Below are 57,671 nucleotides of genomic sequence, written 5' to 3'. Positions count from 1 at the left end.
TTCGAAGATTCGCCGGAAGTGATGCAGTCGGGCCTGTACAAGCACATCTACACCGCTGAATACGGCCAGTTCGGTGGTCAGCCGGTTGGTGCGATCATCGCCAACTACTACATGTCCCCAAGCTCGCCGGACGTGAAACTGATGCAGTACGTGTCCAGCGTAGCCTGCATGTCCCACGCACCGTTCATTGCTGCTGCCGGCCCGAAATTCTTCGGCCTGGAAAGCTTCACCGGTCTGCCGGACCTGAAGGATCTGAAAGATCACTTCGAGGGCCCGCAATTCGCCAAATGGCAGAGCTTCCGCCAGTCGGAAGACTCCCGTTACGTTGGCCTGACCGTGCCGCGCTTCCTGCTGCGTAACCCGTACGACCCGGAAGAAAACCCGGTCAAGTCGTTCGTGTACAAGGAAACCGTCGCCAACAGCCACGAGCACTACCTGTGGGGTAACACGGCTTATGCGTTCGGCACCAAGCTGACCGACAGCTTCGCCAAATTCCGCTGGTGCCCGAACATCATCGGCCCACAGAGCGGTGGTGCTGTTGAAGACCTGCCGTTGCACCATTTCGAAAGCATGGGCGAAATCGAGACCAAGATTCCTACCGAGGTTCTGGTCAGCGACCGTCGTGAATACGAACTGGCCGAGGAAGGCTTCATCTCCCTGACCATGCGCAAAGGCTCCGACAACGCGGCGTTCTTCTCCGCAAGCTCGGTACAGAAGCCGAAGTTCTTCGGCATCAGCGCTGAAGGCAAGGCTGCAGAGCTGAACTACAAGCTCGGCACCCAACTGCCGTACATGATGATCGTCAACCGCCTGGCTCACTACCTGAAAGTGCTGCAGCGCGAGCAACTCGGTTCGTGGAAAGAGCGCACCGACCTTGAGCTGGAACTCAACAAGTGGATCCGCCAGTACGTGGCCGACCAGGAAAACCCGAGCGCCGAAGTGCGTGGCCGTCGTCCTCTGCGCGCTGCCCAGATCATCGTCAGCGATGTAGAAGGCGAGCCAGGCTGGTATCGCGTAAGCCTGAACGTGCGCCCGCACTTCAAGTACATGGGTGCAGATTTCACCCTGTCGCTGGTTGGCAAGCTGGACAAAGAGTAAGGAGCGACTCATGACTGGATACGGCAGCCTTTTTGAACGCCTTGGTGGCGACGCAGATCAGCGCGTCGGATGGAGCCGAGAGGTTTCTGCCATGTCGTCCGTGGCTGCCCATCTGGCCAAGATGCTCAGCACCCGTGCGGGCAGCGTGCAAACGCTGTCCGATTACGGGCTACCCGATCTCAATGACATGCGCCTGAGCCTGCACGACTCATTGAGTCAGGCACGCCTGGCCATCGAAAGCTTCATCGAAGCCTACGAGCCGCGCCTGAGCAACGTGCGTGTCATTTCCCTGCCGCGTGACAACGATCAGCTTCGCCTGTCCTTCAGCATCGAAGGCCTGCTGGAAGTTGATGGTTTCAAGCGTCAGGTCAGTTTCGCCGCTCGCCTGGATGGCAGTGGTCAAGTGAAGGTCAACTAAGGAGACTCCGATGTCCGGTAAACCCGCAGCACGTGTATCCGACCCGACTGCTTGCCCTGTATCCGGCCACGGCACAAACCCGATTGCCGCCGGTTCCGGCGACGTATTCTTCGACGGCCTCCCGGCCGCCCGCCAGGGCGATGCCTCGGCCTGTGGCGGTGCGTTGGTGGGTGATCTTGCAACGACCGTTCTGATCAACGGCAAACCGGCTGCGACCGTAGGCTCCGTCGGTAGTCATGGCAACAAGGTGACGGCCGGGTCCGGGACGGTGATTATCGGGAATTCGCATACGCCGGTGCCGTTTGTGCCGCCGTTGCCTTTGCCTGGTTTTGATGAGCAGTTTGTGTTGACTGACGAAAGCGGAGCGGTCTTGGCGAACCGTCGGTATATGTTGGTCCGGGAAAACGGTATGCAAGAAGAGGGAGTTACCAGTGAGAAAGGTCTGACTCATCGATTGGCGCGTCACCAGAGCGCGGAAAAAATCGATATCTACATTGCATCAGAGGATTGATGCAAATGACTGAGGTACTGGAAACTCCGACAGGAATTTATAAGAAAATCGCTTCGACCAGCAGCACCGCTACGGCCGATAAAACACCGAAAAATATTATGGTGAAGGAAGGCTTGACGGTTTATTTGGGTGGAGCGGGTATGGCCGGGGGATATATCGAGGATCAGGTAAAGTCGCTAAGAAAGGTTGGGATCAGTGGTGCAGTAGTAGGGCGGAATACAGCTGGGCAGTATGTTGATGCTGTAGCGGGTGTAAACAAGCACCGCTATCGCCTTAAAAAAATCAACGGCATATCAGACTCCGGTCCTTACAGTATCGAAGCTGATTGGAGTCTGGAATCGCTAGGTGTGAATAAACCTATTCCTGCCGGAGGCCAGTTCAATCTTATTGGCTATTCTTTTGGATCGCTCGTTGCTGCTCAGTCGGCTCTTTATTATGCAGATAAAGGGCAGCCTGTTGATTACTTGGTCTTGATCGGCTCACCCATTTCTGAGGAAATGCTGGCGGAGACAAGGCAGAACGCACTCATCAAGAATGTTGTCGTACTGGACCTGAAGGCTCATGGCGATCCCATACATGCAGGTATGTCTTTTGTAGACTTGGCGGTGAATGCTCCTTTACTTGGCTGGCAAATGACAGAGTCTGCCAGTAATGGCGAAGGCATGGGACACTTTTACTACGGCATCGATGGTGCTTCGGGGGAGCAGCGTCGGCTTGAACTGGCAAAATCTCTGTACGCCGAGGGCTTGCGTTGATGAGCAGTGCTCGTAAAGTCAAAGCGATGATTGTTATTGCACTCGCAATGGTTTTCCCTTTTGCATTGTTTGAAGCTTATTTGGTTTTCAGATTTGGCGTTGCTGAACCATACAGTTATTTTGTTTCTGCTCCCTTGTCCGTTGTTTCTTTTGTTATTTTGCAGCTCGCCATAGGGTATGGTTTCTTTAAAGGCTGGACTGCATGCGAGATGCGAAGTAATTATGCTTATCTTGCATTATGGCTTTTGAGTTTGCTGACTTTGATTCTGCTGCCGCAGTTCTTTTCAAACGTGCCATTTGATCAATCGGGCCTGAATCTTGGAGCATCTGACAGATTATTTTTTGCCGATGTAACAAAAGTCGACATGAGCCATTTTCAAGTAAAAAATGCCAGTGTGGTTTGTAGCATTGATAGCCTAGGAGGTGCAGCGTGGAGGTGCTGAGACTGGAGACGATGCCTGCGACCAAGTTTACGGTTCTGGAAAAAATGATGACTCGAGTAATCACAGGGTTGGTCATCCATTTTTTTGCGTGCGTGGCCTACGTGGTTGTTAATTATTATGGTGTATCACTCTATAAGTATGTTTTTGACGGGCTGACTGCCCGGGGTGCATCCATTGGGATGGCCATGTATTTGATTTTTTATGTTTTCGTTGCGGTGAATTTTATTGTGGCTCTGATACCGAGGCTTACAATAAAATTGGCTATTTTGTTTTTTATGGTGGGAGCCATATTGACTTATCTGCTTCCTCTCTACCCTGTGCGCGCCTTGGCTTACAGTGTTTTGACAGGAGGGTTGACTGTTGTTGCAATATTTGTCTCGGGCAAAGTAACCGGAGTGGTATCAGCGAGGCGTGCAGGGCGTGGTGTTGATATATGAAGATTTCCTATTATCTGATTCTGGCAGTTTTTATGACTTTTTCATTCACTACCCCAAAAACCGAGTGGCTAGTAAACTTTGAGTCTTTAGGGGTTTCAGAGAGTATCGATATCTATAAGGGTCTGTTTCTTCTTTGTTTGATCCTTTATGTTCCGATGATGCTGCTTGTGTTTTGTTGCTTTGCAAGGGCGCTTGTTATTTTTATAAGGTCCAAGAGCTTTCAGGATAGCTTTTCTCTTTTGATTGCTCCAGTTACAGGTCTTGTAGCACTTCATCGATTCAATAAATGGGTGTTCAGTGAAATTTTCTAATTGCTCGGCGCAGATCATCCAGCAGAACAGTTTTTCCATGAGCACAACTACCAGGCAGGTAATCCGTGTCCTTTAACCACTACTACCAAAGCGAACTCACCGCACTGCGTCAGTTGGGCCGCCGTTTCGCCGAGCGTAGCCCGGCATTGGCGCCTTTTCTGGGGCAGGCCGGGCGTGATCCGGATGTGGAGCGGTTGCTGGAAGGTTTTGCATTCCTGACCGGGCGCCTGCGCCAGAAACTCGATGACGAATTGCCGGAGCTCAGCCATTCGCTGATGCAGTTGCTGTGGCCCAACTATATGCGGCCGCTGCCGGCGTTCAGCATTCTGCAGTTCGATCCGCTCAAGCGTTCCGGGCCTGCGCTGATGGTCGAGCGTGATACGCCAATCGAGAGTGTGCCGATCAATGATGTGCGCTGCCGCTTCCGTACTTGTTACCCGACCGAGGTATTGCCGCTGGATCTGGCGGCGCTGAATTACTCGGTGAAGGGCGACGGTTCGCTGTTGAGCCTGCGTCTGGAAATGAGTGCTGACGGTCACCTTGGTGAGTTGGAGCTGAGCCGTCTGCGTCTGCACTTCGCTGGTGAACGCTATATCAGCCAGATGCTTTATCTCAGCCTGTTGCGTAACCTGGAAGGTATCGAGCTGATTCCGCTGGATGGTGCCGGCAAACCTATCAAAGGCGTCAACGATATTCCGATGGCATTCAAGATGCCGGGCGATCGCGTGCAGCCGGTGGGTTTTGCCGAAGAGGAGGCGTTGATTCCTTATCCGCTGAACACTTTCCGCGGTTATCGCTACCTGCAGGAATACTTCGCTTTCCAGGACAAGTTCCTGTTCGTCGACATCAACGGCCTGGATATTCTCAAAGCGCTGCCGCAAGACACCCTCAAACAGATGCGTGGCCTGGAGCTGCGTTTCGATATCCGTAAAAGCGGTATCCAGCGCCTGCGTCCGACCCTGGATAACGTGAAACTGTTCTGCACGCCCATCGTCAATCTGTTCCCGCACGATGCGCTGCCGATTCGCCTTGATGGCAAACAGGACGAGTACCTGCTGTTGCCAGCGGAATACGATCTGGAAAACTGCGGTGTGTTCTCGGTAGAAACCGTGACCGGCTGGAAGCCCGGCGGCCTCGGTTATCAGGAATACGTGCCGTTCGAGTCCTTCGAGCACGACCCGAGTTTCGACGTACCCAACAGCCGCCCGCATTACAGCATCCGCCAGCGTTCATCCTTGCTGCATGACGGCCTCGACACCTACCTGAGCTTCGGCATCCGCCATACCGAAGCCCACGAAACCCTGTCCATCGAGCTGATGTGTACCAACCAGAACCTGCCGCGCAAGCTCAAGCTCGGTGATATCTGCATGGCGTGCGAAGAGACGCCGGAGTTCCTGAGTTTCCGCAATATCACGCCGGCCACATCGAGTTTTGCGCCGCCGCTGAACCGTGACTTCCTGTGGAAGCTGATCAGCAACATGTCGCTTAACTATTTGTCCCTGGCCGACGTCAATGCACTGAAGGTGATTCTCGAAACCTACGACCTGCCGCGCTACTACGACCAGCATGCGGAAAAGGTCAGCAAGCGCCTTCTGGGCGGGCTCAAGTCGATCAGGCATCAACACGTGGATCGGTTGCACCGTGGTCTTCCGGTACGCGGTTTGCGCACCGAACTGACCATCGACCCGGAAGGGTATATCGGCGAAGGCGACCTGTTCGTGTTCGCTTCGGTTCTCAACGAGTTTTTCGCGCTTTACGCCAGTCTCAATTCGTACCATGAGCTGCGGGTAAAAAGCACACAGGGAGAGGTGTACCAATGGACACCACGTATGGGCCTGCAGCCCCTGCTTTAAGCGGGCTGACCCGAGGTATACGCGAGTACTCGCTGTTTCAGGCCGTGTTGCTGGTAATCGACCGGCTGCGCGATGCGCACCCGTACCTGAGCGAAGACGACCTTTACGACCAGCTTGAATTCCAGGCCAACCCGAGCCTGGGTTTCCCTGGCAGTGACGTTGATCGCGTGGAGTTTTTTGAAGAACACGGGCAGATGCGTGCGCGCATGCGTTTCAACCTGATCGGCCTGGTAGGTTCCGGTTCGCCGCTGCCTGCGTTTTACGGCGAACAGGCTCTGGGCGACAGCGAGGACGGCAACCCGACCCGTAACTTCCTTGACCTGTTTCACCATCGCCTGCAACGGCTGATGCTGCCGATCTGGAAGAAGTACCGCTATCGCGCCAGCTTTGAGAGCGGTGCAATCGATCCGTTTTCTTCGCATCTTTTTGCCTTGATCGGCCTTGGCAGTGAAGAGATCCGACGCGCCAAGGAACTGAACTGGAAGCGCTTGTTACCGTACCTGGGCTTGCTCAGCCTGCGCGCTCACTCGGCCGCGCTGATCGAAGCGGTGCTGCGTTACTACTTCAAGCACGCTGAACTGACCATCGAGCAGTGCATTGAGCGGCGTGTGGAAATTCTCGAAGAGCAGCGCAATCGTCTGGGCCGTGCCAACAGCATGCTTGGGGAAGACCTTGTGCTGGGCGAACACGTACGTGATCGCAGCGGCAAGTTTCGCATTCACATCCGCGAGCTCGACTGGCAACGCTTTCACGAATTCCTGCCGATCGGTTTCGGTTATCAGCCGCTCTGCGCGCTGGTGCGGTTCACCTTGCGTGACCCGCTTGATTACGACATTCGCCTGGTATTGCGCCAGGAAGAAATCCGCGAACTGCGCATCGGTGAACAAAACGCCTGTCGCCTGGGATGGACCAGTTGGCTCGGCCGCGAAAAAGCGGACGGTGTGGTAACCCTGGGCAGCAAAATTCATTAAGGACAGATGACCCATGATCAACGTAGACCTGCAACAACTTATTCAGGCACTGGACGCCGAAACCCGCCGTGATCTGGAGCGTTCAGCCGAGCGCTGCGTTGCCCGTGGCGGTAGCAAAATCCTTGTCGAAGACTTGTTGCTGGGCCTGCTGGAGCGCCCGCAAGGCCTGCTCACTCGCGCATTGCAGGATGCCGAAGTGGATGCAGGTGAGCTAAGCGCCGCGTTGCAATCGCGTGTCGAGCACAGCGCCTCACGCAACCCGGTGTTCGCGCCAGAGTTAGTCCAATGGCTGCAAGACGCGCTGTTGGTGGCCAACCTTGAACTTGGCCAGAGTCAGGTCGAGCAAGCCGCGCTGATCCTTGCACTGCTGCGCAATCCGATGCGCTACGCTGGCAGCCGTTACCAGCCATTGCTGGCAAAACTGAATGTCGAACGCCTGAAAGAGTTCGCTCTGTCCCAGAAAGAGCAACCGGCCAGCGGCAAACCGGCAGTGCAGGGTGAATCGCTGCTGGAGCGCTTTACTCATAACCTGACCCAACAGGCCCGCGACGGCAAACTCGATCCTGTGCTGTGCCGCGACGGCGCAATCCGTCAGATGGTCGATATCCTTGCACGTCGCCGCAAGAACAACCCGATTGTGGTCGGTGAAGCCGGCGTGGGTAAAACCGCTATCGTTGAAGGCCTGGCCTCGCGTATTGCCGCCGGTGAAGTACCACAAGTCCTCAAGGGCGTAGAGCTTCTGTCCCTGGACATGGGGCTGCTTCAGGCCGGTGCCAGCGTCAAGGGTGAGTTCGAGCGACGTCTCAAAGGCGTGATCGACGAAGTCAAGGCCTCGCCAAAACCTATCATCCTGTTCATCGACGAAGCCCACACCCTGATCGGTGCGGGCGGCAATGCCGGTGGTTCTGATGCCGCCAACCTGCTCAAGCCGGCCCTGGCCCGTGGCGAGTTGCGCACCATCGCCGCCACCACCTGGGCGGAGTACAAGAAGTACTTTGAAAAAGACCCGGCCCTGGCCCGTCGTTTCCAGCCAGTACAACTGCACGAACCGACCGTCAGCGAGGCAGTGACCATTCTTCGTGGCCTGGCTCAAGTCTATGAAAAGAGCCACGGTATCTATCTGCGTGATGACGCGGTGGTTTCCGCCGCCGAGTTGTCTGCCCGTTATCTGGCAGGCCGTCAGTTGCCGGACAAGGCTGTCGACGTTCTCGATACCGCGTGTGCCCGTGTGCGCATCAGCCTTGCTGCTGCACCGGAAAGCCTTGAACGCCTGCGCGGTGAACTGGCTGAAGGTGGCCGTCAGCGTCAGGCACTGCGTCGTGATGCCGAGGCCGGTCTGCTGATTGACCACGAAGCACTGGATGCGCTGGAAGCTCGGCTGGAAGAAGCCCAAAACGAAATGACTGCCCTGGAAACCCAGTGGACCGAGCAGAAACAACTGGCCGAACGCCTGCTGGAACTGCGTCAGCAATTGGCCAAGGCCCGCGAAGCTGCGGCGGTCGAACCGATCATCAGCGTCGAAGAAGACGCCGAAGGCACGGTGATTGAAACCCTGACCAACGAAACCGACGAGGTCTTGAGCGTCGAGGCTCTGGAAGCCGAGCTGAACCAGACCCACAGCGCTCTGACCGCCGCCCAGACCAAAGAGCGTCTGGTGAGTTTTGAAGTCTGCCCGCGTCTGGTGGCTGAAGTGATCAGTGCCTGGACCGGCGTACCTCTGGCGCAACTGGCCCGTGAACACAATGCCAAGGTTGCCAGTTTCGCCGTTGACCTGCGCACACGCATTCGTGGTCAGGAACAGGCCGTACACGCACTGGATCGCTCGATGCGTGCCACGGCTGCCGGCCTGAACAAGCCGGATGCACCGGTGGGCGTGTTCCTGCTGGTCGGTCCTAGCGGTGTCGGCAAGACCGAAACCGCGCTGGCGCTTGCGGATTTGCTGTACGGCGGTGATCGTTTCATCACCACGATCAACATGTCCGAATTCCAGGAGAAGCACACTGTTTCCCGCCTGATCGGTGCTCCACCGGGCTATGTCGGTTACGGCGAAGGCGGCATGCTCACCGAAGCCGTGCGCCAGAAGCCTTACTCCGTGGTGCTGCTGGATGAGGTCGAGAAGGCCGACCCGGACGTGCTCAACCTGTTTTACCAGATATTCGACAAAGGCGTGGCCAACGACGGGGAAGGGCGCGAGATCGACTTCCGCAATACCCTGATCCTGATGACCTCGAACCTGGGCAGCGACCGTATCGCCGAACTGTGCGAAAACGGCGAGCGTCCATCCGCTGAAGTGCTTGAAGAAACCATTCGCCCGGTTCTCAGCAAGCACTTCAAACCGGCGCTGCTGGCACGCATGCGCGTTGTGCCGTACTACCCGGTAGGTGGCCCGGTGCTGCGCGAACTGATCGAAATCAAACTCGGTCGTCTGGGCGAGCGTCTGAATCGTCGTCAGCTGGAGTTCACCTGGTGCCAGAACCTTGTGGATCACCTGTCCGAGCGCTGCACTCAAAGCGAAAGCGGTGCACGCCTGATCGATCATCTGCTGGATCAGCACGTTCTGCCGCTGGTGGCCGACCGCCTGCTCGACGCAATGGCCACCGGTGAAAGCCTCAAGCGGGTTCACGCCACGCTCGACGGCAACGCCAGCGTGACCTGCGAGTTCGCCTGAGGTGGGTGTGATGTTCACTCAGGTGCCACAGCCGCTGGCCTATGCCGAAGCCTTGCTCGCGCAGTTCTCTGAACTGTCGCGGGCGGCCAACGGTGCCGATCTGCTGAGTGGTTTTGTGCGTGGGCTGGCCGAGCTAAGCGGGTGCGAGCTGACTCAGGTCTACCTGATGGATGCCACCCACACCTGCCTGGGCATGAATGCCGAATGCCTTGACGGCATCCTGCAACCCCGGGAGGCAGCGAGCTTGCCGGTGGATTACAACGGCGAACAGCTGTTGCAGTTCGCCCTGTGCCAGAACCGCGTGATATTTCTCAGTGAACTGAGCGGTAGCCTGCACGAAACCAGTTTCCTGCCGGCACAGGCCACCCCATGGCAGTCGCTGCTCTGTGTGCCGATGGTCAATCATCAAAAAGCCGTTGAAGGCGTGTTGTTATGCGCGAGCCGCCAGCATGTCGACCTGCAAGGCTTTGCTGATTCCCTCGGACAGCTTGGCTCGTTCGTGCTTGGCCAACTGCATCTGCTGCAACGTCTGCGTCAACCCGCCGATGAGCTACCCACTGCATTGGCCCGTGTGCCCAATGCCAGCGATTACGGTTTGATCGGGAAGAGCGCCAGCATGCGCCGTACCTATTCGATGATCAGTAAAGTCCTGCACAGCCCGTACACAGTGCTGTTGCGCGGCGAGACCGGCACCGGCAAGGAAGTGGTCGCACGGGCAATTCACGACTTCGGGCCACGTCGCTCAAAGGCATTCATCGTGCAGAACTGTGCAGCGTTCCCGGAAAACCTGCTTGAAAGCGAGCTGTTCGGTTATCGCAAGGGTGCATTCACCGGTGCTGACGTTGACCGTGAGGGTCTTTTCGACGCAGCCAATGGTGGCACTCTGTTGCTCGACGAAATCGGCGACATGCCACTGGCTCTGCAAGCCAAGCTGCTGCGCGTGTTGCAGGAAGGCGAGATCCGCCCGCTGGGTTCCAACGATACTCACAAGATCGACGTGCGCATCATCGCCGCCACGCACCGAGACTTGTCGGTGATGGTCAATGAAGGCACGTTCCGCGAGGACTTGTACTACCGTCTCGCGCAATTCCCCATTGAGTTGCCGGCCCTGCGTCATCGCGAAGGCGACATTCTCGACCTGGCCCGGCACTTTGCCGACAAGACCTGTGCGTTCCTGCAACGTGACCCGTTGCGCTGGTCGGATTCGGCCCTGACTCACCTGTCCAGTTATGCGTTTCCGGGCAACGTGCGGGAACTCAAAGGTCTGGTCGAGCGTGCCGTTTTGCTGTGTGAAGGCGGCGAGTTGCTGGCCGAGCATTTTTCCCTTCGTGCAGAAACCGTTCCCATGGACAGCAGTCTGAATCTGCGTGAACGGCTGGAGCAGGTGGAACGCTGTCTGCTCCTCGATTGCCTGCGCAAGAACGACGGCAACCAGACCCTTTCCGCTCGTGAGCTCGGCCTGCCGAGACGCACGCTGCTTTACCGCCTTGAACGCCTGAATATCAATCTGGGTGAATTCAATGGGTAGGCAAAAAGATTCGCTTTTCCCTTGTCCGCTTCTAACAGCGCCACCCGAAAGGTTCGGCGCTTTGTGCTTACTTCTGGAGACCCTCTGATGTCTGTTCGTCACTGGCAAGCCTTCCTGCTGACACTTGTCGTTCTATGTGGCCTTGGCGGCTGCAGCGGCAATTACAAATTCAATGACAACACCTATCGCCCATTGGGTGATCCGCAGGCGGTCAACCGCGGCAAGTGACCGCAAGGAGCATCATCATGGAACTGGTTTTCGAAATGCTTAACACCAAGCAGTTCGTACCCACGGAGTTGTGCCAGAAGACCTTCAAGCAGGCTGGTGGCGTGATTGGTCGGGGAGAGGACTGCGACTGGATCATCCCGGACCGCAAGCGGCACCTGTCCAACCACCACGCGCTGATCAGCTACCGTGAAGGCACGTTTTTCCTGACCGATACCAGCAGCAACGGTATCCAGGACAGCGCCAACGGTGCGCGCCTGCGCAAAGGTGAGGCCGTACGTATCGAACACGGCAGCGTGTATGTCCTGGGTGACTTCGAGATTCGTGCACGTCTGGTTCGCGACCCGGCGACTTTCGACGTGGAAGTCGGTCGGCCACAGGCAGCCGGCAGCATCATTCCTGACGATGCGTTCCTCGACCTGGACCCGCTCAACGCCCTTGATCAGCAGGAGCGTGTCTATTCGGAAATCGAGGAACTGATTTCTCCGAACACAAGCATCGATGACGGCCGCCAGCGCGCCGACTATGCCCGCATCGACATGGAAAGCCTGTTGGTACCGGAGCTGATCGAGGTCGCGAAAAAGCCTGAACCTGCGCCAGCACCAATACCGGTCGAGCGTCAGCCCGACAGTTTCTGGGACAAGTTTTCTGCTGCTCTGGGCGTGGACCTGAACGGTCTCGACCATGATGCCAAAGAAGCACTGGCGTTGAACGCCGCCCGCTTGCTCAAGCAAAGCGTCGGCGGTCTGCAACAGAGCCTGCGCACGCGCAGCGAGCTGAAAAACGAATTGCGCCTTGCACAGACCACGGTGCAAGGCACCCAGAAGAACCCGTTGAAGTTTGCCGTCGACACCAGCGAAGCACTGGGCATTCTGTTGCAACCGAACAAGCCCGGGCAGCTACCGGCCGAGCAGGCGATATCCCGTGCGTTCCGCGACCTGCAGGCACATCAGGTTGCGTTGCTGACGGCCAGCCGTGCCGCCGTTCGCGGCACTCTGGAACACTTCTCGCCGCAACAGCTCACCCTGCGTTTCGAGCGCGATAACAAACCGCTGCTCGCTACCTCCGGCAGTCGCTGGAGAGCTTACGGGCGTTATCACCAGGCCTTGCGTCAGGATGATGACTGGAGCGAGCGTTTGTTGGCCCGTGACTTCGCCCAGGCTTACGAAGAACAGATTCGCCTGATTTCCACCCTCCACACCGACCACCAAGGATGATGCGCATGTTTCGCAGTACGACTGCTTTCTCTAAAACGCTGGCTGCGCTGACCGCCTTGGTGCTGCTGGCCGGCTGCTCAACGCTCTCGCCGTATTCGCATATCACCAAGCTCAACCTGAAGCTGACGGCCAGCGATCAGTTGAACCCGGACCTCAACGGTCGCCCGTCACCGATCGTGGTGCGCCTGTTTGAGCTCAAGCACCCGGTCGCATTCGAGAACGCAGACTTCTTCAGCCTGTACGAGCGGGCCAAGGAATCCTTGGCTCCGGACATGGTAGCAAGCGAGGAACTGGAGCTGCGCCCGGGCGAGACCGTCGAGCTCAAGCTCAGCGTGGGAGAGGGTAGCCGCTACGTCGGTGTTCTCGCCGCCTATCGTGACCTGCCGGAAACCAGATGGCGCTACACGCTGCAAGTGACCCCGCTGGCCCTCACCAACGCCGAACTGACTCTCGATCAGAACGGCATTCGCAGCCCCAATGAATCCCTCGCCAAGGCAGTTGACTGACCATGAACTCTCATAAAGTCATTTGGCAGGAAGGCATGCTGCTGCGTCCGCAGCACTTCCAGCACAACGATCGTTACTACGATCATCAGATGAAGACCCGGACCCAGTTGCTGGGTAGTTACACCTGGGGCTTTCTCAACCTGGATATCGACTTGCAGTTCCTGAACATGGGTAAGCTGGTAGTTAGCCAGGCCTCTGGTGTTCTGCCGGACGGCAGCCTGTTCGAGCTGGGCGGCAACACTGAACCGCTGGCTCTCGACGTGCCGCCCAATACCGGTAACACGCCGATCTATCTGGCGCTGCCGCTGGTTACCGGCAACCACATCGAGGCGCGCCGTCCGGAGCAGTCCGACGTTCTGGCGCGCTATACCGCGTACGATGCGGAAGTGGCCGACTCCAATGCCGGAGACGACTCCTCAAGCCAGGTCAGTTGTGGTCGTCCCGACTTCAAACTGTTGCTCGGCGAGCAGCAGAGCGATCAGGCGTACGTGAAGCTGAAGATCTGCGAAGTGCTCGACACCACGCCGGACGGCGTCATCAGCCTCGACCCGGACTTTGTACCGACCTACATCCAGGCGCACGCTTCCAGCTACTTGCTGTCGTGCCTCAAGGAAGTCATCAGCATGCTCAGCCACCGGGGCGACACCATCGCCGACCGGATCCGTTCAAACGGCAAGGTGGGCGGTGCTGAAGTCGGCGATTTCATGATGCTGCAACTGATCAACCGCACCGAACTGCTGCTGCGTCATTACCTCGGCCTGGAGCAGGTACACCCGGAAGAACTGTACCGCACGCTGCTGACCATGCTCGGCGATCTGGCGACTTTTTCCAGCGACAGCAAACGCCCGCGTCTGGACAGCCGTTATCAGCACAGCGATCAGGGCGCGAGCTTCCGCAAACTGATGGAAGCGATCCGTCAGGTGTTGTCGATGGTGCTGGAACAGCACGCCATCGAGTTGATCCTGCAAGCGCGTCAGTACGGCATCATCGTATCCCCGCTGCACGACCACACATTGCTGGGATCGGCCTCGTTCGTACTGGCAGCCAGTGCCAACTGCGACTCCGAAGAGCTGCGTCACCGCTTGCCGGCACACCTCAAGGTCGGCCCGGTGGAGCGTATCCGCCAACTGGTCAACCTGCACCTGCCAGGCATCAAGGTCAAACCCTTGCCGGTGGCCCCGCGGCAGATCGCGTTCCACTCCAACAAAACCTATTTCATCCTTGAACTCAGTTCTGAAGACCTGGCGCAACTTGAACGCTCCGGCGGCTTTGCGTTCCACGTATCCGGCGAATTCGCCGAGCTTGAACTGAAATTCTGGGCCATAAGGAACTGATCGACATGATCAAGGACACGGAATACAACCAGGACGACAAGACCGTCCTGCTCGACCGTCAGGGCCAGGGCCCTGCATCGAGCCCGCTGACTGACTTCGCTGCGCCGCCACGTTTTGAACAACTGGAAGAGCGCATGATCTATGCCGCACGCCTGCGCCCGGCCGAAGCATTCAATATCAGCCTCAACTCACTGGTGGCGGCGGGTTCCGAGCTGCTGTCCGAAGTGGTGCGGCTCAAGCACAGCGATACACGTGAAGACCTGTATGCGCTCAACGAGCGACTGACTGCCGGTCTGAAATTGTTTGAAGTGCGCGCTCTGCACAACGGCGCCGAAAGCAGCCAGGTGATGGCGGCCCGTTACGTGCTGTGTACCGTGGTAGACGAAGCGGTTGTGACCACGCCCTGGGGCAACGAAAGCGAATGGTCGCAGATGAGCCTGCTCAGCAGCTTCCACAACGAGACCTTCGGTGGCGAGAAGTTTTTCCAGTTGCTGGATCGACTCTCGAAAAACCCGGTCAAGCACCTGCCGATGCTGGAGTTGATGTACCTGTGCCTGTCCCTGGGTTTTGAGGGCAAGTACCGGGTGCAAGCACGCGGCATGCTCGAACTCGAAGGCATCCGCGACGCTTTGTATCGCCAGATCCGTCAATTGCGCGGTGACGTGCCACGTGAACTGTCGCCCCACTGGGAAGGCCTGAACGATCAGCGCCGCAGCCTGGTGCGTATCGTGCCGGTGTGGATGGTGGTGCTGTTTACTTTCGTCTGTCTGGTCGTGATGTATTCCGGCTTCGCCTGGGTATTGAGCGAACAACGCGACACCGTTCTGCAACCTTATCAGCCGTTTGAACAGACCGCGGTCCAACCGCAGTCGCAGCCGTAATCAGGGACGTGTGATGAAGAATTTTTTCAAGAAGGTCGGCGCATTCCTGCGCAAGACATGGGTCTGGACGCTGCTGCTGGTGCTGTTTGTTGCATTATTGGTGTGGTTCGTCGGGCCATTGCTGGCCGTGAATGACTACAAGTTCTGGGAAGGCTCGACTTCTCGCTTGCTGACCATCAGTGTGCTGTTCCTGATCTGGGGCCTGACCATGGTCTTCGTCAGCTGGCGCGCCGGTATTCGCAAGAAAGCCGTGGAGGAAAGCGAAGACGGCCAGGACCGTCTCCGCCGTGAAGAACAGATCGACGAAGAACAGAAAGAACTGAAGGCGCGCTTCAAGGACGCATTGAAAACACTGAAGACTTCGAGCCTGTATCGCGGCCGCAGCGAACGCTGGCGCAGTGATCTGCCGTGGTACCTGCTGATTGGTCCACAGAGCAGTGGCAAAACCAGCCTGTTGGACTTTTCAGGCCTTGAGTTTCCGATCAACAAGATCGAACGCAAACTGACCCGCGACACCCTTGGCACCCGTCACTGCGACTGGTACTTCGCCGATCATGGCGTGCTGATCGACACCGCTGGCCGTTACCTGACCCAGCCAGACGTCGAGGTCGATGGCAGTGCCTGGAGCACATTGCTGGACCTGCTGCGCAAACGTCGCCGTAATCGTCCGCTCAATGGTGTGCTGGTGACCATTCCGGTGGAAACCCTGCTTCAGGGCAGCGAACAGCAGCTCGAAACCCTGGCCCGCCAGGTGCGTGCGCGCCTGCAGGACGTGCATCAGAAACTGCATGTCGACGTGCCGGTTTATCTGGTCTTGAGCAAGGCGGACAGCCTGCTGGGCTTTGACGAGTTCTTTGACCAGCTGACCCGCGAAGAAAGCGATCAGGTACTCGGCACCAGCTTCCGCAAAGACCAGATCGGCACCGATGTGGCTGTGCTGCGTAACGAGTTTGAAGAGCTGCTGCGTCGCCTCAACAGTCAGGTGATCATGCGCATGCACCAGGAGCGTGATACCCAGCGCCGTGGCCGCATCCTCGACTTCCCGCATCAACTGGGGCAGATCGGCGAGCGCCTGTGCCTGTTCGTTGACATGGCATTCACTGGCAACCGCTACCAGCGTGCCAGCCAGTTGCGCGGTTTTTACCTGACCAGCGCGCCGCACCTGACTACGGAAATGGACGCTACCACAGCGGGTATCGGAGCCAACCTTGGCCTGAACGCCGGCATACTGCCGACCCTGCGCAGTGGTCGTTCGCGCTTCATTCACCACTTGCTCAGCCGGGTGATTTTCCCTGAAGCCGATCTTGCGGGGCTGGACAAGCGTGAACGCAGTCGCATTCATTGGGGCCAGCGTGCGCTTTACGTGGGCGCTCTGGCAGCACTGGCACTCTTCGGTGTGCTTTGGGCTGGCGGTTTCTCTGCCAACTACGAGCGTCTGGAAAACCTGCGCAATCTGGCGCAGACCTGGACTCAACAGCGTTCGGCTCTGACGACCCGCGATGACTCCATGGCGGCGCTCAAGAGCCTCGATACCAGCTACGCGGCGACGCAGGTATTCCCGCAAAAAGGCGACGTGGGTTACCACGAGCGTGTTGGCCTGTATCAGGGTGAAGAGGTCAATCCGGTCGTCAAGGCGGCTTACGAGCGTCAGCTTGAGGAACAACTGCTGCCACGGGTTGCAACCCTGCTGGAAGGGCAGGTTCGTGCCAATACCAAGGACCGTGATCGCCTGCTCAACAGCCTGCGTGCGTACCTGATGCTGAACATGAAGGATCGCCGCGACGAACAGTGGCTCAAGGATTGGGTCGCAGCCGAATGGTCCCAGCGTTACAGCGGTAACACCGCAGTGCAGAACGGTCTGAACAGCCACTTCGAGCGCTTGCTCAAGCAGCCGTTCATCTATCCGCTTAACGACCAACTGGTTGCTCAGGCGCGTCAGATCCTGCGCAGCGAGTCTCTGGCCAACGTGGTCTACCGGATGCTGCGCGAGCAGGCCCGCAACTTGCCGGAATACCGTCTGGACCAGCACCTCGGCCCACAGGGCTCGCTGTTTGTTGGCACCGACTATGTGATCCCCGGGTTCTACACCCAGCAGGGCTACCAACAGTACTTCTCGGTGCAAGGCTCGATGCTGGTCACCGATATCCTGCGCGACAACTGGGTACTGGGTGAAGGCACAGGCCTGAGCAGCATGGACTTGCGCCGCCTGATGGTTGAACTGGAGCAATTGTATTTCCGCGACTACGCCAACTATTGGGGCGAAGCGGTCGGTCAGGTTCAGTTGCCGGCGATCAACGATTTTGGCGAGGGTGCCGAACAACTGGCAGGCCTGACTTCGGCCAACTCACCAATCCTCCAGATGCTGGTGGAAGTACGCGAAAACACCCGGTTCCCGGTGGTCGCGGAAACGGCGGAAGAAGCCACCGATGCAGCAGCACAACTGGCAGAAAAGGGTGGAAAACTCGGCCAGGTAGCGGCCGCAGCGGCCGGCAAGGCATCTGATGCCCTGGCGAAAAAGCTGCCGGACACTGCACGCAAATCCCTGCAAAGCCGCTTCGAGCCGCTGCACCGTTTGCTGGATGACAACAACGGCCCGACTGCTGACCTGACGCCAGCCCTGTCGGCGCTCAACGAACTGCAAATGCAGATGGCCAGTCTGGCGCGCTCCAGCTCGCCAGATCAGGCCGCATTTGAACTGGCCAAGACCCGCATGGGTGGTCAGCGCGATGCGCTGAGCAACCTGCGCACGGCATCCAACCGCCTGCCACGTCCGGTAGGCGTGTGGTTTAACGTGTTGGCTGAAGACACCTGGCGTCTGGTACTGCGTGATTCCTATCAGTACCTGAACCAGCGCTATCAGAATGAGCTGTACAGCTTCTACGGCAAAGCAATCAACCAGCGTTATCCGTTCAATGCCCATAGCGCCAGCGACGTGGCGATCAGTGACTTCCGTGAGTTCTTCAAGGCTCAGGGCATTGCCGATCGTTTCTTCGACAGCTACATGCGTCCGTTCGTCAGTGGTGATCCGGGTAACTACCGCATGCGCACTGTCGATGGCTACAGCCTGCCGGTCTCCAAGGTCTACCTCGACCAGATGGCCTCTGCACTGGTCATCCGTCAGAGCTTCTTCGCTGACAACCCGGCCGAGCCGCAAGTGCAGTTCAAGCTGGAGCCTTACACCCTGGACCCGGCAGTCAGCCGTTCCGAGTTCAAACTGGGTAACAAGACCATCGAATATCGCCACGGCCCGATCGTACCGGTAGCGTTCAAGTGGCCAACCGATGCTGAAGACGGTCGTACCAGTCTGGTACTCGACAGAATGGTCGGCCGCCCGCTGGGTATCGAGAAGAACACTGGCCCATGGTCGCTGTTCCGTCTGTTCGACCTGATGCAGACCGAATACCTGACCGGGCGCGATGTGTTGGTGCTCAAGGCTGACGTGGGTGGCCTGCGCGCCAACTACTTGCTGACCAGCCAGCGTACGCCGAACCCGTTCGACATGGGTGTACTGCGCACCTTCCGTATGCCGGTGCAGCTCTGATGCTGGTAGCCAGCCCATGGCGCAGTGCTGCGCGCACCGATGCCGGCAAGGTTCGGGCGCGCAACGAAGATGCTTTCCTGGACTCCCCACAGCATGGGCTGTGGGTGGTCGCGGACGGCATGGGCGGTCATCAGGGTGGCGATATAGCCAGCCAGTTGATCGTCGCCAGCCTGGCAGAATTGCCGGTGCAGAATGATTTCAACGAACGACTCAAGGGCATTCGCCAGTGCCTGCACTGGCTCAACCGCCGTTTGGGGCAAGAGTTGACTGTCACCGCCGGACACCACGACAGCATCATGGGCAGCACCGTGGTGGCGTTGCTGGTGGAAGGTAATCGTGCAGCCTGCATCTGGGCGGGCGATAGCCGCTGCTATCTGTGGCGCGGTCAACGTTTGTATCAGCTGTCCAGGGACCATTCACTGCAACAACAACTGATCGACGAGCAGAAAATGAGCGTTGAACAGGCCAGGGCCTATCCCGGCGCACATGCTTTGACCCGTGCGGTCGGGGCTGCCGAGCAGTTGACTCTGGATGTGCTGGAGCTTGAGGTATATCCCGGCGATACCTTTCTGCTTTGCAGCGATGGCTTGTATCAAGGGCTCAGCAGTGATGCACTCGGCAATGCCTTGAGCCTGACTGCGCCACAGATTGCGCTGGAGCGCCTGTTCGATGGTGCCCTGCGTGGTTCGGCACGGGACAACCTGACGGCCGTGGTAATCCGCCAATGACTGAACTCATGCGCCCGATCGATGACTTGCTGGTGAGCGAGGAGCAGGACAGCAATCTGACCTACTTTGCCTTCGCCCAGTCGCACAAGGCAGAAGCTGCGCCGGCGCCGACCCGTGCCAGCATCTCGGAGATGCCCGATCTGCTGGCAGGTCGTTACCGTATCGAGCGTTTGCTCGGTGCCGGTGGCATGGGCCTGGTCTACCGCGCACGGGATTTGCTGAGCGAGCAGTTCGGCGATCCCGATCCTTATATAGCGCTGAAAGTCCTCAGCGAAGAATTCGCCGAGTCGCCGGATGCCAGCGCCTTGCTTTACAGCGAGTACGCCCTGACCCGACGCTTGCGCCACGACAACGTACTGCGCCTGCATAACTTTGAAGTGGACACTGACTGTCAGCGGGCCTTCATCACCATGGAACTCATGCGTGGGCTGACCCTGGACAAATTACTCTGCGAGCGGCCTCTGGGCCTGCCGTGGAAAGAATTACGCGACATCACGCTGCCGCTGCTCGACGCATTGGCCTATTCCCATGCTCACGGCGTGCTGCATGGTGATATGAAACCGAGCAATGTCATGGTCAGCGAAGAGGGCGTACGCCTGTTCGACTTTGGCCTTGGCCAAGCAGAGGAGGGTATCCTTCCCGGCCTGCCGCACCTGAGTCGCGAGCGCTTTCATGCCTGGACCCCAGGCTACGCTGCCCCGGAATTACTCGAAGGCCAGCCACTGTCAGCCCGTGCCGATGTTTATGGTGTGGCCTGTGTGATCTTCGAGCTGGCGGGAGGCAAACACCCGTTTCGCCGTTTGCCCTCGACCCAGGCCCGTGACGAGCGTCTTGACCGGGGGCTGCAAGCACCAAAGAACCTGCCGAAACACTGCTGGCCAGCCTTGCGCTCAGCGCTGGCTTTCGATGTCGGAGATCGAACGATCACCGCCAGACAATTGCGTGACGCTTTCGCTGCCACCTCGTCCTGGAAGCAGCGCCTGATGCATTGGCGTAACGGATGACTACCGAACAGGGAGCAAACAATGTTCAACCCTTCTAACGAAACGCACTTCAGCCTGACCATCGAAGATTACGAAGGCGATCTGCAAGTGCTGTCGTTTACTGGTACCGAAGGCATCAGCCAGGCCTTTCGTTTCGACCTGGAACTTGTCAGCGAAAACCCTGATCTGGACCTGGAGAAACTCCTGCACAAGCAGGCATTCCTGGCGCTCGATCCGCAAGGCAGTGGCATCCATGGCCAGATCTACCGCGCAGCCCAGGGCGATGCAGGCAAGCGCTTGACTCGTTACACCGTTTCTCTGGTACCGCAACTGCAATACCTGCATCACCGCACCAATCAGCGTATCTACCAGCAAATGTCAGCGCCGAAAATCATCGCGCTGATCCTGGAAGAGCACGGCATCAAGGGCAACGCCTACAGTTTCCAGCTCAGCCAGCCATGCCCGGACCGCGAGTATTGCGTGCAGTACGACGAAACCGACCTGCACTTTATCCAGCGTCTGTGCGAAGAGGAGGGTATTCATTACCACTTCCAGCACAGCAAACAGGCTCATCTGCTGGTATTCGGTGACGACCAGACCGTATTCCCCAAGCTTGGCCAGCCTACCGCCTATGTTCAAGGCAGCGGCATGGTTGCTGACGAGCCGGTGATCAAGGGCTTCAAACTGCGTCTGGAAACCCGCACCAGTCGTGTTACCAGACGTGATTACGATTTCGAGAAACCCGGCTTTCAACTCGAAGCCGCCTACAAGCCCTCCGAAGAAAGCACCGAGCCGGATCTGGAAGACTACGACTACCCAGGTCGTTTCCTGGACCGCGCACGGGGTAAATTCCTCAGTCAGCGCGCACTGGAGCGTCATCGCACCGACTATCAGCAAGCCGAAGGCTGGGGCGACCAGACAACCCTCACCAGCGGTCACTTCCTGGAAATCTCCGATCACCCTCGTACCGAGTGGAATGACCTGTGGCTGCTGACTGAGATCTTCCACGAAGGCAAACAGCCGCAAGTGTTGGAAGAGTCGGTAACCAGCGACACCACCGACAACAAGGATGATTTCCACCAGGGCTACCGCAACCGCTTTCTCGCGACCCCGTGGGCCGTGTTCTATCGCCCGGCGCTGGAACACCCCAAACCCCGCGTCTTTGGCACCCAGACCGCCATTGTCACCGGCCCCAAAGGTGAGGAAATCCACTGCGACCAGTACGGTCGGGTGAAAGTGCAATTCCACTGGGATCGAGAAGGCCAGGCTGACGACAAAACCAGCTGCTGGCTGCGTGTTTCAAGTGCCTGGGCCGGTGACCGCTATGGTGCCATCTCCATACCGCGCATCGGTATGGAAGTCCTCGTCACCTTTTTGGAAGGTGACCCCGACCAACCGTTGGTGAGCGGCTGCCTGTATCACAAGGAAAATCAGGTTCCCTACGCGCTGCCTGCCAATAAAACCCGCACCGTCTTCAAGACTCTCAGCTCTCCGGGTGGGGGCGGATACAACGAGCTGCGCATCGAAGACAAGAAAGGCGCCGAACAGATCTACATCCATGCCCAGCGCAACTGGGATGAAAACATCGAGCATGACCAGAAAATTCGCGTCGGCAACGAACGCCACGACACTGTAGAGAAGAATACCTACACCGAACTCAAGGCCGAAGAACACCGCACCACCCTGAGCGACCGCAAGGTGGAAGCACGGATGGACGATCATCTGACCATCGGCCAGAACCAGCATGTGAAGCTCGGCACGGCGCAGTTGACCAGTGCAGGCAGAGAGATCCACCTCAAGGCTGGTGACAAGATAGTCATCGAGGCCGGCACGGAGCTGACCGCGCTGGGAGGAGGGAGCTTTATCAAGCTCGATGGCGGCGGCATCACGGTGGTTGGGCCAGTGGTGAAGATCAATGCCGGCGGCTCGGCAGGCTCGGGCACCGGGATCGGAATCAAGCCGCCTGTGCTGCCGGGGGCGGCGGATAAGGACAAGGCGGGGAGTCTGATGGATCAGGCATTGGTGAATGCGCCGCCTGAGAAGGTTAAGCCGAAAGCTTTTTTTGTGTTTTCTGAGTGACTGATATGAATCGTGCTTCAAAAAAGAAATGCTCATGGGCTTTAATGTTTTTTGCAACCTCAGGATTAAACCTGTTTCATGGCATCGCAAGTGCAAATGAATGTCCATCTGATGACTTCAGTACATTCCTCAATGCGTTTTCCAACGCTCCTGAAGTGCAGCAGAAGCTTACAGCCGGGTCGATAAAGGTCACGGCATTGAAGTCTGCCAAGGAATCGGACTCATTTGAGCCTCAAACCACTGAGGTTCCGAATTCACGTGTGGCGTTTCCGTTAATGAATCCGATTCCCTTGAGTCAAGTGGACGGTGTAGAGATTGAAAAGATTGACGACATGCATGTCAATGTTATCGATAAGCGTGCAGGCAATAGCAACATCAAAGTATTCAACTTCACTCACAAGGCATGCTGGGTGCTTGACGGTATGGAAGATTGGTCTATTCGTGAAAAAGATCTTTCTGCATCAGAAAAAGTGGGCATGAACCGTGCCGAGACCCACTGTTATCAACGTGCCAGATCTTACGCCAACCTCGCTGGCGGAGAGCAGTATCGATTAACAGCAGAACTCTTTGAAGCCGCACTGGAAAACTACACATGTGCGGCTGCTTCCGGGGACCCTCAGGCCAGCCTGGAGGCTGCCAGTTTGAGTCTCTCTGGGATGGCACCCCAGCTGGAGACTACAAAGGTTGAAGCACTGCTAAAAGCTGCGGCGACCACGATGGCTGATGGCGCCGCAGCTTTATCGACCTTTTATTGTTACGGTAACAGTACATCTGCCGATGGCGCATGCCAGCATCCTGATCTTGCCGAGAAAGAGCTGATACGAGCAGCCTCCATGGGGTCTGTCGACGCTACCAATTACTTGGGCTACGCCTTTGAACAAGGTGAGTTTTCCGCCAGGGATGTGTCCAGAGCAATGGCTTGTTATCGTTTGGCCGCTGATAAAGGGAATGAAACTGCTGCTGCTAACGCGCAGCGCCTGAAGGCGCAAGTCGCTGACATTCCTATGGACAGCAGCTGCTATTAATTACAGGGTGTAGAAATGACAGAACCACTTGACTTAAAAGGCAACTACACCGGCGGTGATTATGTTTATAAAATGGGCGGTGATGGCTCCACCGTCGTCAATGGGAAAAAGCAAATTGATTGCTCCCACATGGTCAATCTGCTACTGAAAGGCGCTGGCTACAACATTCCGTATGAAGATACGCGAGTGATGAACAACTCGACTTACTATACGACCGTGTTGCCGCAAGATGTAAAACGTGGCGACATTGTACTGTGGATCAATGCAACTGCTCATCAGACTGGTAGCAGCCCGCTCTTTCATACTGGCATTGTTGAAGACTTCAATTCTGCAACTAACGCTGGGCATTTTTTTGGCGCGCAGACGAGCAGCGGACCTGCCAAAACAGTATTCGGTCCGAAACCTCCCAGTTATTATTGGCCCGTTGCCACGAAATTCCTGAGGGCTAAGGAAGAGTTCAGGACAGGAACTACTCCAGCGCCTGCTGCTGCGCCGACTCCCACTCCTGCGCCTGCCGGGCCAGCGCCATTGATGAATTTCCACTACCCATTCCGTAAAGCAGACGGTAAGCAGTTCACCGATGCGGAAGAAATCTACAAGGTACTGGAAGGCGAAACATCAGGCCATTATCTGCTGGGTAGCAACAGGTTCTGGCACGGTGGCATTCATATTTCCGATAAAAGTGCACCACAGTGCGTGCTGAATGAACCGGTACGCTGCATGGCCGATGGTGAGGTCGTCGCTTACCGCTTGAACCAGGATTACCTGGAATCGACCTTCGGTGACAACGAGAAGAAGCTGAAGTATTCCAACTCTTTCTGCCTGGTGCGCCACGAATTCAAATCAGCGCCAAACCCCGAGGAAGGGCCGAATAAAGGCAAGCAGAACAAGCTGAACTTCTACAGTTTGTACATGCATCTGTTGCCTTACGCCCGCTACCCGCTAGCCCCGGAAGAAACACCAAAGCCAGTCGTTACGATGAACGTTGGTGATTACAAGGCCTATGACAAGGCTCGCTGGGCAGAGGGTGCCCAGTCTTATGGCTTGATCAAGAAAGGGACAAGGCTGGAGATTATTGATCAGGCCAGCGAAGGAGTGGAGGTCTACGCCAAGGGCAAGATTCTTGTCGGGTCGGTAAAAAGTGGCTCAAGTACGACACGTAACGTAGGCGATGAAATCTGGTTCGCCTACAAGAAGAACGATGCACCTTACAAAAACTCCGGTGGCGACAACATCTGGACGGCGGACAAGATCGTTGAGCGTCTGCGACCAAACTATTGGCAAGGTAAGGTAAAAGCGACTGCGGCCATCAAGCTTGATCTGTACAAGGATCCGGCGAATCCACAAAACGGCCAGCCAGCGGGAGACAAGTACAGCATCCAACTCAACGCCACCAGTATCGTAGAGTTCGAGAGCAAAGAGGTTCTGACTCTCAACGTGGGGGGCAAACTCCGCAGAATGGCGAAATGCACCTTGGTCAGTGGCGAAGTCGCTGGTGCAGGGACCATACCGCCAAGCTTTTGGATATGTGTGGAAAACGAGGCAGATTACAAAGTGGTCGAGTGGACATCCTTGACCCCTGGCAGTTTTGACTCGGTTGAGACGGCCAGTACAGGCATCAAGGCTGGTGATCCCATTGGCTATCTGGGGCTGACCGAAAACCTTACCGGTGAAGACGGTGGTGTAAGCAGCAAGCACCAGGTCCACGTCGAGATTTTCACCGCCGAGGCAGAGGTCAAGGAATTCCTCAAGAACGTCGCAGGCTTGAAAGCAGGCAAGCAGTATCTTTACCTGGCGAAAGACGCAAAGCTCAAGGTAAAAGCTTCTGCCACCGAGACGGCTCCGCTCAAGAAACAACATGCCATCGATCTGGCCAAGGCTCCCGTCATTAAGGAGAACAACGAAGACTGGTACGAAGTCAGCGTCGTTGATGACAACCAAACGCTTACCGGCCTGGTGAAAAAAACAGGCGCGCAACTGATCACCCAGCATGACTGGGAAAAGCTGGGCTTTCAGATTGTCGAAGAAGCCAATGCCACAGCCGACGGGTTTCTCGATCCCGATGATATGCCGCCATTCTTCAAGGATTTGTTCGCCAAAATTGATAAGAACAATGATAAAGAAGTCACTTCTGACGAACTGTCCGAAGCCTTGAAAAACAAGGAGACGAGAGATCAGTGGTCGAAGCTGATTGCTTATCATCCGACGGAGTGGAAGGACAAATCCGGCTCAGCGAAGTGGAGCAAACTGGATGCGCTGCTGGAGACATCACCGAAAACGCTTAAGCATGAGAAAGAGCGTATTGATAAGTATGTTTTTTGGGATGAGTTGTCTGGGAAGGCTGCGATAAATTCGGGGTTGGTTTGGCATTTTCATCCGGTTGGCTTCCTCGACAATGTGCTGGCTCTGAGTGATGACAATGATTTGAAATGGCTGAAAGTCGAAAGAGGGCAGCTAACTTTCGATGTAGAAGGTAATGACTTAGAGGATCCTGCAAATCCACTGCACATGTACTTCAGTCGTAAGGTTCACTGGCCAGGAGGTGCTTCTGGAATAACAATTGGTAGAGGATATGATTTAGGACAAAGACCGAGCCCTGAGAGTGACCTTGCTGCGGTGGGCATCAAAGAACCTCTACTTAGCTGGCTTATAGGCTCAAAAGGATTGAGCGGGGTTTCCGCCAGGAACTACTTAAATAATGCCAGTGATGAAATCAAAAAGACATTCATAACGAGGAAGCAGCAGTATGATTTGTTTATTCCTGTTTACGAGTTTATGAAAAAACGTGTTATTGAAATCTCAGGAAAAGAAGACACTGTTGAGGCTTATGGGGCGTTGACTTGGGAGTCTATAAATCCTAAAATTCAAGATATGGTTGTAGATTTAATTTATCGCGGAGATTACACGACCAGTTCACGAGCGCTTTTGCAGCGTTATTTTGTTGAAAATAATTATGCGTCTTTCAAAGCTGTAATGGTTAACTCGGGAAATTGGGCAAACGTTCCTGCTGATAGATTTAATAAGCGAGTTGGTTATCTGGAGTAAATGATGCTTAAAAATTTAAAATTTGTTGCTTTCTGCTCGTTGTTTGCTTTTTCAGGATTGTCATGGGGTGTCGACTATGGCAAGGCCTCTAAAATAGAGTCGGCTCGCCAGGGAGATATAGTTGTTAGATATATAAAAGAGTATGGATCACCTTGTCTAATCGTTCAGACATTAGATCCTGCTAAGAACTGGTCTATACTCGGCGATAAGAAGTTTTGTAGCTACGGCTCAAAATCGCTAATGACCGATGTGAGTTATGCCTCATTTGAAAAAATCACATTTTTGCCTGACGGAATTCACTTTAATTTGAATGTCACTCCACTTGCACTGAGCGAAGATGAGCTACATGTTTGCACTATTCCTATAAAAGGTGCGGAGATAAAGGATTTGGAGTGCCCAGATCTAAAAAAATAAGCAAGTTATTACATGTCAGGGGCTTGTGAGGTTTTTATGCTTTTGCGAGCCCTTGGTATATAAAATAAAGGGCTTGTCAGTCTCGACACTCTCCCTTTAAAAAGCGAGAGACAGTCATGAAGAAAACCATAATTCCTTTTTTACTGCTAGGTTCGTTCTGCCTTCCACCCGCAAAAGCAGAGTGCATTGAAAGCACTGTCAGTCAAGAGGTTGATGCCTGTGCGAAATCAGCAAGAGACTCAGCAGATGCACGTTTGAATTCTAGCTATAAAGAACTCATGGCCCGAATAAAAAATCAGTACGAGGCGGATCCGAAAATAGGGGGTGACTTTGCTACAAAACTGAAAGAGTCACAGCGTGCATGGTTAAAATTGCGCGATAGTAACTGTGCACTTGAAGCGTTTGAAATTGAGGTGGCGCAACCTGCTTATTTAACCACCATGAATAACTGCGGAGCAAAAATGAGCCTGGAGCGCTCTGGCTATCTAGATCGTCTTTTACCGGATATCTAATATTTGTTTTCAAGTGAAATGCAGTGCTGTCGTTTCATCAAGAGCACTCATGGACACAACTTAAGAATCTATCAAAGTGCGGAAAAAGTAGCTGATATTGCATCCTTTACTCATATTTTTACTTTGTCTGTGGTGGTGCGCGCTTGTAAGTGTTCTATGGCACTCGCATGAGGTTGTGAGTAAACTACGTTACTGGCTACCAAGTGAATCATATGAGGACATTCAAAAAAGTTCTGGCTATTTTCTGTGTCATGTGTTCATTCAACGCATTTTCCTGCGAGGTGCTTGAAGGCAAAGCATTTCGGTCAATATCTGTTGAAAACGGAGTCATTACTTTTGATCTCGTCCCTATTGATGAGGATGCGGGAGATACCAGCGCGGGTGAACAGTTAGGAGTCGATGTTAATTTCTTTAACTGCAACACCGGTGACAGAAACCTGATTGGGCAGTTGCCTTTTTTAGCAGACACCGGCGAAGTCAAAGCAGCTTTTTTAGCTAACGCAGAGCAAGGACCTGAAAAAGAGCTTTTTGTGATACATGGTGTCGAGATCAGGTCCGATACGGGAATCAAATATTCTGGAGACTACTATTCTGTTCATGCTTACAAAAAGAGCCCTAATAGCTACACCAAGGATGAGAAGCTTTCCAGGTATTTTGGTGAGGGTGGTGATATTTTAGGAAATGACTATAAAGAAGTTGTATATCTGTTTCCGTACAAGAGTGAAAATGCGGTTATTTCCAAGCTTAAATCAGAAACTTACAAAAGGTGGAGTGCCGAAGCACCTGTGACTTTGGTCGTCAACAAAAAATCTTTTTTATATAACTCGCCTGTGCTAGCCGACATGAGTCGCATGTATCTTGTTGCAGGAGACAGGGTTACACAAGAAGCCGTTGAGGCCGGATGGATTTCGATTGTATATAAAACTGCCAAGGGGACGTTGATTCGTGGCTGGATTCAGTGCGGCAATGTAGACGGTTGCTAACCAGAATGGAGGTTATTTTAAAAATAACCTCCTGAACTCCCTTGTCGCAACGAATTAAACCACTTCGTCGATCAGCGAGGTTTTCACCGGTGTCACCGTAACCAGAGGGTTGGTCGGGTTTTGCAACTGATACCTGAGCTTTTCCAATGCTGCTTTTTGCTCATCGGTCAGTGGCGGCGGCGGAGTAGGAGAAGCGGGTAGGGGAGTAGACGGCCGAGTACCACCAGGGGTTAGTACGGGCAACGGACTGTTGGTTATTTGCATGTCACTGCTTCCGTGAGTGAGGGTTGAATACAGGGTAACGGCCGTTTTTCGGTGAGCTTTAGGGCTGATTTCCCAAGAGGTCTATACGGTACTCGATGACCAGAAGGAGGGGACAATCCGTGTTTAAGGTAGTGTCTGACGGAGCCTGCTTAACTGGGTGCAAACAGCAGAACGAAGGGTTGCCGGGATGCTTGGCGACAATGAAGCCAAGCTGGTAAATGAAAAGCTTCGGTTCGGGATCAGGAGCTCTGAGAAAGATTATCTCGGGTATTATGCTCATCAAGGGTTCCGGCCTGGAAGGCAAATGACAACTCCCTGAAAAAGGCCCTGAGCAAGGGCTGAACTCATCTGGCCGCAGCGAGGCGGAAGCCAATCCGAATTGCCCTATCCGTCATTGACTGGGCGGTACCTATTTCCCGTTCGGCCTGGGCGACCGTTCCTGCCCGGGAACAGCAATGGCGATGACCGATCTTGCTGCAGCATTGGCCTACTGGGTGGAACATTGAGACATAGTGCATGACGGAGAACTGACACCACGTGGGTGGTTCTCTCTGCGCCCGCATCGGGCTCGGGTCAGTTTCGTTCGGGTAGCCAGGTGAGTCTGACAAATCGAGTCACAATACAGAGAGGTCAGTTAAGGTTCAGAGCGGTAGCCATTAAAAACGTCCTGTAGTGGTTAGCGGGAAGCCGTTTGCGGGCAACTATCCAGCCAGATTTATTTCTAGAATACTGATTTCACGCATGCGAAATTTCTGGATCTTTCCAGTTACGGTCATCGGGAATGTATCTACGAATCGGAAGAATCGCGGCACCTTGAAATGGGCAATTCGCGCTTTGGCCCAAGCCCGCAACTCATCCTCACTGGCTGAATGCTCGGGGTGAAACTTTATCCAGGCGACAATTTCTTCGCCGTACTTATTGCAGGGGATACCTATCACTTGCACGTCTGCGATTGCAGGGTGAGAGAAAAAGAACTCTTCGAGTTCGCGCGGGTAAATGTTCTCGCCCCCTCTGATGATCATTTCTTTACTGCGACCAACGATGCGGACATAGCCAGCTTCATCCATCAAGGCAAGATCGCCGGTGTGCATCCAGCGGGCACTATCAACCACCTCGCACGTTCCTTGCGGATTGTTCCAGTAGCCAAGCATTACGCTGTATCCACGTGTGCAGAGTTCGCCTATGACTCCCCGAGGGACTATTCGTCCACTGTCATCGATGATTTTGCTTTCCAGGTGAGGTTGAGTACGACCAACTGTAGTGACTCTTAAATCAAGCTCGTCTCTGGGGCCTGTCTGCAAGGAAACCGGGCTCGTTTCGGTCATGCCGTAGGCGATTTGAACCTCGCTCATGTGCATGTATCTGATGACCTTGCGCATTACCTCGATCGGGCAGGTGGCTCCAGCCATGATCCCGGTACGCAAGCTGGACAGGTCAAACTCCTTCCGTTGAGGGTGATCCAGTTCCGCAATGAACATAGTTGGAACGCCATAGAGAACAGTAGCCTTTTCCTCTTCAACTACCTGGAGGGTCATCAACGGGTCAAAGGCATCGGACGGGTAGATCATCGTTGTACCGTGGGTCAAGCACCCCAGGTTTCCCATCACCATACCGAAGCAGTGGTAGAGCGGAACGGGTATCACCATACGATCGTGTTCGTTTAGGCCAAGGCTTTCACCCACCATGAAGCCATTGTTGAGGACGTTGTAATGGCTAAGGGTGGCTCCCTTTGGAAAACCAGTGGTTCCGGACGTGTACTGGATATTGATTGGGTCATCGAACTGGAGACTTGACTGGCGCTCAACGAGCGCACTGGACTCTATACCCAATCCAAGTTGCTGCAAGGCAGACCAGGAAAGAAACCCTGCTGGCGGGTGTGCCGCCAAGCTAATCACACCTAGGAGATCTGGCAGAATATCGCTGCTCAGCAACCCCACATCAGCGCTGGCCAGTTGGGGGAGAAGCTCGTGCAACATGGCGTGATAGTCAGACGACTTAAATGCCCCCGCACAAACTACCCAGCTACAACCCGACTGTCGGAGCACATACTCCAGCTCGCTGGTGCGATAGGCAGGATTGATATTCACTAAAATCGCGCCAATTTTGGCGCTGGCAAATTGAGTAATGCACCACTCTGCGCAATTTGGTGCCCATATGCCCAGTCGGTCACCACTCTTTATACCGAGGGCCAAGAGGGCACGAGCGTGAAGGTTGACAGCTTCAGCCAGCTCCCTCCACGTGTAGCGCAGCCCCTGATGCGTGACCACCAATGCTTCTTGAGCCGGGAACCTGGAAACGGTGGCATCGAATGCATCGCCAATCGGCATAGCAAAAAGAGTCGTGTCCTGCCGCCCGCGAGCGTAGCTGAGGTGATTCATGGCGCTCCCTTTTATCTTTGTAGTGGGATATGCACAGATCTGTCCGCGAAAAGGGGAGTATGGCTTTTGCCAATTACCTTTACGTAAACGTAAAGATAATTAAAAAACTGGACTCGTGTCCACTATTCATTGGCCCAAGGTGACTCGGCGATCTTAAATCTAGCCGCCAGGTGCAGAGCACGTAGCCGGGGAGGAGGGTAACGCTTGGCCTTTATCGACTGATTTGGTCATGGCGAGCCTCCTTGCTGCCGATCAGTCATCTCAACGCCTGGCCTTAAACTTTTCGTAGCTCAGCCGCAAGTCTGAGGCCCAACCGTCTTGAAACTCAATCGTCAGGACTGGTGAAGGTGATTCACTGTTCCCATGGCGCAGCGCCAGCGAAGCGGGTTTCTATCCAGTCCTTGAAAGCGACTACTGTAGCGGCTGGATACTTTGCCGAAGGTCTGACAAGGTAGACTCCGCCAGTTGCATCCAGCTGCCAATGCTCAAGTATTCGGATCAGTCGACCCGCTGCGATCTCACGCGTTATCAACCATTCGCCCGCACCCATAATGCCTGCGCCGGCACACGCGGCTGATAGTAAGGACTCGCTGTCATTGGAGGTCAGATTTCCTCTTGGTTGCACAACCTGGCGTTGGTTTCCGCGGTGTAAATGCCAGTGTGGAAAGGAGGCAAGCCCGGAGAAGCGCAGGCACTGATGATGAACCAGGTCTTCGGGAGTCTTGGGTACGCCATATCGGGCCAGATACGCCGGTGAAGCACAGAGAATTCGGCGATGATCGCAAAGTTTTTTCGCGATCAGCCGATTGTCATCCAGCTCACCAATTCTGATGGCTGCGTCAAAGCCTTCATCAATGATGTCAACCACCCGTTCGCTGTAGTCGGCGACGACGGATACATTGGGGTATTGCTCGAGAAACTCGGGCAGTATCGGGCCAAGCCATAGCCTCCCCATCGCCGCTGGCAATGCCAGCCTCAGTGTGCCCCGTGCTTGGGCGGCACCTTGTGCCGCCTGCTGTTGTGCTTCAGCGATCATGCTCATGGCTGCGCGTAGATTCTGCTCGAGATCCAATCCGACATTGGTAATGCGCACCTGCCGGGTGGAGCGCTCGATCAGCGTGACGCCCAAACGTTTTTCCATTGCCGCAAGGCGTTTGGAAATAACGGTTGGGTGGCGCTCCAGCAGACGCCCCGCAGCAACGAAAGAGCCCTGTCCGGCCACCGCCAGAAAAGCGGCTATCTCATCGCTGTGTTGGGCATCGAGAAAGTCTGCGTTCATGGGTTGAGGATAATGGTTCCAGATGATTGGCCTGACTCGAGATCCGCGTGGGCTTGTGCGGCTTGTGACAACGAGTATTTGCGCCAGATGTCGGCAGAGAATATACCTGCTTCGACTGCCTGCAACACGTCTTGTGCGCGCTCACGATATTCGGTGAGGGTTGCAGTGTGTGCGACAAGTGAAGGTCGAGTCAGAAACAGTGACCCTTTGGCATTAAGCGTTGCCAGCTCGACAGCCGATGGCGCACCTGAGGAGGCTCCGAATGAAACCAGAAGTCCGCGGGGGCGGAGGCTGTTGAGAGAAGCTTCAAATGACACGCGCCCAATGGCGTCGTACACGACATCCACTTTCTTGCCCTCAGTCACACGAGAGACTTCTTCAGCGAGTGTTTGAGCATCAAAGACTATCACCTCGTCACAGCCCAGAGAGCGGGCTCTCCGTACGCTGGTTGCTTTCGACACAACACCGATGACCCGGGCACCCAGGTGCTTTGCCCATTTGGCCATAATCGATCCGACACCACCGGCGACACCGTAAAGAAGAATTGTGGTGCCAAGGCCTACGGGGTACGTACTCTTCAACAAGTATTGCGCGGTGATGCCTTTGAACAGGACAGCTGCGGCGTCGTCGAAGGACAACCGATCAGGGATAGCTACAAGTTTGTCTGCTGGATAGAGCCGCGCGGTGGCATAGGCACCGATTGGTCCGGTTGCGTAGGCAACACGGTCGCCGACATGGACATTGATGACGTCTGGTCCCACTGCCGTCACAACACCTGCACCTTCCAGGCCTAGTCCCGAAGGCAGTTGCACGCCTACGGTACCATTGCGTTGGGTCACGTCGAGGTAGTTCACGCCAATCGCTTTTTGTTCAAGCCAAACCTGCCCGGCACCTGGAGAATGATCGCTAATCTCTTCAAGTTTGAGGACATCGGAAGGACCAAATGTGGTGAATCGGATTGCATGCGCCATGAACAGCTCCTCGCCATGTTTCTGGATAGTGAAAGTGGGAGGAGTGTGGAAGGCTGGAGGTGGCTGAACAAGCAAGGCAAGTGCAGTTCATTGCTGCACTGGTTGCTGTAATCTGGACGTATAGCATCTTCGCGCGCGACCCTTTACCGTCTGGGGTTGCTGGTTGAACGCAGCATGGTACGGCTCGAGGCGAGTCATAATCGCTATCGGCTAGGGTTTTGCTATCTGAAACTGGTACGCGGAGCTTGGCTGGAGCCCGACCTGGTGGAGGTTGGCGGGGAAATCCAGTTCCTCTCTAAAAATCTAGAAGATATGATTTCCGGACGTGCATTTTAAAAGTCGATGTCCAATCTATTTGAAACGCTGACAGGTTCGGAAATCTGAAATGACATTTTATTTAACAAGTGGGCGATGTCATATGTTCATAAGTCGATCAAGGGCCCGAGAATGCTGACTCAATGGTCTCTAAATCAGCGCGACTGTTCATCGATTAGTGTTCATAGACCTAGCTCTCCCCCGGTCATTAGTCTCGTCGCCCCGACCTTTATCCGTCCATCCAGTGATGGTGGAGGTATGTTCGACGGCGGCACGGGGTGCGCTTGCGTGGTGTTTCGTGACCGAATATGTCATATAGCCGCTATTGGATTTTGTTGCAGCGTCACCGCTGCATATTATTAGCGGTCATTCGCCTGCTCGGCGGGACACGGAAGGCCATTGCATGAGATCTGGATAGATGCTGGGAGCTATCAAAAATTGTCTAGGCCTGGCGTGGGAAGCGCTTGTGGTTGGAGGGAGAGCTGCGTGGAGGGTGCTGTCCACACGGCATCAGAGAGGCAACGTTGATCCTTTCTTTGAGCCGTTGACCCCCATCATTGTCACGGACGGCCGATCGGCCCGGTATGAGCGCGAGTTGCTACATGCCCTGGAAAACTCCGATGTTCTGAACATCGCGCTCACAGGTAGCTATGGCGCGGGTAAGAGCAGCGTGCTGAAGACATTCTTCAGCAACCATCCACAGTTCAACCACACCTATGTGTCCCTCGCGACCTTCAGCAAACCCACCTTGGGTTTGACTCCTCAGCCTAGTGGCCAACCTCCCGACCCTGACTCCGCACCTGAGGGCCCGGCTGTTACCGGGGGCGAGCACTCACTTGGGGATGTCGATCTGGTTAATCGCATTGAAGAGACCATCGTCCAGCAACTGCTCTACGCGGTGCCCGCAGCGAAAGTGCCCAAGACTCGACTGAAACGGATAGCCCAGGCCTCAAACTTCAGTATTAGCATGCGCACCCTGGGGTTCACTTTGCTTGCCGTCTGCGCCTTGAGGCTCTATGTACCCAAGCTTGCGATGATAAAAACCGTGTCGCTTGAATGGCTGATCAAGGGCTTAATGGTTCTTCCCGAGTCTGCAGCGCTGGCTGGAGTGGCGATTGGTGCAATCTATCTGTTGTACGCCGGGTTGAGGTTCATGTCCCTGTTTACCATCGATGGGCTGACCCTCAAGGGAGGCAAGCTTGAAGCGACTCACCATAGCTCGGTGCTTCATAAGAACGTCGATGAAATCATCTACTGCTTCGAGCGCAGTGATATCAACGTGGTGGTCATTGAAGACCTGGATCGCTTCGACATCCAGGACATTTTCTTCAGGCTGCGAGAGATCAACTTCATCATCCAGCGATCACCCCAGGTCAAGCGTCCTGTCCATTTCGTCTACGCCATCCGTGATGAGCTGTTCACGGTCACGGACAAGACAAAATTCTTCGACCTCATTATCCCCATCATCCCTGTGATCAACTCCGAGAACTCCAGGGAAAAGCTGGTCGAGCTCATGAAGGCCCGCCAGGTGGCCGGCAAACCGCTCGATGATGGCTTGAATCTCAAACTCATCGAGACGGTGTGCTACTACATCGACGAAATGAGGCTGATCAAGAACATCGTCAACGAGTATGACGTCTACGCGAACGTACTGGCTAAGGACGGTCTGGAGCTGGATCCCAACAAGCTGTTTGCGATGGTTGCGATCCGAAATCTGCACCCCAATGCCTATGCGGACCTGGTCAAGCGGAGGGGCACGATCTATGGCGTCATTGATGGCTACGCAAAGTGGGTAAAAGCCGAAACCGACTTACTCGAAACGGCAGCTCAAGCGCTAGAGGATCAGCGTGCGGCACGTGAAGACGAGGTGGCCGATAGCGTGGAGCATCTACGTGTGTCCGTCTGGTTTGAGATTTTGAAACTTGGGGACAAACCCACTGCAAACCACGTGCGGCTAGATGGCGGGTCTACGTTCACGCTACTGAACTTTGTATCGGATCCTGTATTCGCCCAGGTAGTAGCATGTCGAAGCGTGCAACCAATTGTGATTTCACACTGGCAAGATAACGGTCAAGCTGTCCTGTCTAAAAAGGCTTTGCAAGAGGCACGTTACGATGAGCGCCTGCAACGCTTTCAGACGTCGCTCGATGAGTTGGATGAGCAACTTGAAACGAATCGAAGCAAAGTGCTACGCCTCAAAACGGCAGGTTTTCGGCAGATCGTTTCCCTGGGGTACGGCGCAGAGCTTGCCAAACGCCTAAAAGGGCTAGAACTCATAACTTTCCTCGTTCACCGCGGTTTCTTCGACACGGATTATGTCGATTACCTCGGATATTTCTACGAGGGATCACTCACCCAATCGGATAAGAACCTCATCATGGGGCTTGTCAGGGGTGAGGAGTACGACGTGACCACTCCAATACATAATCCGGAGCTTGTGATCAGGAAGTTGGATCTGGATTCGGTAGATGGCGGGCGCGGCATTATGGTCGATCTTATTCACGAGCTTTTGCAGTCGCGTAAGGATGAGGTGGTTGCCAGAAGGGACAAACTTCGCTTGATCCTCCGAAGCGGTCATGATTACAAGGAGCGTTTCGCCGAGGCGGTAGCACCGATTGTTCCTGGGACGTACGGTTCTGCGCTTATGAGAGCAATGTATGGCGCAGATCGCGATCTCATTCCGTTACTGCTCAGCCATGATCGATTCAAAACATCCACCCTGCGGCAGCAGTTCCTCATTGCTCTTCTGGATGCGCTGACGCCTAAGGAGATGCAGACCCTCGACGATAAGTCAGGCCGGTTGAGGAAGGCTATCAATGAGCTGCGTGATGCTTCGGTTCTTTCGGCGAAGCTTGCGAGTAGTCAAAACGGATGGAGGTGGGTCAGGGAGTTGCCAGCGCAATTCTCCAACCTTGATGCGAGTGCCTCGTCTGGAGATTTGCGGCAAATGGTGGAGTGGGGTTGTCTGGCCCTTAATCTCAAAATGCTGCAATTGCTCTGCCATATACTGGATCCGGGAAATCAGAGCGTTAGGGTAACGTACCATCGGCTTAGCAAGCTGGAAATCACTGGCCTGGACAGCCTGATCGAGGAAAACCCGGACGGTTTCGTGGCGCAGCTCGTGAGCCAGGAAGGATCGCTCGAAGAGACACCGGAATCGCTCGTGGCCTTGTTCGGACTTTGCCAGAGTGAAGCCTACACACTGCAGGTATTGCTCGAGCAGACGACCTGCAGTTTGACTGACCTTGACGCGGTACCTACCTCGTTATGGGCGCAAATCATGATGGCGGGACGTGTTCGGCCTGTGGGGAATGCAGCTTGGACGTACTTCAATCGCGCCCTGGTAGCAGATAAAGAATCCGAAGATTTCATCGATTTGGGCGAGTCGGCGCTGGATAATTTCGCGGAGTTTCTCAAGCACAACGCTCAAGACTTGGCTGAAGAGTTGTGGCAGGACGCCAGTCGCAACGTTGGCTTGCAGACTTTCCTCGTTCGCACGTCGCAAGTTGAGAATGCAACCCTGCGAACGCTTTTCTCGAAGGTGGTGTTGAGCCCTAGCGTTGTCATGGACACCGCGGCGCCTCGCAATCGGTGGGCGATGTTCGCCAATGGTGACCTGGTCGAGTACAGGGAGGAAATTCGGGCGTTCATTGCCGATCACGCTTTCTCTTACCTAGGGGCTTATCTCATCCGCCGGTGGGGCGTCGCCCGTGAACAGATGGACATGTCGGCGTTGCCGGTGTCGTTGGCCCTTGAACTGACCAACGCACAGGTGTGCTCGACTGCTGAGAGCATCAAGATATGGTCGGGCATTCCTTACGGCGCCTATGACACGTGCGACGGTGCCGTTGAAGCATTGGCTAGAGCGTGTGATCGCGCGACCCGAGATGGATTGCGATTCCCGGAGGCCTACCTCCCGACGCTGCTGAAGTTGCTCCCGGACGGGGCGCTCTCTAGAGAGCAAAGGATCAACATGCTGATCCATGCTCTCTCGATGGGCTGCAGTTGGCCAGAAACGGCTGGAGTATTGCCGCTCGTGGGCGAGGAGTATCAGGCGTTACTCAACAAACGGCGCGTGAACCTGCCGGCTCATGATGTAGATCGCCGACTGATCGATACCCTCGCTTCAAGAGGTTTTGTGGGGGCTATTAAACCCGAGGCCAAGTGCATCGTGGTCTGGAGCAAGCGTAATTGAGTCGCCATTGGGTGGCTATTCCGTCCACCTTCACATAAGTCAGGAACTCGGCCGCTCTATGAGGCTTGGAACGTCTACGAAACTAGGGGCGATTCAGATTGGTAGCTTGGGCGTGCCGCTGCGCGGCCAGGCTGTCGTGAACCGAGCCCCGCATTTCAAGGGTCTCGGCCCTTCGGGCTTCCATCCCGCACGCCTTCGGCCGGGGCGGCCTGCGCGCTCCGCTTACGAGGCCCGCATCTGTACGATCATGCCTCTTACAGAGGTTATATCAGACGGGCGTGCTAGAAGTTCAATAGAGATCCGCCGTTCGTTGTCTGTGCAGTTCAAGGTCTAATTGATTCCATAGGCGATTCATGTTGTCTACCATTTGGACAACGTGAGGTGGTACGCGCCCTTTACTTAGATTGATCAGTCTATAAATTATGAGGATGGCTTCTTCATTGGCTGCGTGTTGTTCCAGGGAAGATGGGTTTTCGATCGACAGCCAACCATTTCCGCGCTCATCAAAGAAGCCGTTTACGGAACGTGATGTGATTTCTGCCAGATGCAGGATAATGCTGTTTCCGAATGTCGCGATCCTCTCAAGCTTAGATTTTGCAGAGATATCTAGCTTGTCCACTGCTCTGTCGAACTCAACCTTGGCGCCTTTGGGTGTTGAATAGTCTATCTCTGGCTCTATTACTTTCCAAAGAATCTCTTCGGTTGTTGTGCTGACAGCGCACAGTATTACTGGGACTGAAAGCGTCTTCCAATACTCAACGTGCTCAGGCGTTGGGTAAACAGTGTTGATGCCGTCGACAAACGATTCGGATATGGCTTTCACTTGGACTTTTACGATCCTGCCAGAAGCTAAATTCCCTTCGAGCAGCGTCTCGAATTCAGCATCTATCCCTAGATCTACTTCTTGGCGTCTGTATGGCCAGCCAAAAAGTTTGACAAATTCTTTCTTTACAATGAGCTCTCCTGTGTCGCCCGTCTGCTGATTTGGTGTGTAATGCATGGGGAGGTTCCTTTTAAATATTAAATGGTTTTAGGATCTAATTCTGAAGTCGCTGGATTTGCTACCAGGTGATGCCAAACGCTGGACGAAGTTTTTCCAACGTACCAGGAAGCTTTTTGTGGCAGACCATACCGAGATAGGTCGCCGCACGGGTGGCGCCCACATACAGGAATCGCTCGAACAGAGTAGGTTTGGCTTCGACGAGCTCATCCAGCCCGATGAAGAACACTGCTTCGAACTCGAGCCCCTTGATGTGCTGGACATCAAATACCCGGATATCGGATTGGTTTCCCAAGGACTGACCATCGACACAGGGGGCTGCAATCAGACTCCTGCTCTCCAGTTTTTTGGTGAGCGCTTCGGCAATGGGCTTCACGTCCGCCTCGGAATCGACCAGGACAGCAATCGTAGGCACTGGCTCATTTTTGGAGCGGATCTGATCCTCGATCTCGAAGATCCTCTCGGCGACCCAGGTGACGACGTCTTCACCCCGTAGGTTCTCACCTAGCACCGGCAGTACACCTTCGTGAGTAGAGTGCTCCGGCAGGCTTCCTACTGCTTCGGTGTCTCCATCCATGTGCTCAAGCAGCTTGGCCGCGAAGCTGTTCAACAGGCGACTCTGCCGATAGACCGTATTGATACGTTGAGGCTTGAGGCGAGGGGAAATCCACTCAAGTTGATCGAGCTGCTTGAGGCCAACCCCTGTAATCCGTTGATTGAAGTCTCCACAGGCAAAGAACGATTCAATAGCAGGGTCAGTCAGGCTTTCCATGCAAGCTAGCTGGAGGAGCGAGAAGTCCGTGGCTTCGTCCACTAGGACTTGCTGCAGGAACTGGCTCGAGATCCTGGCCAACTCGGTGAAGCGAGGTTCGTCGATATGCCGTTTTACGAAATCCTGGCGGATCAGTTCACGAGCTGATCGAAGCATGAGGAGAAGGATCGCGTCGAGCTCTGTCTCATCAATGTGGGAAGCGTGCTCTGGCCGCTCATAGCGGTACCTATCAAGCGTAACGCTGTCGCGACGGAACGCTCTGTAGCTTGCCGGTACATCAAGGATGTAGCGTTTCCACGCGTCTCTAAAGCGCCGCAGGGCGTTCTGGAAACACATCTCCCGCCCGAGTGTTTCAAGCCATTGATCTGAAGGGACTCGATCTCCAAGCCAGTTCCGTAGTTGAGCAGAACGGCTTGTCTTGCCTAGATTGCCATTCCGATAGCGAGTACGCGCATAGGCCTGGAGAAACTTGCGGTAAGCCGTGAATGCCTTGAGCTCTGCGGTGTGTGATTGGGTCGGCGTACCTTCTTCAGCACTATCATCATCAAACTCGGCACCGTCATCGTCGTCTTCATCATTTTGACCGAGGCTATCAAGGAAGGCGGCCATTTCTGCGAAGATGGCCTTGTTGTGGTTGTAGAGGAGGTTGCCCTGCCTCTTGATCAAGTCATCTGTGGTTGCGCGACTGGCTTTGAGCATAGGGTCAATCCGCGCCTCAAGATTGTTCCACTCGGCATAGGCACTCAGCAGCCCTTCTGGTCGGAGTCCCTCGGCTGTGGCAAACAGCTTGTGCACCACCGCATCTACTAGGTTCGGGGCAGAATCCCGGAGCAGAATTGCTCCTTCCTTCAGGGCGGCGAGGAGACGGCTTTGGTGATGTGTTTTGAAATCGGTGAACCACTGACGCGGATCATCGTTGATGTCCTCCGGGGCGAATTGGCGATCCTCCTTCAGAATGCATGTGCCACCGTTGCCCGTCCTGAGGATGCCAAATGTCGACCTTGCCAGCTCATGCCGGCGCTTGCTCCAGGTCTTGATATGCTCGTCAGAAGCCGGCACGTTCTCGCGATTGAAGGCCTCTTTGACGTAATGCTTTAAGAGGTCTGACGGCGTGAACATCATCCAGCTTGAGCGCTTAGACTGTGGGCCCAGCAAAAGCCGTTCTTCCTGGCTAAGCGCTTCCCAGTCCAGCTTCTGCCCAAGACGTTTGATCAAGGTGCTTGTCTTGCCTGTCCCCGGTGGGCCGAGGATGATGAGCTGGTGGTCTACAGAGAGGCGGAAGATTTCGTCCTGGAATTTGTCGAGAATCGCCTGGTCTCGAAGGGCCATAGCGTTTCGGATCTGGTGACGTACACCTTCCCTGATCTTCTCGGTTTCAGAGCTGCCGGCGAGCATGGCGAAAAAAGAATCGCTTTCGTCGCCCGGCTGAATAACCTTGCGAAGAGAGGGGATCGTCTGAGGTGCTGAGCGTTCTTGCCGCCAAATGCTATCGATTGAGTCCCAGAGCGCAGCGCTTTTCTGGGGCTTCAACTCGAGTTTATCCAAGACGCGGTAGCTGACTTTTTTTCCCGCTATCTCTAGATCAACGTCATCACCTGCGCCGTGGGCAGCCAAACGTCCGAAAGGAGAGCGGTAACCTGCTAGCTTGCCGTGATTGAGGACGAATCCCCCAGTCGTGCGGCAGATGTAGTACGTCTCAACCTGGCCTTTCTCGTTCTCCACCACTATCCGCGACACAGCTGGCTCTCGAACGAGGCTTATCAGTGACTTGGTCACGTCATCCGAGATGGAAGCAATCTGCTCGACGGCCGCCGCGCCAGTGAAGGTATTGACGACGGCCAAAGCTTCCGAGGCTTCGCGACTTCCGGTAGCGAGCTGCTTGGAAGCAATTTGTTCAATTTGCTGGAACGAATCTAACGCGTCGTTGGCAATTTTCTCGGCATCGCTGGAACTCATTGAAGCTCTCCCTGTTTCAAACGGTCGTGGCCTGAGCGTAAGGCGGCGAGTGAGCAGCTTCCTTGGCTCAAAATGACAATGTCTGTCGGCTGATCTAATCCTAAATCTTGGCAGCGGGAGTTGCTAGCGAATTGCCATGAGTGAGTTCGATTTAACGTGAGCCGGCATCAAAACCATACTCGCGGTCGGTCGACGACATGCTTCTGGTGCGCTTGGTGCTAAGCACCTCGTTAGATCATGTGGCTAGGCTCTGTACGAAATCAGCCGAAATCAATTTGAATTCCACAACCGTTGAGATTCAGTACAGTCCGCGACCATCAAAGGCAGGAGCCCACGATGGCCAAACGGTACGAACTCCCCGACGCAGCCTGGGATTTGGTTGCAGATATCTTCAACGAACCCCGCCGTAGCGGGCGCCCGCGAACAGATGATCGCTTGATGCTCAACGGTGTACTTTGGGGGCTCTGCTCGGGCGCCGCCTGGCGCGATATGCCCGAGCGCTTCGGCCCCTGGCCAACGGTGCATCAGCACTTTCGTGATTGGCGCAATCGCGGAGCGTTTGACCAAATGCTCAAGCGGCTTCACATCAAGCTCAACGAGCAAGGGTTAATCGATCTGGAGACCTGGATGATTGACTCCACCGCAGTACGAGCAACCCGGGCCTCTTCTGGTGCCGGGAAAAAAGAGGGCCTGAAGAACCGCAAGACCACGCGCTCGGGCGCAGCCGGGGCGGCCTGACTGTCGGCGCTGATTGAAAACTGACCCACCCTGCCGATTGAAAATTGACCCAGGGCAGATTGCCGATTTGTCATCAGCAATTGTGGATTAGCGTAGCAGCCCTGTCCGACCTCAAATGATCGAAGCCCCACCACATGGTGCGTGTGATAGGGCAGTTTCCGATCTGGATTAAAATGGCTCATCGTCCTCAACAACATCACCTTCCTTGCGCTTTCGCTCACGTGTCTTGATCTTTGTCTGGGCAGCCAGAGTGCTGTGTTGCAGACGATAGGACTCGTTGCCTGTTTCAACGATGTGGCAGTGGTGCGTCAGTCTATCCAGCAGTGCAGTAGTCATTTTCGCGTCGCCAAAAACGCTCGACCATTCCGAGAAGCTCAGGTTGGTCGTGATGATCACGCTGGTGTGTTCGTAGAGCTTGGACAAGAGATGAAACAGCAGCGCACCACCGCTTTGGCTGAAGGGCAAATAGCCCAGCTCATCCAGGATGACGAGGTCTGTGCGCAGCAGCCCCTGCGTAATCCGGCCCGTTTTCCCGTCGTACTTCTCACGTTCCAACAGATTGACGAGGTCTACCGTGGAGAAGAAGCGGACTCGTTTGTTGTGAACAGTGATCCCGGACACAGCCAGCGCGCTGGCCAAGTGTGTTTTACCGGTACCGGGCCCGCCGATGAACACGACGTTTTGGGCCGTCTCCGTGAACTCCAGACTGGATAATTCTTTGACCAGTCGGGCATCAGCGCTGGAAGCGCTGAAGTCAAAGCCTGCCAAATCTCGGTGCATGGGGAGCTTGGCCATGTTCATCTGATGATTCACGGAGCGCACGGCGCGATCTGCCTGCTCCTGCTGGAGCAGATGCTCTAGCAGCCATTTTGATGATGCCGTCGAAGCTTCACCTTGGGCCGCCAGTTCTTCCCAGGCGTGCGCCATGCCATGCAAGCGAAGCTCTTTAAGTTCTGCCATCAAGTCACGCATTTCGGCTCTCCTCATCTTTCGCACGCAGTTGGTCATATCGAGCCGTGTTGGCTGTTGGCGCAACCTTCAGCTGTAGATTCGTTTCTACAGAAGGCGGCGGTGCCGTGGACGTCAGTCGAGCCAGGACATTCAGGATGTGATCAGCGCTCAAGCTGCCAGACTCAAGCACCAGCTCCACGGCCACCAGAACAGAGTCGAGACCGCTGATGGGCACCGCAGCCAACACTTGGGTCATGACGCGATCACCGTTAGCGTGACGCCGGAGGCCACGCTTGAGCAGGCGTAATGGTTTGGGTAAATCAGCAAATGGGGCGCCATTGCGAAGTGCGCCAGGTTTGCGCTCGATCAGCGGGATGTAGTGCTGCCAGTCGTAGCTGACTTGGTCTCGATCAAACAGTCGCTCATGACTGGCGATAGTTGTTTCATCAGCAACGACCACAACCCGCGAGGGATATAAACGGCTGCTGACCCACTGACCGACGCGCTCGCAAGGCACTGAGTAACGATTGCGCGCCACGCTGATCAGGCAGGTACTGGAGACCCGCACGGTGCGTTCGACATAGCCGTCGAAAGCGCTGGGCATCGGCATCATTTCCACCCGCTCCAGCTCCAGAACATCTGCCACCGTAAGCCCTTTATATTGCGGGTGCGGCAGCTCACTCCAGAGAGTTCGGCAGCGCTGGCCGAGCCAGACATTCAGCTCATCGAAGGTATGAAACAGGCAGTCTTGAGCATCGAGCCAGATGCGCCGCCGACTGTCCTGGACGTTCTTCTCGACGATTCCTTTTTCCCAGCCCGAAGCCACGTTGCAGAAGTCTGGGTCGAACAGATAGTGCGCGCGCATCACCGAAAACCGGGCATTGACCGTCCGGCCTTTCCCCTTGCTGACCTTGTCGACCGCCGTTTTCATGTTGTCGTAAATGCCGCGACGCGGCACGCCACCCAATACTCCAAACGAGCGAGTATGGGCATCAAACAACATCTCATGACCTTGGCTGGGATAGGCCACCAGCCAAAATGCGCGGCTGGCACAGAGCTTCATGTGGGAGACCTGGATCCGCCTGAACAGCCCGCCGATCAGCAGACCCTCTTCACTCCAATCGAACTGGAAAGCCTCGCCCAGCGCGAACGTCAACGGCACAAAGGCCCGCAAGGATTTACCTTGCTCACCGCGCCACGCGCGGATGAAGGCGGTCAGTTGGCTGTAGCCGCCGTCGTAGCCCTCGGCTTTGATCTGGTCGAAGAGAGCCTTTGCGGTTCTGCGGTTGTGTTTGGCCCGAAGCGAATCGGCTTTGAGCGCCTGCTCCAGCGTTGCGTGAAACGGGCTCAGCTTGTTGAAAGCTGCACGTCGTTGGTACACAGGCTGTTTGGTTTCGGGGGCCCTGATCCACTTTCGGATCGTGTTCCTGGACAGGCCAGTACGCTTGGCTATCTGATGCAGCGACAGCTTGTCGCGAAAGTACATCCGCCGAATTTTTCCTATCATTTCCATGCTGATCACCCTGTGTTCTCCTGCTCGGAAAGTGAGCAGAAGCAGTTGAACACCTGGGTCAGTTTTCGGTCAGCGGCAACACAACACAGCAGAAAGGCAAAAGCCCGGTCAAAAACCGGGCTTTGCAGGACCCTCAAGGGGAGATAAAACTCAAGTGCCTCAGGGGCTACCGACCAAACTCTACGAGCGGTTGGCGCACATGTCAACGCTTCGCGTCTGATACGAAGTAGTCAGGAGACATGTACCGTAATGTGTAGTCATCAGAGCTGACGCAGCCCTGTCTAGCGCTCTAGGCAGATTACCATGCCGTAATTTGTAGTCGATACGAAGAGTGCCAAGCTGATTTATCGGGTGTTTCTCAAAGGCGCCATTACTGACTCTACGTCCAAACCGTTCATAAGGCAGTTGTGTGCTATTACTGACAGAGCCTCGAAAAGCTTGTCTCGCTGTATTGCCAACGCAGCGTTCTCCGCTTGAAGACTTGCAATACGCTCTTTGAAACTCCTGCGCCGGCGGGCACCATCCGGATCCCTCCCGCTTTCCCTCATTTGAACAATACGGGCGGCCTCAATTCTGTCTCTACGGTCACCTCCTAGCGTAGCTCGGCTTGTCAGGCCTAGCCGGCGCTGCACCTCCGGTCGGGAAATGGGAGCGAGCTCCACTCCTGAGCTAATCATCTGGGCGAGGAGAGCGTCTATTGCCTCGTCAAGAGTACCGCCCCTCAATGTCTGTCGTCGTGCCATAGTCGCCCCTATTCATCTGATACCGAGCTGTGTCGTTTGTTCTCATCAGCCAACTGAACAGTGCTTGGGGGCTCTTTAGCGGCGCTGCCGGTAGACCGGCTGTTTTGATTTCGACAAGGCTGCCTCCGGAGGATAGCCACCAAGTTCGTCACCCATACGCCGAGGAAAACATCATGAATCGATTCGCAGGCAAAGTTGTAATCGTGACAGGGGCGGGGACGGGAATCGGGGCGGCTACAGCCCGCCGGTTCTTATCCGAGGGCGCGTCGGTTGTATTGAATGGCCGCCGCGAACAGAAGCTGGCCGAGACAGTGGTTGGGGCTGATCCGGCACGGGTGATGCTCCATCCCGGCGACATCTCAGACGAGGTGTACGTCAAGCAACTGGTGGCCGACACGGTCGCGAGGTTTGGTCGGCTCGACGTCCTAATAAACAACGCTGGTTTCGCCATCTTTGGCCCATTCGCCCAACTTTCTACAGAGGACTGGCGGCGGCAGATAGCTACTGACCTGGACGGGGTCTACTTCGGCTGTCGAGAGGCGTTGCCCTATTTGCTCGAAACCAATGGCTCAATCGTTAATGTCTCGTCTGCATCGGGTTTGGGTGGCGATTGGGGAGGAAGCGGGTACAACGCGGCAAAGGGGGCGGTCACCAACCTGACCCGGTCACTTGCCTTGGAATACGCCGCCCGTAATGTCCGAGTAAATGCCGTCGCTCCTAGCCTTACCAGCACAGATGCGACGGCAGATATAGAAAAGAACGAGGCGATCATGTCTGCATTTCGCGCCCGGCTGCCTGCCGGTAGACAGGCAGCACCAGAAGAGGTCGCGGCTGTCATTGCGTTTCTGGCCAGCGATGATGCCAGCTTCGTCAACGGAGTAATCATTCCTGTCGATGGCGGCTTGGCAGCATCTAATGGACAACCAAACTTTCTTGAAATGTTCGGGGCGAATTAAATGCCGAATCAGAGCATTTTCTCCGTTGTTTGAGTTATCCCGACGTTGCATTGAAGAGCTACCGGCTTATCGGTAATGAATACCTGTATGAGAACTGCCTTTCTGGTGCAGTGCTGTTACGGTGACCAGTGTCGAGATAATCCATCTAGGCGCATGAGCAACACAGCCATACCGGTAGACCGTACCGCCCGCTCCGCGGAACAACAACGGCGCAAGGTCGATCTGTTTCTGCGGAAGGCGTGCGATTAAGCCTTTGAGAACACGCCTTTTTGTCTAAGCTCCAGCCCCAGATATATGCCTGCTTGAACGCAACGCGATGCCCCCGAAAGAAACGCTTGCATCGACGTAGCGAAGTGCAGACTTCATATCCTTCCAGCCCACATAGCTCATCAGCCCCTTGATGTCCCACCCATTGGCAGAGGCCCAGGTTGCAAAGCCACGTCGCATCGAGTGGGCGCTGTACAGCTCTTCAGGCAGCCCGGCTTCCTTGAAGATCCGTCGCAGCATCGGAATCAGGCTATGGGGTTGGATGGCCTTGTCCGCCAAATTCCCCCAGCGATCCAGGCGGCGGAAGACAGGGCCCTTCGCGAGACCTGCAACGGTAATCCAGTTGATATAAGCCTCGACCGGACACAGCATTGTCAGCGCCGGCGTCTGAAAGGTTGTCCCCTCGTGCAGGCGATCACCCTTGGTGTGCGGCAGGAAGAACGTGATGCCTTCACCGCTATAGGCTTTTGTGTTCTCCACCGTGAGCCTGGCCAACTCATCCCCGCGGAATCCCCGCCAGAATCCGATCAGCACCATTGCCACCGAGCGACGGTGGCGCAGCAGCGTCTTGTAGTCACCGCGGTCGAGCGCGGCGGCGGCTTCTGCTTCCAGCCACTTCACGGCTTGTTCGAGATGCGTGAGTAGGAGGGGCGCAGCCTGCTTGACCTGGGCGGGATGCACGACACGGATGCCCTTGATCATCTGGCGCACGTTAGGCGTCTTGGTCGGGTCTGGAAATCCTTGGGTGATATGCCACTGCGCCAGCGCGGCCAAACGCTGCTTAAGCGTGCTGATCGCATGCTTGTCGGCGTATTCAGCCAGGTAGCGAACGATACCGTCGCCTGTGGTGGGCAGGTAGCCGCCCCACGTCACTTCGAAGTGCTCGATCGCAGCTCGATAGCTTTTGCGGGTGTTCTCCCGGGTACCTGCCTTTAGGTACCGGTCAGCCTTGTCCATCGAGCTTTGCCTTCAAAATCAGCGGTTTCTATTGGTTCGTTTCTTGGGCGAGTCCACTACCGTCGCCAGCCTGAGATGCATACCTGATGGAAGAACACTAACCTTCAGCTCGTTCCGGTTCCGCACCATAGTGTACGGCTAAAGTGCTCTCCATGTGCCCAGCGATCTCGTCTAGACACTAGGCTCGCCTTGAAATACCAGCTGGCAGGCAGGGGAGCATCTTGCAGAGTGCTTTGAAATCAGCATGCATTGCGTCGAATGGCGTATTGACATCAATAAGCGGATCTTGGCCTACTCGCTGCAAATCTTGAATCTTGAATCTTGAATCTTGAATCTTGAATCTTGAATCTTGAATCTTAGAACGTGATCTAGTGGATGGAGGCCGCTGTTTTGAGCTGGGTCATGCTATCGAGTGATATCTAAAGCTAGAAAGGGAGTTCTTCGCATGTTCCTGAATGACCAGGAGACAGCTACCGACCTGCTGTATTACACGCCCATTGCCAAAACAGTGGAGCGCTTGCTCCGCGAATCGCGAGGAGCTCCGGTCACCATTGGCGTGCACGGGGACTGGGGGGCCGGTAAATCCAGCGTTCTAAGGATGACCGAGCAACTTCTTAAAGCTGATAAGCGAGTCTGCTGCATATGGTTCAACGGATGGACATTCGAAGGCTTTGAGGATGCGAAAACCGTCGTTATCCAGACCATCGTTGATGAACTGCGGCGTGCTCGCCCGGACTCAGCTAAGGTGGCCGACGCAGCGAAGAAGGTCTTGCGTCGCGTTGATTGGTTCAAGCTGGCCAAGCAAGCTGGTGGATTAGGGCTCACCGCGCTCACTGGCATTCCTAGCATTGACCAACTTAAGGGCGCGGTGGAGTCAATCACTGCGTTTGTGCAAAATCCAGGCGATCATTTGAGTATTGAGGGGCTCAAGGGCCTAGCTGAGAAGGCCGGCGGCTTCATCAACGATGCTGAGAAGGAGTCTGAGCAGCTTCCCGAGCACATGCACAAATTCCGGGTCGAGTTTGAGGAGCTGCTGACGGCTGCAGACGTTGACCAGTTGGTGGTCATCGTTGATGACCTTGACCGCTGCTTACCCAAGACAGCCATTGCCACACTGGAGGCCATTCGGCTCTTCCTCTTCGTCAATCGGACAGCGTTCGTGGTGGGTGCTGACGAGGCCATGATCGAGTATGCGGTGCGCGAGCACTTCCCAGACCTTCCACAAGGTGCGGGGCCAGTGACCTATGCACGTAACTACCTCGAGAAGCTAATCCAGGTACCGTTCCGGATCCCAGCGCTTGGACTGGCAGAGACCCGTAGCTACATCACGCTGCTTCAGCTCGAAAGCTTCGTCAGGACGGATGACGATCGATTCAAAAAACTTTTGCACACCGCCCAGCAGGACATGCTTAGGCCGTGGAAGAGCACGGGCCTAGATCGCAAAGCTGTGGCTGGCGCTTTCGGCAGCCCGCTTCCCGACTTTGCCCAAGAGGCGTTGGACACCAGTGCCTTGCTGGCGCGGATTCTAAGCGAGGGCACCCGAGGCAATCCGCGACAGATCAAACGTTTCCTCAACTCCATGATGTTGCGTTACGCCGTTGCCGATGCGCGAGGTTTTGCAGAGGACATCCGTCGGCCGATACTTGCGAAAATCATGCTGGCTGAGCGTTTTAATCCTGACTTTTATGAGCAACTGGCCAGGATCGCGAGTGTGGAGGCGGACGGTACAGTACCCGCCATAGCCGAGCTAGAAAAACGGGCGAACAAGTCTAAAGCGGCCGCCTCAGAGCCGGAGGAGGGGAAAAGCTCTGCGAAGCTCAAGGCTGTGGCCCGCTCCGGCGATGTGAACGATTGGGAAAAGAGCGACTGGATCAGCAATTGGGCGGCGATCGAACCTACGCTCACTGGCGTTGATCTGCGCCCCTACATCTTCGTGACCCGCGACAAGCGTAGTTCCCTAATGGGGCAGGTCGCAGTGGGGCATCTCGAGGCGCTTGTCGACAAGCTGATGGGCCCGCCATTGCAGATCCGGCAGGCGGCCACGAAGAAAGAGATCTTGGGATTGGCTGAGGTTGATGCCGAAACGGTTTTCGACGCACTTCGAGATCAAATAATCCAGGCGGACAGTTTTGCGGATCAACCCAAGGGCGTGCCGGGCCTGATTGAACTCGTCAAGCAGCGTCCTGCGTTACAGAAGCGCTTAGTCGAGTTCATCCGATCGCTGCCCACGCCGAAGCTGGGAATGTGGGCTCCCGCCCCATGGCATGAGTGCCTTAAAGACACTGCTGCTATCCATGGCCTTGAGGGGATTTTGAGAGGCTGGAGTCAGCAAGTCGAGAACGAAACGCTTCAGAAGGCAGCCAAGCGCGTACTTGAATTCAGCGGGAAATCATAAGGATTCATATGGGTACCTCCAAAGGATATGGAGGCCCAAGCTCTGGCTTGGTGCCCTCCTGGATTGATGATGTATCGCAACCAGCAGCTCCGTCGGCCCAACCAAGTGGGCCAGGCCAATCTAATCCGTCTCAGCCTGGTTCTACGCCTTCACAGCCAGCCTCATCTCCGTTGGCGGCGGTCAACAACGACGGCACTGGCTCACTTAGGGGCGCTCGCAACAGCTTCACGCGATTCGCCCGCACTGGAAGCCCCAGCGATTTGGGGAATGCCTTGTCTTCCTATGTACGCAAGGGCGTGGGTGGATCAGCGAGAGGTGCGCGCCGCATGGGCACATCTCGCGATACCGCAGGGAAGCTGCTCACCATCTTCGGAGGCGTTCAGCGCAACGGGGCTGCGGAAACTCTGCGACGGTTGCAGCTTACGGTTGCCCCAGGGCAACCGGCCTCCCAGGTGCTGCTCGCGCTGCTTGAGTTCATCTGCCCCCCTGGCGGAGCGATAGACGAAGGCGTTGCTCGCCAAGCCGCGCTCAATACTATTGCCGAGTTGGACGATGCGGGCAGCGGCAGCTTTGAAGACATGACTGATTCTGATCGCCAGAACTTCTTCCTAGACTTCGTCGCGAACTCAATTGAGAGCATGATCATGGCGGACTTGGGGGGCAGGGGCATAACCATGCCGGATGATGTGGAGGCAGTCGAACGGATTCAATCCCAGCTGAGTTCCTTCATCACGGGCTGTACACGGGGTCAGCTCGCCAACCGGTTGGAGCATTGGCCGGCGCCCACAGACCAGGAGGTCAATCAAGTCACCTCTGCGATCTATGAGGCAGCGTTCGACCTTATTGCGTCTGCAGCGGAGAGTCTGGAATGAGACGTCACAGCGTTATCTGCCGACTTGGCAAAACGGATGACCAGGATTTAGTGCTGCTCGAGGCAGGGAGCGTCGCCACCAATATCCAGTTTATCGACGGGGATGGGCTACTGAGGTATGGGATTGGTCAAGCGATTGAACAGTTGGCCGATCTCGGCCTGAGTCCAGGAGAGACTGCGGTTGATCTTGCACTTCTGGCAGCAACCCTTACCGCGGCAGACACCAGAATCTCGCGGGATACCGAATCTGAGAACGCCTGGACGAGGGAGATTGACTTGTATGTACCCGTTGCAAATCCTGCAGCATGGGCAGACGCCTCCGACATGCTGGCCTCGACCCTGAAATTCCTCACCGGGGATCGATGGCGCCTTGTCTTCCGAGAGCGGCCCCTTGGGGTCGATGAACTATCTCCCGCACCGGAGAGCTTGAGGACGGATGAGTCTGACAGCGTTTGTCTGTTCTCGGGTGGTATGGACAGCTTCATCGGGGCGATCAACCTTCTCGGGGCTGGCAGCAAACCCTTGCTTGTGAGTCACTATTGGGACACCAACAGCACCAGCACCTATCAGAACGATTGCCGGGCGGCGTTGCAGGAGAGGTTTTCACAGACCTCGATCAACCATGTCCAGGCACGCGTGGGATTCCCGAACGATCTGGTGGAAGGAGGGGGCAGCGAAGATACACTTCGCGCGCGGTCGTTTCTGTTCTTTGCACTGGCAGCAATGGCCGCAGAGGCTATTGGCGACTCGATAACCATCCATGTGCCTGAAAATGGCCTGATTTCCCTGAACGTCCCCTTGGATCCTCGTCGTTTGGGTGCATGCAGCACGCGCACGACCCACCCTTACTACATGGCGCGGGTGAACGAGCTCTTTGCGCGTCTGGGGCTGAGCACAAAGCTCTTCAATATGTTCAGCCATCTCACCAAAGGTCAGATGGCTGAGCAATGCCTAGATCAGGCATTCCTCGCCGATCACGTGCATCTCACAATGTCGTGCTCTTCACCAGGAAAAGCGAGGTACCATCCCGACCCATCAAATAGATCACCTAAGCACTGTGGGTTCTGCGTCCCCTGCATCATAAGGCGCGCAGCGATACATCGCGGTTGTGGGCCAGATCAGACCCGCTATGTCATACCGGACTTGCATGCTCAGGCACTGGACACTAATAGGGCCGACGGCGAACATGTGCGCTCCTTCCAGCTCGCAATCGCTCGACTAAAACGCGCACCGCACCGAGCCAAATTCTCAATCCATGAGCCCGGGCCTTTGATCGACCATCCTCAGAGCCTTCACGCCTTTGAACAGGTCTATCGGGATGGGCTGCTGGAGGTCGATGACTATCTTGAGGGTGTAATAGCCATACCACTATGAAACCGCCTAAAAGCTCGATCCCAAAATGGGTGGATTTCCACTGCCATCTTGACCTTTACCCCGATCACGAGCGTCTCATCTTGGAGTGCGATCAGGCAGAGGTGGCCACATTGGCCGTGACAACGACGCCTAAAGCATGGCGGCGCAATCGCGAGCTTGCGGCGTCGGCTCGGCATGTTCGGGTGGCTCTGGGCCTGCACCCCCAGTTGGTGGCAGAGCGCGAGTCGGAACTGCCCCTTTGGGAGCATTTGCTTGAGGAGACCCGATACGTTGGAGAAGTGGGGCTCGATGCTGGGCCCCAGTTTTATCCAAGCTTCGACGCCCAAGAGAGGGTATTCAAGAGGGTGCTTGAGGCGTGTTCAGAGCAAGGCGGAAAGATCCTTACTGTCCACAGCGTTCGCAGCGTAAGCAAGGTTCTCTCCCATATCGAGCGCCTGCTCCCTATCGACAGGGGGACTGTAGTGCTTCACTGGTTCACCGGCTCTGCTAGTGAAGCTAAGAAGGCTTTGGAGCTTGGCTGCTATTTCTCGATCAACTCTCAGATGTTGGCCTCCGCCAAGCATCGCAAGCTTGTCGCGTCGCTGCCTAGTGATCGGCTTTTGACCGAGACTGATGGCCCGTTCGTGCAAAGTGGGGGGCTGCCTACCAGGCCGGCCATCGATATTCCCAAAACGGTACAGGCGTTGGCGCTGCTACGAGAGCAATCGAAAGAGGAAGCGGCTGCCCAGATCATCAGCAACTTGCGTGAGTTAGTACGTACTTAGAGCGTCGGTTGGGTTGCGTTATGGCCAGCCATGCGAATTTTGGGTTCAAGCAAAGCTAACTGCAGTTTCATGCGCACGATTTAGTTTTCACAAATACTTATACGCTAATTATTGAAATGGATGGCGGAATGTCCAGAAGGGATTTGTACAACGCAGTATATGATCGGTTGACAATTTTTTTCCCTGAGCAGCCTTGGATTAAGGCTATAGAAAAATATGGCAACAATCCTCCTGCCCATACACTTGGAGAGAGTTTTATCTCATATGGCCTGTTTATTTTTCACACAAAGGGTTTTGATAGTTGCGATGAGTACGACCGCAATGCGCTAGCGGAAGCATTTTTTTATACTCAGAAAATCCTAGAGTTGTATAATCGCATTGAGGCAAGTAAGAAAGCTCACTACAAGGCCAGATTTAAAGCTGCCTTTGAGGCTTCTAATGACATGCGCGCATTGGCGTTTGAAACCTTTGTATATTTTACGCTTGTTCATTACGGTTGGAATGTAGATTGCAAAGATGACAGAGATGCGGGAGAGACATATGACTACCTGGCTTGCCGAGATGAAAATCGAGCAGAAGTTGAATGCAAATCCTTTTCTTATGATAAAGGGCTAGTTATAAGTTCTGGGGAGGCTCAAAAGCTAGCAAGTGGAATATTGAACAACCTCACAGCCACTTACGAGCAAAGCAAAAAACAACTCAGCATCGTCACCATAAAAGTGATCGAAAAGCTACCGCAAAATCCTGTGATGCTTGCTAAAGTATGCACTGAGATCTGTGAGCACATATCATCTGGCCAAAATATTCAACGTGAAAAATACTCCGTGACTACTGAAGTACATTTTGATGTCCCGGATATTCCAAACGGCGCACCAAGTATTATTCCTGTTAAGTCCTCGGATATGGAATTACTGTGCATGATGCCTCAGACCACCGGCGATGATAGTGTAACGTGCTTACGAATTACCACAATCAGCACGAATGCCTCCTGGCGGGAGCTTGAAAAAACCTGTAAGGATGCCGCAAAAAAGCAATTAACCAAGGTAAATCCAGGGGTGATAGTTGTTCATGTTTCCAACTTAGACACAATATCCGCGATGCTGATGGATGGCCGGCTAAGATTGAAGATTAATAATATCTTCAATCAGTCCCACCTCGTTGAAATAATTTTGGCTTCCAACTCTGGTGTGTACGAGCAGGATAAATACCCCTATTTGGAACTGCGTCCTTATATACGCAGCTTTACCAATAATAGATCTGAGTTTGAATGGAAAACCAAGCTCTTTTCTTCTAAAGAATAACTGTGTTATCTAGGGAGTGTGCCGACGCATTGGTTCGGCGGAAGCAGTTAAGCGCTGAATATGGTCATCCTGCGCTTTATTCTATTTCATCATTGGACGCCTCCTGTAATGTCATCTTCATCTCTTCCAACGCATGAGCCAAAGGGAAGTCCTCACTCGCATCCCCGCTAGTGAGGGCAAACGCTTGGTGGTGACGGAGCAGGGTGGGCTCTTCAGAAAACTGCAGGTACCGCTACTCTTGCCTTAGTCGGTTATCCAGTCAGCGCTCAAGTGGCAGGCAAGACAGTCGTGCAGGTTTGCGGTTGTGCAGGGAATAGATCCAAGCCCCGGCTACCGCCGCAGCACGCTGGCGCGAGATTTTTCGCCGCACAGCATGTTTAGGTGTAACGAACTACCCACCGTTCACGATTAGCGAAAGTCTGGCACGTCACCCGCTTAGTCTAAAAGCAACGAACAGTGCCATTCCAGTGAGCAGGTAGCCTCCCCACATCACTTCGAAGTGCTCGATCGCAGCTCGATAGCTTTTGCGGGTGTTCTCACGTGTACCTGCCTTTAGGTACTGGTGATGCTTGCCCATCACGTTCGCCTTCAGAATCTGCGTGATCCCAGCATTCCACGCTTTTAGCGGCACCTAAAGGCCTTTTCGACTGTGAAGAAGCTATAAGACATTATTATAGCTTTCTAGGATGAGCATGATAGAGAACCCAGATTTGTGATAACATGCTACGTAAATACATGACACGTAATACACCACGAAATCGTAGGAGGTCTCATGGCGCGCGGCGGCATAAACAAGGCAGTTGTACAAAAAGCTCGGCAGTCGTTGCTCGCCAAGGGCATGTACCCGAGCATTGACGCTGTACGCGTTGAGCTTGGAAATACGGGTTCAAAAACCACTATTTCCCGCTATTTGAAGGAGATCGAGTCCTTTGACCCGCGCCCGCCGTCGTCCCGGGAGCGAATGGGAGAAGAGCTTTCAGCGATGGTTGGAAGCCTTCTGGATCGGCTGATGGAGGAGGGGGACGAGTCGATCGAACAGGCTCGATCAGCTTTCGATTTACAGCGCGTGGGGCTTGAGGCGCAGATCGCTGGCCTGCAATCTGAGTTGACCGCTGCACGTCGGCAGCTGGACGCTCAGCAAGCAGCTATTGAAGCTCAAACAGCTGACCTTCAAACAACCCAGTCTTCGCTTCAGGCCGAGCTGACGCGCAACGCTGGGATCAGCCAGCGCTGTACTGACCTTGAAGCCCTGGTCGGTGACAGGGATAAACAGATCCAGTCCCTCGAGGAGAAGCATGTTCATGCGCGTGGCGCCCTGGAGCATTACCGGGAGTCCGTGAAGGAACAGCGCGATCAAGATCAACGACGCCATGAATCCCAACTGCATGAGTCTCAGGTGGAACAGCGCAAGCTCCAGGAGACCCTGGTGCTGAAACAGGATGACCTGACGCGCCTGAACCGTGACAACGAGCGGTTGCTGGGAGAGTCCCGTCAGCAGGTCAAGACGCTCCACGCACATGAGGCCCGCATTCAGGGTCTGACGGGAGAGATTCAAGGTTTGAAGTTGGCCGAAGCGAAATACGCCGGCGTCAACGAGCAGCTTCAGGAGCAGATAGCTGCACTTAGGCAGGACGCAAAGGCTCTCAATGAGGCCGCAGCCAAAAGTAGCGAGCGCGAATTAGAGGTAAGGCTGCTGCTTACGTCTGCTCAGGCTGAAAATCAGCAACTGCGGCGCGATTTGACCATTGCGGAAGAACGTAGGGAGATCGATGGGGCAGCCGCTTCTACACCTCCAAGACCAAGCAACAGGCCCTCAAAGACACCGAGGAAGTGAGCATGAATGTATACCCGTCGAATCTCAAAAGTGCCGAAGCCATTACGCTGAAGCACGCCCATCAGCAACTAGCAGGCATTCTATCGAATGGTAAATTTCCGTCAGTGCTCATGTCCTGTGCAAGCCGTATTAAAGCGGGGGGGCAATGGCAAGCCTGCATTGAGCTTGGCGCGTATAAGGTTGAGTAGGGTGCTCAAGTCCTACTGAGTGCCCCACTCGACAAATCCTGTGGGGACGGTATGGTCATATGCCAGCCCACGGTAACTGCTTCCAACGGTTTGGCCCGTGCGAACTCATTAGGTAAACCCATGATTTCAGCTGTTGTCTTTGACGCCTTTGGCACCCTGGTCGACCTGCGAAAGAAGCATCATCCTTTCAGGCAATTACTCAAAGAAGGGATCGTCGGTGGCCGCCGAGCCAGCCCGGAGGATGTGCGGATGCTGATGAGCAACCCATGGTCGCTGAAGGATGCTGCGGATCAACTGGGTATCCGCGTATTGCCCACTCGCCTGCAAGCACTACAGGACGATCTGGATCGCGAAGTCGCCTCGATCACTGCGTTCGAGGATGGCATTGAGGCGGTTGCTTTGTTGCGCGCAGAGGGCGTGCGAGTAGGCATATGCTCCAACCTTTGCGAGCTCTATGGGGCTGCGGTGCTCCAAGCGTTTCCTGATCTCGATGGCTACGCCTTTAGCTATCAGGTCGGTGCGGTGAAACCGGACGCAATGATCTACCAGTCCATCTGCAATGCATTGCAGGTGAAGCCTGGGCACCTGTTCGGCGATCAGCATGACCAGATCGCGATGGTGGGCGATTCGCTGAAGTGCGATCAAGATGGGCCCAGGGCAGTGGGGATGCTGGGGTTTCATTTGGATAGGTCGGGCAGGGGAGCCGTGCGGGATTTGGCTCAATTTGCGCAGCTAATTATCGAATCCAGGGCTAGGAACAGCGCGTGAAGGGGACAAATGAGCTGGGCCACATTTGACTGGTGGCACTGTGCAACCAACCAGCCTGGAATTACACTCCGGTGGTATGCATCCCCCGCTAAGGAAAGCCCGTGATAAACAGAATTTCACTTCGTAACGTGTCTAGTTATTCCCCCACCTCCGTGGTGAGCGTTGGGCCCCTGAAGCGGGTCAGCGTCTTTTACGGTCAGAACGGTACCGGCAAAACAACGATCGGTAACTATCTACAAGCGCCGGCGGATACGAAGTTCAGTGAGTGCCAGCTCGAACCGGTCAAAGAGCGGGAAATCCTCGTTTACAACCACAGCTTCATGGAGAAAAATTTCCACGAGGAAGCCTCTCAACCAGGTGTATTCACACTGAACGAGGGAAATATTGAAGCGGAGAAAGCCATAGCTGACGCCGAAGCTGCTATCAACTTACTTACCGGTACCCTCGATGCTCAC

General features: G+C 55.1%; 44 protein-coding genes and 2 pseudogenes (2 of these 46 running past the window's edge). 36 read left to right on the top strand and 10 right to left on the bottom strand.

Translation table 11 applies throughout. The annotated features are described in order from the left end of the window. The 6 genes in view from tssC to ACODS3_RS07110 are tightly spaced (at most 11 nt apart) and all read left to right on the top strand, a layout consistent with a single transcriptional unit that may run on beyond the window. On the top strand, window positions 1–1,098 hold the 3' portion of the coding sequence (gene tssC, locus ACODS3_RS07135; protein WP_007934527.1) for a type VI secretion system contractile sheath large subunit. 378 nt of this gene lie to the left of the window's left edge; the window shows 1,098 of its 1,476 coding nt (coding positions 379–1,476); its start codon lies beyond the left edge, outside the window; the stop codon is at window positions 1,096–1,098. Window positions 1,099–1,108: 10 nt separating this feature from the next. Next, a complete protein-coding gene (gene tssE / locus ACODS3_RS07130) occupies window positions 1,109–1,516 on the top strand; it encodes a type VI secretion system baseplate subunit TssE (RefSeq protein ID WP_122321401.1) in 408 nt (135 codons plus the stop codon). Between the two features lie 10 nt (window positions 1,517–1,526). Further along, complete coding sequence (locus ACODS3_RS07125) at window positions 1,527–2,027, top strand: PAAR domain-containing protein (RefSeq protein WP_304574543.1); 501 nt, start codon at window positions 1,527–1,529, stop codon at window positions 2,025–2,027. A gap of 5 nt (window positions 2,028–2,032) precedes the next feature. Next, window positions 2,033–2,782 (top strand): alpha/beta hydrolase family protein, encoded by a 750-nt coding sequence (locus tag ACODS3_RS07120; protein ID WP_304574542.1) that lies wholly within the window; start codon window positions 2,033–2,035, stop codon window positions 2,780–2,782. Continuing rightward, the gene (locus ACODS3_RS07115) at window positions 2,782–3,225 is read left to right on the top strand and encodes a hypothetical protein (RefSeq protein WP_304574541.1); all 444 of its coding nucleotides are present in this window, start codon (window positions 2,782–2,784) and stop codon (window positions 3,223–3,225) included. Before ACODS3_RS07120 ends, ACODS3_RS07115 begins: the two co-directional genes overlap by 1 nt. 11 nt (window positions 3,226–3,236) lie before the next feature. After that, window positions 3,237–3,662, top strand: coding sequence for a hypothetical protein (locus ACODS3_RS07110; protein WP_489033882.1), 426 nt, complete (start codon window positions 3,237–3,239; stop codon window positions 3,660–3,662). 95 nt (window positions 3,663–3,757) lie between these two features. Here the strand turns inward: ACODS3_RS07110 and ACODS3_RS07105 are convergent, their stop codons facing one another. Beyond that, complete coding sequence (locus ACODS3_RS07105) at window positions 3,758–4,012, bottom strand: hypothetical protein (RefSeq protein WP_304574539.1); 255 nt, start codon at window positions 4,010–4,012, stop codon at window positions 3,758–3,760. Between the two features lie 26 nt (window positions 4,013–4,038). Here ACODS3_RS07105 and tssF point away from each other — a divergent pair, with 26 nt between their 5' ends. The 18 genes from tssF to ACODS3_RS07015 all read left to right on the top strand — a co-directional run bounded on the left by tssF (window position 4,039) and on the right by ACODS3_RS07015 (window position 28,466). Next, a complete protein-coding gene (gene tssF, locus ACODS3_RS07100; protein WP_201000621.1) occupies window positions 4,039–5,826 on the top strand; it encodes a type VI secretion system baseplate subunit TssF in 1,788 nt (595 codons plus the stop codon). Next, a complete protein-coding gene (tssG, locus tag ACODS3_RS07095; protein ID WP_201000623.1) occupies window positions 5,790–6,797 on the top strand; it encodes a type VI secretion system baseplate subunit TssG in 1,008 nt (335 codons plus the stop codon). The genes tssF and tssG overlap by 37 nt, the downstream gene beginning before the upstream one ends. A 13-nt stretch (window positions 6,798–6,810) precedes the next feature. Next, window positions 6,811–9,465: a type VI secretion system ATPase TssH gene (tssH, locus tag ACODS3_RS07090; protein WP_489033881.1), complete on the top strand. Its 2,655-nt coding sequence runs from the start codon at window positions 6,811–6,813 to the stop codon at window positions 9,463–9,465. 10 nt (window positions 9,466–9,475) lie between these two features. After that, the gene (locus ACODS3_RS07085; protein WP_201017093.1) at window positions 9,476–10,993 is read left to right on the top strand and encodes a sigma-54 interaction domain-containing protein; all 1,518 of its coding nucleotides are present in this window, start codon (window positions 9,476–9,478) and stop codon (window positions 10,991–10,993) included. Between the two features lie 87 nt (window positions 10,994–11,080). Further along, window positions 11,081–11,221, top strand: a complete 141-nt coding sequence (locus ACODS3_RS07080) for a hypothetical protein (RefSeq protein ID WP_025260177.1) — start codon at window positions 11,081–11,083, stop codon at window positions 11,219–11,221. A 17-nt stretch (window positions 11,222–11,238) separates the two neighbouring features. Beyond that, window positions 11,239–12,435 carry a type VI secretion system-associated FHA domain protein TagH gene (gene tagH / locus ACODS3_RS07075; RefSeq protein WP_201000630.1) on the top strand — a complete coding sequence of 399 codons (1,197 nt, stop codon included), beginning with the start codon at window positions 11,239–11,241 and terminating at the stop codon, window positions 12,433–12,435. A 5-nt stretch (window positions 12,436–12,440) separates the two neighbouring features. Beyond that, window positions 12,441–12,941, top strand: a complete 501-nt coding sequence (tssJ, locus tag ACODS3_RS07070) for a type VI secretion system lipoprotein TssJ (RefSeq protein ID WP_201017094.1) — start codon at window positions 12,441–12,443, stop codon at window positions 12,939–12,941. Window positions 12,942–12,943: 2 nt separating this feature from the next. Then, the gene (gene tssK, locus ACODS3_RS07065) at window positions 12,944–14,275 is read left to right on the top strand and encodes a type VI secretion system baseplate subunit TssK (RefSeq protein ID WP_201000632.1); all 1,332 of its coding nucleotides are present in this window, start codon (window positions 12,944–12,946) and stop codon (window positions 14,273–14,275) included. Between the two features lie 5 nt (window positions 14,276–14,280). Then, the gene (gene icmH / locus ACODS3_RS07060; RefSeq protein WP_201000633.1) at window positions 14,281–15,156 is read left to right on the top strand and encodes a type IVB secretion system protein IcmH/DotU; all 876 of its coding nucleotides are present in this window, start codon (window positions 14,281–14,283) and stop codon (window positions 15,154–15,156) included. 13 nt (window positions 15,157–15,169) lie between these two features. Continuing rightward, window positions 15,170–18,697, top strand: a complete 3,528-nt coding sequence (gene tssM, locus ACODS3_RS07055; RefSeq protein WP_489033880.1) for a type VI secretion system membrane subunit TssM — start codon at window positions 15,170–15,172, stop codon at window positions 18,695–18,697. After that, window positions 18,697–19,425 (top strand): PP2C family protein-serine/threonine phosphatase, encoded by a 729-nt coding sequence (locus ACODS3_RS07050; RefSeq protein ID WP_201017096.1) that lies wholly within the window; start codon window positions 18,697–18,699, stop codon window positions 19,423–19,425. Before tssM ends, ACODS3_RS07050 begins: the two co-directional genes overlap by 1 nt. Beyond that, window positions 19,422–20,429 (top strand): serine/threonine-protein kinase, encoded by a 1,008-nt coding sequence (locus tag ACODS3_RS07045; RefSeq protein WP_201017097.1) that lies wholly within the window; start codon window positions 19,422–19,424, stop codon window positions 20,427–20,429. The genes ACODS3_RS07050 and ACODS3_RS07045 overlap by 4 nt, the downstream gene beginning before the upstream one ends. A gap of 21 nt (window positions 20,430–20,450) precedes the next feature. Next, window positions 20,451–22,487: a type VI secretion system Vgr family protein gene (locus tag ACODS3_RS07040; RefSeq protein WP_489033879.1), complete on the top strand. Its 2,037-nt coding sequence runs from the start codon at window positions 20,451–20,453 to the stop codon at window positions 22,485–22,487. Between the two features lie 5 nt (window positions 22,488–22,492). Then, a complete protein-coding gene (locus tag ACODS3_RS07035; protein ID WP_489033878.1) occupies window positions 22,493–23,512 on the top strand; it encodes a tetratricopeptide repeat protein in 1,020 nt (339 codons plus the stop codon). Between the two features lie 15 nt (window positions 23,513–23,527). Beyond that, window positions 23,528–26,557 (top strand): EF-hand domain-containing protein, encoded by a 3,030-nt coding sequence (locus ACODS3_RS07030; protein WP_489033877.1) that lies wholly within the window; start codon window positions 23,528–23,530, stop codon window positions 26,555–26,557. Continuing rightward, on the top strand, window positions 26,558–26,971 hold the full coding sequence (locus tag ACODS3_RS07025; RefSeq protein WP_489033876.1) for a hypothetical protein: 414 nt from the start codon (window positions 26,558–26,560) through the stop codon (window positions 26,969–26,971). Between the two features lie 116 nt (window positions 26,972–27,087). Then, entirely contained in the window at window positions 27,088–27,483 is a 396-nt protein-coding gene (locus ACODS3_RS07020; protein WP_489033875.1) for a lysozyme inhibitor LprI family protein, read from the top strand. 212 nt (window positions 27,484–27,695) lie between these two features. Further along, window positions 27,696–28,466, top strand: a complete 771-nt coding sequence (locus ACODS3_RS07015; protein WP_489033874.1) for a hypothetical protein — start codon at window positions 27,696–27,698, stop codon at window positions 28,464–28,466. Window positions 28,467–28,520: 54 nt separating this feature from the next. On the opposite strand, the gene ACODS3_RS07010 is transcribed toward ACODS3_RS07015, so the two are convergent. Then, on the bottom strand, window positions 28,521–28,730 hold the full coding sequence (locus tag ACODS3_RS07010; protein ID WP_489033873.1) for a hypothetical protein: 210 nt from the start codon (window positions 28,728–28,730) through the stop codon (window positions 28,521–28,523). A 404-nt stretch (window positions 28,731–29,134) separates the two neighbouring features. On the opposite strand from ACODS3_RS07010, the pseudogene ACODS3_RS07005 reads away from it, so the two are divergent. Beyond that, window positions 29,135–29,329, top strand: a pseudogene (locus ACODS3_RS07005) (cytochrome P450); the annotation flags it as partial. Window positions 29,330–29,431: 102 nt separating this feature from the next. On the opposite strand, the gene ACODS3_RS07000 reads toward ACODS3_RS07005, so the two are convergent. The 3 genes from ACODS3_RS07000 to ACODS3_RS06990 form a co-directional block, all read right to left on the bottom strand. After that, window positions 29,432–31,108 carry an AMP-binding protein gene (locus tag ACODS3_RS07000; RefSeq protein WP_489033872.1) on the bottom strand — a complete coding sequence of 559 codons (1,677 nt, stop codon included), beginning with the start codon at window positions 31,106–31,108 and terminating at the stop codon, window positions 29,432–29,434. 352 nt (window positions 31,109–31,460) lie between these two features. Then, window positions 31,461–32,387 carry a LysR family transcriptional regulator gene (locus ACODS3_RS06995; RefSeq protein WP_489033871.1) on the bottom strand — a complete coding sequence of 309 codons (927 nt, stop codon included), beginning with the start codon at window positions 32,385–32,387 and terminating at the stop codon, window positions 31,461–31,463. Further along, window positions 32,384–33,358 carry a quinone oxidoreductase family protein gene (locus tag ACODS3_RS06990; protein ID WP_489033870.1) on the bottom strand — a complete coding sequence of 325 codons (975 nt, stop codon included), beginning with the start codon at window positions 33,356–33,358 and terminating at the stop codon, window positions 32,384–32,386. The genes ACODS3_RS06995 and ACODS3_RS06990 overlap by 4 nt, the downstream gene beginning before the upstream one ends. A 910-nt stretch (window positions 33,359–34,268) precedes the next feature. On the opposite strand from ACODS3_RS06990, the gene ACODS3_RS06985 reads away from it, so the two are divergent. Then, window positions 34,269–37,868: a YobI family P-loop NTPase gene (locus ACODS3_RS06985; protein ID WP_489033869.1), complete on the top strand. Its 3,600-nt coding sequence runs from the start codon at window positions 34,269–34,271 to the stop codon at window positions 37,866–37,868. A 289-nt stretch (window positions 37,869–38,157) separates the two neighbouring features. On the opposite strand, the gene ACODS3_RS06980 is transcribed toward ACODS3_RS06985, so the two are convergent. Further along, the gene (locus tag ACODS3_RS06980; protein ID WP_489033868.1) at window positions 38,158–38,868 is read right to left on the bottom strand and encodes a DUF4365 domain-containing protein; all 711 of its coding nucleotides are present in this window, start codon (window positions 38,866–38,868) and stop codon (window positions 38,158–38,160) included. A 61-nt stretch (window positions 38,869–38,929) separates the two neighbouring features. Then, window positions 38,930–41,596, bottom strand: a complete 2,667-nt coding sequence (locus ACODS3_RS06975) for an ATP-binding domain-containing protein (protein WP_489033867.1) — start codon at window positions 41,594–41,596, stop codon at window positions 38,930–38,932. 336 nt (window positions 41,597–41,932) lie between these two features. Here ACODS3_RS06975 and ACODS3_RS06970 point away from each other — a divergent pair. Next, window positions 41,933–42,419: pseudogene (locus ACODS3_RS06970) on the top strand (IS5 family transposase); the annotation flags it as partial. A gap of 83 nt (window positions 42,420–42,502) precedes the next feature. Here ACODS3_RS06970 and istB read toward each other — a convergent pair. Together istB and istA are read right to left on the bottom strand one after the other, a co-directional pair. Next, window positions 42,503–43,306, bottom strand: a complete 804-nt coding sequence (gene istB / locus ACODS3_RS06965) for an IS21-like element helper ATPase IstB (RefSeq protein ID WP_489033866.1) — start codon at window positions 43,304–43,306, stop codon at window positions 42,503–42,505. Continuing rightward, the gene (gene istA, locus ACODS3_RS06960; RefSeq protein ID WP_489033930.1) at window positions 43,299–44,798 is read right to left on the bottom strand and encodes an IS21 family transposase; all 1,500 of its coding nucleotides are present in this window, start codon (window positions 44,796–44,798) and stop codon (window positions 43,299–43,301) included. Before istA ends, istB begins: the two co-directional genes overlap by 8 nt. Window positions 44,799–45,714: 916 nt before the next feature. Here istA and budC point away from each other — a divergent pair. Continuing rightward, entirely contained in the window at window positions 45,715–46,497 is a 783-nt protein-coding gene (gene budC / locus ACODS3_RS06955; protein ID WP_489033865.1) for a meso-2,3-butanediol dehydrogenase, read from the top strand. Between the two features lie 273 nt (window positions 46,498–46,770). Here the strand turns inward: budC and ACODS3_RS06950 are convergent, their stop codons facing one another. Then, the gene (locus tag ACODS3_RS06950) at window positions 46,771–47,721 is read right to left on the bottom strand and encodes a tyrosine-type recombinase/integrase (protein ID WP_489033864.1); all 951 of its coding nucleotides are present in this window, start codon (window positions 47,719–47,721) and stop codon (window positions 46,771–46,773) included. A gap of 445 nt (window positions 47,722–48,166) precedes the next feature. On the opposite strand from ACODS3_RS06950, the gene qatA reads away from it, so the two are divergent. The 8 genes from qatA to ACODS3_RS06910 form a co-directional block, all read left to right on the top strand. Further along, the gene (gene qatA / locus ACODS3_RS06945; protein ID WP_489033863.1) at window positions 48,167–50,116 is read left to right on the top strand and encodes a Qat anti-phage system ATPase QatA; all 1,950 of its coding nucleotides are present in this window, start codon (window positions 48,167–48,169) and stop codon (window positions 50,114–50,116) included. 8 nt (window positions 50,117–50,124) lie between these two features. Continuing rightward, on the top strand, window positions 50,125–50,988 hold the full coding sequence (gene qatB, locus ACODS3_RS06940; RefSeq protein ID WP_489033862.1) for a Qat anti-phage system associated protein QatB: 864 nt from the start codon (window positions 50,125–50,127) through the stop codon (window positions 50,986–50,988). Next, window positions 50,985–52,361: a Qat anti-phage system QueC-like protein QatC gene (qatC, locus tag ACODS3_RS06935; RefSeq protein ID WP_057423130.1), complete on the top strand. Its 1,377-nt coding sequence runs from the start codon at window positions 50,985–50,987 to the stop codon at window positions 52,359–52,361. Before qatB ends, qatC begins: the two co-directional genes overlap by 4 nt. After that, the gene (gene qatD, locus ACODS3_RS06930; protein ID WP_489033861.1) at window positions 52,358–53,125 is read left to right on the top strand and encodes a Qat anti-phage system TatD family nuclease QatD; all 768 of its coding nucleotides are present in this window, start codon (window positions 52,358–52,360) and stop codon (window positions 53,123–53,125) included. Before qatC ends, qatD begins: the two co-directional genes overlap by 4 nt. Window positions 53,126–53,253: 128 nt before the next feature. Beyond that, on the top strand, window positions 53,254–54,426 hold the full coding sequence (locus tag ACODS3_RS06925) for a hypothetical protein (protein ID WP_489033860.1): 1,173 nt from the start codon (window positions 53,254–53,256) through the stop codon (window positions 54,424–54,426). A 772-nt stretch (window positions 54,427–55,198) separates the two neighbouring features. Then, entirely contained in the window at window positions 55,199–56,260 is a 1,062-nt protein-coding gene (locus ACODS3_RS06920; protein WP_489033859.1) for a DNA-binding protein, read from the top strand. Window positions 56,261–56,568: 308 nt separating this feature from the next. Further along, window positions 56,569–57,216, top strand: a complete 648-nt coding sequence (locus ACODS3_RS06915; protein ID WP_489033858.1) for an HAD family hydrolase — start codon at window positions 56,569–56,571, stop codon at window positions 57,214–57,216. A gap of 101 nt (window positions 57,217–57,317) precedes the next feature. Then, on the top strand, window positions 57,318–57,671 hold the 5' portion of the coding sequence (locus tag ACODS3_RS06910) for an AAA family ATPase (RefSeq protein WP_489033857.1). 1,797 nt of this gene lie beyond the right edge of the window; only the first 354 of its 2,151 coding nucleotides appear in the window; its start codon is at window positions 57,318–57,320; the stop codon falls past the right edge of the window.

The organism is Pseudomonas sp. FG43 (genome assembly GCF_057809175.1).
The sequence above is the reverse complement of the archived record's forward strand: the minus strand, read 5'-3'. Positions and strand labels throughout refer to the sequence as shown.

Coding starts and splice junctions, on each gene's coding strand:
- tssE (WP_122321401.1), top strand. CDS start 1,109: ATGACTGGATACGGCAGCCTTTTTGAACGCCTTGGTGGCGACGCAGAT.
- ACODS3_RS07125 (WP_304574543.1), top strand. CDS start 1,527: ATGTCCGGTAAACCCGCAGCACGTGTATCCGACCCGACTGCTTGCCCT.
- ACODS3_RS07120 (WP_304574542.1), top strand. CDS start 2,033: ATGACTGAGGTACTGGAAACTCCGACAGGAATTTATAAGAAAATCGCT.
- ACODS3_RS07115 (WP_304574541.1), top strand. CDS start 2,782: ATGAGCAGTGCTCGTAAAGTCAAAGCGATGATTGTTATTGCACTCGCA.
- ACODS3_RS07110 (WP_489033882.1), top strand. CDS start 3,237: ATGCCTGCGACCAAGTTTACGGTTCTGGAAAAAATGATGACTCGAGTA.
- ACODS3_RS07105 (WP_304574539.1), bottom strand. CDS start 4,012: ATGGAAAAACTGTTCTGCTGGATGATCTGCGCCGAGCAATTAGAAAAT.
- tssG (WP_201000623.1), top strand. CDS start 5,790: ATGGACACCACGTATGGGCCTGCAGCCCCTGCTTTAAGCGGGCTGACC.
- tssH (WP_489033881.1), top strand. CDS start 6,811: ATGATCAACGTAGACCTGCAACAACTTATTCAGGCACTGGACGCCGAA.
- ACODS3_RS07085 (WP_201017093.1), top strand. CDS start 9,476: ATGTTCACTCAGGTGCCACAGCCGCTGGCCTATGCCGAAGCCTTGCTC.
- ACODS3_RS07080 (WP_025260177.1), top strand. CDS start 11,081: ATGTCTGTTCGTCACTGGCAAGCCTTCCTGCTGACACTTGTCGTTCTA.
- tagH (WP_201000630.1), top strand. CDS start 11,239: ATGGAACTGGTTTTCGAAATGCTTAACACCAAGCAGTTCGTACCCACG.
- tssJ (WP_201017094.1), top strand. CDS start 12,441: ATGTTTCGCAGTACGACTGCTTTCTCTAAAACGCTGGCTGCGCTGACC.
- tssK (WP_201000632.1), top strand. CDS start 12,944: ATGAACTCTCATAAAGTCATTTGGCAGGAAGGCATGCTGCTGCGTCCG.
- icmH (WP_201000633.1), top strand. CDS start 14,281: ATGATCAAGGACACGGAATACAACCAGGACGACAAGACCGTCCTGCTC.
- tssM (WP_489033880.1), top strand. CDS start 15,170: ATGAAGAATTTTTTCAAGAAGGTCGGCGCATTCCTGCGCAAGACATGG.
- ACODS3_RS07050 (WP_201017096.1), top strand. CDS start 18,697: ATGCTGGTAGCCAGCCCATGGCGCAGTGCTGCGCGCACCGATGCCGGC.
- ACODS3_RS07045 (WP_201017097.1), top strand. CDS start 19,422: ATGACTGAACTCATGCGCCCGATCGATGACTTGCTGGTGAGCGAGGAG.
- ACODS3_RS07040 (WP_489033879.1), top strand. CDS start 20,451: ATGTTCAACCCTTCTAACGAAACGCACTTCAGCCTGACCATCGAAGAT.
- ACODS3_RS07035 (WP_489033878.1), top strand. CDS start 22,493: ATGAATCGTGCTTCAAAAAAGAAATGCTCATGGGCTTTAATGTTTTTT.
- ACODS3_RS07030 (WP_489033877.1), top strand. CDS start 23,528: ATGACAGAACCACTTGACTTAAAAGGCAACTACACCGGCGGTGATTAT.
- ACODS3_RS07025 (WP_489033876.1), top strand. CDS start 26,558: ATGATGCTTAAAAATTTAAAATTTGTTGCTTTCTGCTCGTTGTTTGCT.
- ACODS3_RS07020 (WP_489033875.1), top strand. CDS start 27,088: ATGAAGAAAACCATAATTCCTTTTTTACTGCTAGGTTCGTTCTGCCTT.
- ACODS3_RS07015 (WP_489033874.1), top strand. CDS start 27,696: ATGAGGACATTCAAAAAAGTTCTGGCTATTTTCTGTGTCATGTGTTCA.
- ACODS3_RS07010 (WP_489033873.1), bottom strand. CDS start 28,730: ATGCAAATAACCAACAGTCCGTTGCCCGTACTAACCCCTGGTGGTACT.
- ACODS3_RS07000 (WP_489033872.1), bottom strand. CDS start 31,108: ATGAATCACCTCAGCTACGCTCGCGGGCGGCAGGACACGACTCTTTTT.
- ACODS3_RS06995 (WP_489033871.1), bottom strand. CDS start 32,387: ATGAACGCAGACTTTCTCGATGCCCAACACAGCGATGAGATAGCCGCT.
- ACODS3_RS06990 (WP_489033870.1), bottom strand. CDS start 33,358: ATGGCGCATGCAATCCGATTCACCACATTTGGTCCTTCCGATGTCCTC.
- ACODS3_RS06980 (WP_489033868.1), bottom strand. CDS start 38,868: ATGCATTACACACCAAATCAGCAGACGGGCGACACAGGAGAGCTCATT.
- ACODS3_RS06975 (WP_489033867.1), bottom strand. CDS start 41,596: ATGAGTTCCAGCGATGCCGAGAAAATTGCCAACGACGCGTTAGATTCG.
- istB (WP_489033866.1), bottom strand. CDS start 43,306: ATGCGTGACTTGATGGCAGAACTTAAAGAGCTTCGCTTGCATGGCATG.
- istA (WP_489033930.1), bottom strand. CDS start 44,798: ATGGAAATGATAGGAAAAATTCGGCGGATGTACTTTCGCGACAAGCTG.
- budC (WP_489033865.1), top strand. CDS start 45,715: ATGAATCGATTCGCAGGCAAAGTTGTAATCGTGACAGGGGCGGGGACG.
- ACODS3_RS06950 (WP_489033864.1), bottom strand. CDS start 47,721: ATGGACAAGGCTGACCGGTACCTAAAGGCAGGTACCCGGGAGAACACC.
- qatA (WP_489033863.1), top strand. CDS start 48,167: ATGTTCCTGAATGACCAGGAGACAGCTACCGACCTGCTGTATTACACG.
- qatB (WP_489033862.1), top strand. CDS start 50,125: ATGGGTACCTCCAAAGGATATGGAGGCCCAAGCTCTGGCTTGGTGCCC.
- qatC (WP_057423130.1), top strand. CDS start 50,985: ATGAGACGTCACAGCGTTATCTGCCGACTTGGCAAAACGGATGACCAG.
- qatD (WP_489033861.1), top strand. CDS start 52,358: ATGAAACCGCCTAAAAGCTCGATCCCAAAATGGGTGGATTTCCACTGC.
- ACODS3_RS06925 (WP_489033860.1), top strand. CDS start 53,254: ATGTCCAGAAGGGATTTGTACAACGCAGTATATGATCGGTTGACAATT.
- ACODS3_RS06920 (WP_489033859.1), top strand. CDS start 55,199: ATGGCGCGCGGCGGCATAAACAAGGCAGTTGTACAAAAAGCTCGGCAG.
- ACODS3_RS06915 (WP_489033858.1), top strand. CDS start 56,569: ATGATTTCAGCTGTTGTCTTTGACGCCTTTGGCACCCTGGTCGACCTG.